39 protein-coding genes and 1 pseudogene are annotated in these 44,373 nt (G+C 59.2%); 25 read left to right on the top strand and 15 right to left on the bottom strand.

What is annotated here, in order from left to right; genetic code table 11:
* From EI969_RS03070 to EI969_RS03055, 4 genes are all read right to left on the bottom strand, one after another.
* A partial coding sequence (locus tag EI969_RS03070; protein WP_160385871.1) for an aldehyde dehydrogenase family protein occupies positions 1-590 on the bottom strand: 590 nt, incomplete at its 3' end.
* A gap of 92 nt (positions 591-682) precedes the next feature.
* Positions 683-1,510 (bottom strand): phosphonoacetaldehyde hydrolase, encoded by an 828-nt coding sequence (gene phnX, locus EI969_RS03065; RefSeq protein WP_160385870.1) that lies wholly within the window; start codon positions 1,508-1,510, stop codon positions 683-685.
* Positions 1,511-1,549: 39 nt separating this feature from the next.
* Positions 1,550-2,893, bottom strand: a complete 1,344-nt coding sequence (locus EI969_RS03060; protein ID WP_160385869.1) for an MFS transporter — start codon at positions 2,891-2,893, stop codon at positions 1,550-1,552.
* A gap of 277 nt (positions 2,894-3,170) precedes the next feature.
* Entirely contained in the window at positions 3,171-4,337 is a 1,167-nt protein-coding gene (locus EI969_RS03055) for a 2-aminoethylphosphonate--pyruvate transaminase (protein WP_160385868.1), read from the bottom strand.
* Positions 4,338-4,698: 361 nt separating this feature from the next.
* On the opposite strand from EI969_RS03055, the gene EI969_RS30210 reads away from it, so the two are divergent.
* The 5 genes from EI969_RS30210 to EI969_RS30205 all read left to right on the top strand — a co-directional run bounded on the left by EI969_RS30210 (position 4,699) and on the right by EI969_RS30205 (position 9,843).
* Positions 4,699-5,397 carry a hypothetical protein gene (locus EI969_RS30210; RefSeq protein WP_371925837.1) on the top strand — a complete coding sequence of 233 codons (699 nt, stop codon included), beginning with the start codon at positions 4,699-4,701 and terminating at the stop codon, positions 5,395-5,397.
* 131 nt (positions 5,398-5,528) lie between these two features.
* A complete protein-coding gene (locus EI969_RS03045; RefSeq protein WP_160385867.1) occupies positions 5,529-6,371 on the top strand; it encodes a DUF6502 family protein in 843 nt (280 codons plus the stop codon).
* The gene (locus tag EI969_RS03040; protein ID WP_160385866.1) at positions 6,368-8,032 is read left to right on the top strand and encodes a DUF5666 domain-containing protein; all 1,665 of its coding nucleotides are present in this window, start codon (positions 6,368-6,370) and stop codon (positions 8,030-8,032) included. Before EI969_RS03045 ends, EI969_RS03040 begins: the two co-directional genes overlap by 4 nt.
* Positions 8,033-8,134: 102 nt before the next feature.
* The gene (locus EI969_RS03035) at positions 8,135-8,884 is read left to right on the top strand and encodes a hypothetical protein (protein WP_160385865.1); all 750 of its coding nucleotides are present in this window, start codon (positions 8,135-8,137) and stop codon (positions 8,882-8,884) included.
* Between the two features lie 401 nt (positions 8,885-9,285).
* On the top strand, positions 9,286-9,843 hold the full coding sequence (locus tag EI969_RS30205) for a hypothetical protein (protein WP_178120530.1): 558 nt from the start codon (positions 9,286-9,288) through the stop codon (positions 9,841-9,843).
* Positions 9,844-10,259: 416 nt separating this feature from the next.
* Here EI969_RS30205 and EI969_RS03030 read toward each other — a convergent pair whose 3' ends face one another.
* On the bottom strand, positions 10,260-10,466 hold the full coding sequence (locus EI969_RS03030; RefSeq protein WP_160385864.1) for a co-regulatory protein PtrA N-terminal domain-containing protein: 207 nt from the start codon (positions 10,464-10,466) through the stop codon (positions 10,260-10,262).
* A 90-nt stretch (positions 10,467-10,556) separates the two neighbouring features.
* Positions 10,557-11,210 carry a hypothetical protein gene (locus tag EI969_RS03025; protein ID WP_160385863.1) on the bottom strand — a complete coding sequence of 218 codons (654 nt, stop codon included), beginning with the start codon at positions 11,208-11,210 and terminating at the stop codon, positions 10,557-10,559.
* A gap of 423 nt (positions 11,211-11,633) precedes the next feature.
* On the opposite strand from EI969_RS03025, the gene EI969_RS03020 reads away from it, so the two are divergent.
* Entirely contained in the window at positions 11,634-12,041 is a 408-nt protein-coding gene (locus EI969_RS03020) for a hypothetical protein (RefSeq protein WP_160385862.1), read from the top strand.
* A gap of 311 nt (positions 12,042-12,352) precedes the next feature.
* Here EI969_RS03020 and EI969_RS03015 read toward each other — a convergent pair whose 3' ends face one another.
* Positions 12,353-13,162: a DUF2092 domain-containing protein gene (locus EI969_RS03015; protein ID WP_160385861.1), complete on the bottom strand. Its 810-nt coding sequence runs from the start codon at positions 13,160-13,162 to the stop codon at positions 12,353-12,355.
* 468 nt (positions 13,163-13,630) lie between these two features.
* Here EI969_RS03015 and EI969_RS03010 point away from each other — a divergent pair, with 468 nt between their 5' ends.
* The 3 genes from EI969_RS03010 (at position 13,631) to EI969_RS03000 (ending at position 17,626) form a co-directional block, all read left to right on the top strand.
* Entirely contained in the window at positions 13,631-14,968 is a 1,338-nt protein-coding gene (locus tag EI969_RS03010; RefSeq protein ID WP_160385860.1) for an aromatic acid/H+ symport family MFS transporter, read from the top strand.
* Between the two features lie 25 nt (positions 14,969-14,993).
* On the top strand, positions 14,994-16,256 hold the full coding sequence (locus EI969_RS03005) for a gallate dioxygenase (RefSeq protein ID WP_160385859.1): 1,263 nt from the start codon (positions 14,994-14,996) through the stop codon (positions 16,254-16,256).
* 122 nt (positions 16,257-16,378) lie between these two features.
* Entirely contained in the window at positions 16,379-17,626 is a 1,248-nt protein-coding gene (locus tag EI969_RS03000) for an OprD family porin (protein ID WP_160385858.1), read from the top strand.
* 49 nt (positions 17,627-17,675) lie between these two features.
* On the opposite strand, the gene EI969_RS02995 is transcribed toward EI969_RS03000, so the two are convergent.
* Complete coding sequence (locus EI969_RS02995; protein WP_160385857.1) at positions 17,676-18,890, bottom strand: LysR family transcriptional regulator; 1,215 nt, start codon at positions 18,888-18,890, stop codon at positions 17,676-17,678.
* Between the two features lie 157 nt (positions 18,891-19,047).
* Here EI969_RS02995 and galB point away from each other — a divergent pair, with 157 nt between their 5' ends.
* The 3 genes from galB to EI969_RS02980 are packed head-to-tail and all read left to right on the top strand — an operon-like array spanning position 19,048 to position 21,586.
* Positions 19,048-19,782, top strand: coding sequence for a 4-oxalmesaconate hydratase (galB, locus tag EI969_RS02990; protein ID WP_160385856.1), 735 nt, complete (start codon positions 19,048-19,050; stop codon positions 19,780-19,782).
* Positions 19,779-20,495 carry a 4-carboxy-4-hydroxy-2-oxoadipate aldolase/oxaloacetate decarboxylase gene (locus EI969_RS02985; protein WP_160385855.1) on the top strand — a complete coding sequence of 239 codons (717 nt, stop codon included), beginning with the start codon at positions 19,779-19,781 and terminating at the stop codon, positions 20,493-20,495. The genes galB and EI969_RS02985 overlap by 4 nt, the downstream gene beginning before the upstream one ends.
* A gap of 2 nt (positions 20,496-20,497) precedes the next feature.
* The gene (locus tag EI969_RS02980) at positions 20,498-21,586 is read left to right on the top strand and encodes a 4-oxalomesaconate tautomerase (RefSeq protein WP_160385854.1); all 1,089 of its coding nucleotides are present in this window, start codon (positions 20,498-20,500) and stop codon (positions 21,584-21,586) included.
* A 154-nt stretch (positions 21,587-21,740) separates the two neighbouring features.
* Here the strand turns inward: EI969_RS02980 and EI969_RS02975 are convergent.
* The 3 genes and pseudogenes from EI969_RS02975 to EI969_RS02965 all read right to left on the bottom strand — a co-directional run.
* Positions 21,741-21,899, bottom strand: a pseudogene (locus EI969_RS02975) (LysR family transcriptional regulator); the annotation flags it as partial.
* 109 nt (positions 21,900-22,008) lie between these two features.
* Positions 22,009-24,885 carry a multicopper oxidase domain-containing protein gene (locus EI969_RS02970; RefSeq protein WP_160385853.1) on the bottom strand — a complete coding sequence of 959 codons (2,877 nt, stop codon included), beginning with the start codon at positions 24,883-24,885 and terminating at the stop codon, positions 22,009-22,011.
* Between the two features lie 435 nt (positions 24,886-25,320).
* Entirely contained in the window at positions 25,321-25,866 is a 546-nt protein-coding gene (locus EI969_RS02965; RefSeq protein WP_160385852.1) for a hypothetical protein, read from the bottom strand.
* 202 nt (positions 25,867-26,068) lie between these two features.
* Here EI969_RS02965 and EI969_RS02960 point away from each other — a divergent pair, with 202 nt between their 5' ends.
* Both EI969_RS02960 and EI969_RS02955 read left to right on the top strand, forming a co-directional pair.
* On the top strand, positions 26,069-27,499 hold the full coding sequence (locus tag EI969_RS02960) for an IS1182 family transposase (RefSeq protein ID WP_160385851.1): 1,431 nt from the start codon (positions 26,069-26,071) through the stop codon (positions 27,497-27,499).
* Between the two features lie 330 nt (positions 27,500-27,829).
* Positions 27,830-28,426, top strand: a complete 597-nt coding sequence (locus EI969_RS02955; protein WP_160385850.1) for a DJ-1/PfpI family protein — start codon at positions 27,830-27,832, stop codon at positions 28,424-28,426.
* 179 nt (positions 28,427-28,605) lie between these two features.
* On the opposite strand, the gene EI969_RS02950 is transcribed toward EI969_RS02955, so the two are convergent.
* On the bottom strand, positions 28,606-29,586 hold the full coding sequence (locus EI969_RS02950; protein ID WP_160385849.1) for a GlxA family transcriptional regulator: 981 nt from the start codon (positions 29,584-29,586) through the stop codon (positions 28,606-28,608).
* Positions 29,587-29,692: 106 nt separating this feature from the next.
* Between EI969_RS02950 and EI969_RS02945 the strand changes: the two genes are divergently transcribed.
* The gene (locus EI969_RS02945) at positions 29,693-30,487 is read left to right on the top strand and encodes an SDR family oxidoreductase (protein ID WP_160385848.1); all 795 of its coding nucleotides are present in this window, start codon (positions 29,693-29,695) and stop codon (positions 30,485-30,487) included.
* Positions 30,488-30,712: 225 nt separating this feature from the next.
* Here EI969_RS02945 and EI969_RS02940 read toward each other — a convergent pair whose 3' ends face one another.
* From EI969_RS02940 to EI969_RS02930, 3 genes are read right to left on the bottom strand one after another with little or no spacing between them, the layout of a single operon-like run.
* Positions 30,713-31,780, bottom strand: coding sequence for a maleylacetate reductase (locus EI969_RS02940; RefSeq protein ID WP_160385847.1), 1,068 nt, complete (start codon positions 31,778-31,780; stop codon positions 30,713-30,715).
* A 21-nt stretch (positions 31,781-31,801) separates the two neighbouring features.
* Positions 31,802-32,197 (bottom strand): nuclear transport factor 2 family protein, encoded by a 396-nt coding sequence (locus EI969_RS02935; RefSeq protein ID WP_160385846.1) that lies wholly within the window; start codon positions 32,195-32,197, stop codon positions 31,802-31,804.
* A gap of 19 nt (positions 32,198-32,216) precedes the next feature.
* The gene (locus tag EI969_RS02930; protein WP_160385845.1) at positions 32,217-33,050 is read right to left on the bottom strand and encodes a dioxygenase; all 834 of its coding nucleotides are present in this window, start codon (positions 33,048-33,050) and stop codon (positions 32,217-32,219) included.
* A gap of 171 nt (positions 33,051-33,221) precedes the next feature.
* On the opposite strand from EI969_RS02930, the gene EI969_RS02925 reads away from it, so the two are divergent.
* The 10 genes from EI969_RS02925 to EI969_RS02880 all read left to right on the top strand — a co-directional run bounded on the left by EI969_RS02925 (position 33,222) and on the right by EI969_RS02880 (position 44,130).
* The gene (locus EI969_RS02925) at positions 33,222-34,136 is read left to right on the top strand and encodes a LysR family transcriptional regulator (protein WP_160385844.1); all 915 of its coding nucleotides are present in this window, start codon (positions 33,222-33,224) and stop codon (positions 34,134-34,136) included.
* Between the two features lie 175 nt (positions 34,137-34,311).
* On the top strand, positions 34,312-35,742 hold the full coding sequence (locus EI969_RS02920) for a sugar porter family MFS transporter (protein WP_160385843.1): 1,431 nt from the start codon (positions 34,312-34,314) through the stop codon (positions 35,740-35,742).
* A gap of 79 nt (positions 35,743-35,821) precedes the next feature.
* A complete protein-coding gene (locus EI969_RS02915) occupies positions 35,822-36,718 on the top strand; it encodes an intradiol ring-cleavage dioxygenase (protein ID WP_160385842.1) in 897 nt (298 codons plus the stop codon).
* 55 nt (positions 36,719-36,773) lie between these two features.
* Positions 36,774-37,646 (top strand): sugar phosphate isomerase/epimerase, encoded by an 873-nt coding sequence (locus EI969_RS02910; RefSeq protein WP_160385841.1) that lies wholly within the window; start codon positions 36,774-36,776, stop codon positions 37,644-37,646.
* A 69-nt stretch (positions 37,647-37,715) separates the two neighbouring features.
* A complete protein-coding gene (gene iolG / locus EI969_RS02905; protein WP_160385840.1) occupies positions 37,716-38,711 on the top strand; it encodes an inositol 2-dehydrogenase in 996 nt (331 codons plus the stop codon).
* Positions 38,712-38,759: 48 nt separating this feature from the next.
* On the top strand, positions 38,760-39,851 hold the full coding sequence (locus EI969_RS02900; RefSeq protein ID WP_160385839.1) for a Gfo/Idh/MocA family protein: 1,092 nt from the start codon (positions 38,760-38,762) through the stop codon (positions 39,849-39,851).
* Positions 39,852-39,958: 107 nt separating this feature from the next.
* On the top strand, positions 39,959-41,029 hold the full coding sequence (gene chvE / locus EI969_RS02895) for a multiple monosaccharide ABC transporter substrate-binding protein (RefSeq protein ID WP_160385838.1): 1,071 nt from the start codon (positions 39,959-39,961) through the stop codon (positions 41,027-41,029).
* A 39-nt stretch (positions 41,030-41,068) separates the two neighbouring features.
* Positions 41,069-42,604 carry a multiple monosaccharide ABC transporter ATP-binding protein gene (mmsA, locus tag EI969_RS02890; protein ID WP_160385837.1) on the top strand — a complete coding sequence of 512 codons (1,536 nt, stop codon included), beginning with the start codon at positions 41,069-41,071 and terminating at the stop codon, positions 42,602-42,604.
* Complete coding sequence (gene mmsB, locus EI969_RS02885; protein ID WP_160385836.1) at positions 42,601-43,791, top strand: multiple monosaccharide ABC transporter permease; 1,191 nt, start codon at positions 42,601-42,603, stop codon at positions 43,789-43,791. Before mmsA ends, mmsB begins: the two co-directional genes overlap by 4 nt.
* Positions 43,792-43,827: 36 nt before the next feature.
* Positions 43,828-44,130, top strand: a complete 303-nt coding sequence (locus EI969_RS02880) for a Dabb family protein (protein WP_160385835.1) — start codon at positions 43,828-43,830, stop codon at positions 44,128-44,130.
* The last annotated feature ends 243 nt before the right edge of the window (positions 44,131-44,373 follow it).

Here is a 44,373-nt window from a genome sequence, read left to right as displayed (position 1 = left end):
ATGCCCAGCGGGGTCTGCTCGGCGGGTTTGAGCACCACGCAGTTGCCGGCGGCCAGGGCCGGGGCGAGTTTCCAGGCGGCCATCAGGATCGGGAAGTTCCACGGGATGATCTGCCCGACCACGCCCAATGGTTCATGGAAGTGATAGGCGGCGGTGTGTTCGTTGATTTCCGCTGAGCTGCCTTCCTGGGCGCGGATGCAACCGGCGTAGTAGCGGAAGTGGTCGGCCGCCAGCGGGATGTCGGCGTTGAGGGTCTCACGCACGGCCTTGCCGTTGTCCCAGGATTCGGTGACGGCCAGCAGTTCGAGGTTCTGTTCAATGCGGTCGGCAATTTTCAACAGTGCCAGGGCGCGGTCCTGCACCGAGGTCTTGCCCCAGGCATCAGCGGCTGCGTGGGCGGCGTCCAGCGCCTTGTCGATGTCTTCGGCGCTGGAGCGGGGGAATTCGGCAATCGGTTGGCCATTCACTGGCGAGGTCGTAGTGAAGTACTGACCATTGACCGGCGCAACGAACTCGCCGCCGATGTAGTTGCCATAACGGGACTTGAAGGAGACGACGGCACCGGGAGTGCCAGGATGGGCATAGATCATGATGAGGTTCTCTTGTTGTTATCGGTTGAACAGGCGCAGGCCGGTTTCGGTCGCTGGCCGCTTTTCCGGCGGCCAGCGATGGCTGAAAGCTGTCAGCAGCCCTGCGGCGTTTCCCCGCGTGCCAGACGGGCATTGATGTCGTCGATGACGGCCGGCAAATCGACGATGGTGTCGATCAGGTAATGCGGGCGCGAGTCCTTGAACATCTTGATGATGCGTGTGCGCTCTTCGGCCAGCTCCTCCAGGGACAAGTCCTTGAACTCCTCGTAGGTCAGGCCCAGTGCGTTGCCGGAGCAGGTCAGTGCGACCGTCCACATGCCCGCGCTGCGGCCTTCGAGGATGCCCGGCCAGGTGTCGTCGACCTTGACGCAAGCCGCGACGTCACTGATGCCCAGGGCAATCACGTTGGCCAGGGCTTGTGCAGGGTGCGGCCGGCCGTTGGGCACTTCGTCGGTGGCAACCACATGATCGGTGACGTAACCGTTCTTGCGCGCCAGCTCCACGACCTTCTCCATGACCACGGCCGGGTAACCCGAGCAGGAGCCGATTTTCAGGCCCTTGTCACGCACAGTCTCGATGGCCTCCAGCGCGCCGGGAATCAGCGCCGAGTGCAAGGCGATCTTCTCGATCTGCAGCGGCATGAAGCGCTCGTAGAGGGCGGTGACGTCATCGTCCGTCGGCAGGCGGCCAAAGGCTGTGTGATAGCGCTCGGCGATCTGCGGCTCGTTGCACAGCGTGCGGATGTGGTCCCACTTGCCCATGCCCATCGGTCCACGGGCTTCTTCCAGGGAGACCGCAACGCCGAACTCGGCAAAGGCTTCGACAAAAATCTGCGTCGGCGCGAAGGAGCCAAAGTCAACGACGGTGCCTGCCCAGTCCAGTACCACGGCTTGCAGTTGATCAGGTTGTTGGTAGTGCATGGTGATTGCTCCAGTGATGGGGAGATTGGACGTTCGGGTTCAGGAAGTGCTGCCGACGATGACCGGCTGAATCGCCAGCGAGTCGATAGACTTGGTTTCGAGTGTTTTCGGGCGGCTGTTCCAGAAGGGCACCAGCATCAGGCTGGCCAGGAGCGCAGCACCGGTGAAGACCAGGAACACGGTGATGGTGTCGAAGTAGCCGGGCAGCAAACCGCCGAGGATTGCGCCTATCGAGCCGCAGCCGTTGACGAAGCCCGCGGAGGAGGCCGCGCCGTCCTTGCTGCCGAAATCAATGGCAGCCGAGCCGCTGATCATCGAGTCCGGGCCGTAGAGGGTCATGCCCATCATGAACAGCAGGCCGACCACCAGGTAAAGGCTGCCGCTCTGCATGGCGGGAACGAACAGCCCGAGGGAAATGGTGAGGACAACCAGGCTCAGCACGCAGGCCGGGATACGACGCGCACCGAAGTACTTGTCCGATGCAAAACCGATGAGGATGGGACCTACCAGGCCTGCCAGTTCAAACGCCGTGGGGACGATGGCGGAGGCCACTTTGCCGATCTCGGGCATGCGCTCGTAGATGATCACCGGACCCCACAACAGAATTGCATAGCGCGCGGGCTTGAGCATGAAGTAGGCGAGACCGAGCACCAGCACGGTGCGGTTTTTCATCACGGTACGCAGACCGGCCCACAGGCTTTCACGCGGGACGACGACATTGCTGACAGGCTCGATTTCGATCTCGACGGGAGGCAGGCCGACGTCTTCCGGCCGGTTGCGTTGCAACCAGAAGAACAACAGCGCCACCACCAGCACGACCACCGCGCTGCTGATGAATGCCAGACGCCAGTCGTGGTATGCGCTGTAGGCCCACCAGCCGGCAAATGGGGTGGCGACCAGTCCGCCGAAGGCGTAGCAGGTACACCAGTAACCCATCACGCGGCCACGTTCGCCGGTACTGAAGAAGCTGCCCACGTTCTTGCACAGGCCCGACCAGCCGGTGGATTGCGCAAGACCCTGGACCAGCATGCAGGAGACGAATATCGGCAGCGTGGCATAGGTGCCCATGAGCAGCGCCGCCAGCGCCGAGATGACCAGGCCACTGAGCACCACGATCCTCGGTCCGAAGCGGTCGGCAAAATTGCCCCAGAGAAACTGGCCCACGGCGTAAGCGGTCAGGTAGAGCGCATCGAGGTTGGCCATCATGGCCTTTTCGAGCATGAAGTCCGGGTCCTCGCCAATACCCAGCTTGGCCACGGAAAACGCCTTGCGGGTGAAGTAGAACGCGGCATAGGCGAACCAGGTGATGAGGAATATCTGCAGGCGCCAACGCTGCAACGATTTCCACCCGGTCGCGAGAGGACTTGTGGTGTTCTTGTTCATGGAGTTCTGATCCCGTATGAGGTGCCAGACAGCGCAATTAATTGGTTTTTGTTTTTGTTTTTGGTGCAGAAGACCTGTCCACGCACACGCCATCGTCTGGATGGCCGTGTGGATGGCGTCAGGCTTCATGAATTAATGAATTGCTGTGATCGCTGACTCCTGCCCGGCACTGCCGAGCGATAAGTCACCGCATCCATTGTTTAAAAAAAGATCCCCGCCCAAAGGTGCTACCCATTGCACCTGTGCTCGAATCGGCCGGGACCTTTAAAGGGGTCGATCAGGCTGCCGGCTTTTGCATGTCGACGTTCATCGCCAGAAGGCTGTCGGCGATGGCGCGCAGCAATTGGTGGACGATGTGTTCGTCGATCTGGCCGATGCAGCCGATGCGGAAACTGTCGGCTACCGTCAATTTGCCCGGGTAGATGATGAACTGACGGGCTTTGAGCTCATCGTAAAAACGCTTGAACTCGAAATTCGGATGTTCCGGACTGAAGAACGTGGTGATGATCGGCGACAGCCAGCGATCTTCCAGCAGGGTCTTGAACCCCAGCCCGCGCATGCCTGAGACCAGGACATCGCGGTTGCGCGTGTAGCGTGCCAAGCGGCCGTGCACGCCGCCTTCCGCGCTGTGTTGCTCCAACGCCTTGTGAAACGCCACGACGCTATGGGTCGGTGGCGTGAAGCGCCATTGGCCGGTGCGCTCCATGTAGGTCCACTGCTCGTAGATATCGAGGCTCAGCGAATTGGCGCGACCTTTGGCGGCTTCTATTACAGAGCGGCGGATGATCACGAAGCCAAAGCCTGGAATGCCTTCGATGCATTTGTTCGCCGATGACACCACCACGTCAAAAGCGATGTCGTCGATGGTCAGCGGCACGGCGCCGAAAGAGCTCATGGCGTCAATGATCAAACTCTTGCCATGCGCCTTCACCACATCGGCGATTTCGCGCAATGGGTTGAGGATGCCGGAGCTGGTTTCGCAATGAACGAGAAAGACATTGGTGACGTCGGGGTTGGCCTTGAGCAAGGCGTCCACTTCTTCGGGCTGCGGGGGCAGGTAATCGCCCTTGTCGAGGGTGATGAAGTCACGACCCAGGTATTCCAGGGTCTTGGTGGCACGCTGGCCATAAGCGCCGTTCATCAGCACCAGGGCCTTGCCGTCCCTGGGGATGGCGGTGGCCAACGCAGCCTCCACCGAGTAACTGCCGCTGCCTTGCAATGGCACGCAGGCGAAGCTGTCATCCTCGACGCCGGCCATGCTCAGCAGATGCTGGCGAACTTCAGCGGTCACCTGATTGAAAGATACGTCCCATGAACCCCAATCGCGCAGCATCGCTTCCTTGGTAGCCTTGGACGTGGTCAGTGGGCCTGGTGTCAGCAGGTAGGGTTCACCCAGGGCTGGTGTTGCCAGGGCATGGGTGGTGGGAAATTCAGCTTTGGTCATGATCTTCTCCGGCGATGTTGTTTTTGTGGGGGAGTGATGCATGGCGCAATAAAATCACTTCAAGAAAAATAATTGAAATCGATTAATCACATGTCATAAATAAGGTGAGCTTATAGGTTGGTCGTCTATAGCTGCACTGACGGGGGACGCCCCTGCAGCCCTTCTGTTGGTGCCCGAGCCGATGGCGTGAGCACCGTCGGTCGTCTTTCTCCTGTGCAGGTTGACCTGACGCCAGAAAGGGCTAGCTTTCAACAGGTGGGAAAATTTCCCACGCAAAAGATTCAGGATAATCGTAAAGCTTGCTCCCATGCCGCCTTCGGATTGCAACGCGGATCGCGGTCAATCATCTGGAGAATGCACGATGAATACATACCTGCTGTTCAAGAAAGGTTTACTGGCGCTGGCAATCGGTGGCGTCCTCTCAGCTTCCGTCGTTTTGGTCCCGGATTCCATTTCCCATGACTCCAGTGCCTATGCCAAGGATGGTGGTGGTGGTGGTGGTGGTGGTGGTGGCGGCGGCAATGGAGGTGGCGGTAGCGGTGGTGGTAACGGCGGCGGCGGTGGTGGAAGCCACGGTGGCAACGGTGGCAACGGTGGTGGCGGCAATGGCGGCAACGGCGGTGGTGGCAACGGCGGTGGCGGTAGTGGAGGCCATGGCGGTAACAGCGGCGGCAATGGCGGCAATGGCAATGGCGGCAACAGTGGAAGCGGTGGCAGCGGTCACAGCGGTCACAGCGGCAGCGATCATGGAAGCGGGAATTCAGGCCATGCCGGTTCTGCCAGTTCGAACTCCGGTCGTAGCGGGACCCACGCAGAAGCGGGTGACGACCACGGTGTTCACGTCGGCGGCGAGCCGGGTGATGACCACGGTGTCCACGTCGGCGGTGAGCCAGGTGATGACCACGGCGTTCACGTCGGCGGCGAACCAGGTGACGACCACGGCGTTCACGTCGGCGGAGAACCGGGTGACGACCACGGCGTTCACGCTGGCGGCGAACCAGGTGACGACAATGGCGTCCATGCCGGCGGCGAACCCGGCGACGACAACAGCCGGACCTGAAGCGGCCTGATGCCTCATGCAAAACCGGGGAGGGGCCGGTTTTGCATGAGGCACACAAAAAATCACACCCGCATTCATGGGATTATTTCCCACATAGCTATACTGGGGTTATCTATCCGGGAATGCGCTGAATGCAATCGTCTACCTTGCCCACCTCGCTCCTCAAAGCCCTGCGCCATGTCATGCGGCCGCTGGTACGCCTGATGCTGCGCAAAGGCGTCACGTACCTGGTGTTCGCTGACCTGCTCAAGGAGGTTTTCGTCGATGTGGCGGACCGTGAGTTCCGGCTCGACGACAAGGCTCCGACCGACAGCCGCATCAGTCTGCTCACCGGTGTGCACCGCAAGGACGTACGGCGTTTGCGCAATACCAGCGACCCTGCTGCCTCCACGCTTCCGGAAAACATCACCTTCGGTGCGCAACTGGTCAACGCCTGGACCAGCGCCCCCTTCTGCAATGACGCCGGCCAGCCACTGCCGCTGCCTCGCCTGGCCAGTGTCGGCGGCGACCGATCCTTTGATGCCCTGGTGGCGAAGGTCAGCACGGATATCCGTGCGCGGGTGGTGCTGGACGAGTGGTTGCGCCTGGGCGTCGTGCGCCTTGACGAGCAAGAGCACGTGCACCTCGAGGCCCAGGCCTTCGTGCCGCAAAAGGGCTTCGATGAAAAAGCGGCTTACCTGGGGCATAACCTGCACGATCATGCCTGCGCAGCGGTACACAACCTGAGCAGCGAGGGGCCGGCCTTTTTTGAACGCAGCGTGCACTATGACGCCCTGGCCCCGAAGAGCGTCGAGGCGCTGCGCGAGGCCGTTGCCAGCGAGGGCATGCAGGCCCTGTTGAGCTTCAATCGACAGGCCTCCGAACTGGAATTTCACGACCTGCCCAGCCTCGAACCGCGCCAGCGCATCACGGTCGGCCTGTACTTCTACACTGAGGCTGCCGACCCCAACTCGCCCACGACCCCTGAGCCATGACCGTCAATTTGCGTCTGATTCAAGCAACGGCCCTCGTTCTGGGCCTCGGGTTTGCGATTGTGCTGCAAGCCGCTCCGGCCTGTGTCAGCCAGAATGACGCGGGCACCCTCGATGTGCCGGTCATCCAGGCTCCGGGTGGCACCGGCGGTACGGGCGCAGCGCCTGGCGGCATGGGCGGAACCGGCATCGGCAGCGACAACGACAACGGCGGCATGGGCGGTACCGGCGCGCCCGTGCAAAAACGTCCCGGCGGCATTGGCGGCACCGGTGCCGTTGCGGGCGGCGTGGGTGGCACGGGCATCAGCGACGATAACGGTGGCATCGGTGGCACCGGCATTGTCGGCACCATCACCGGGTTCGCCTCGATCTGCGTGAATGGCGTGGAAGTGCACTTCAACAAGAATGTTCCGATCAGCGAGAACGGCATTGCCGCCGCCAGCACCCGCCTGGCGGTAGGGCAGGTGGTTGCCGTGGAGGCGTTCAATTCCCGGCGCGGTCTGGAGGCCGGGCGCATTTCCATCCTGCATGTCTACGAAGGTCCTTTGACCTCCCTGCCTCGAGACTCCTTGCCCATGCGTGTCATGGGGCAACCGGTACGCCTGGCCAACGGTGCTCAAGTCGCCGCCGGCCTGCGTCCGGGTGATCCGGTACGGGTCAGCGGGCTGCGCGATGCCCGTGGTGAAGTGGTGGCCAGCCGCATCGACCGAGCGCCGGGCCTCAAGGAGGCCAGTGCCATCGGCCCGGTAGATCGCAGTGGTTATCTGCAGGGACTCAAACTGGCCAATCACCCGGGGGCGGCCCAGGAAATGCTGGTACGCGGCCATTGGTCGGGTCGCGAGCTGGACGTTTCCCAAAGCCGCCCCGACCCGAGCCTGCCTTTCATGGGTAGGGCGCACAATGCGGTGATCGAGGGCCTGGTACAGGGCCGGCACGACCGTCGCCTGGTGGTGGGGGGCTTTAATGTGACGATGGCGCGCGACACCGTGTTTGTCGGCATGCAGTCTTCGCAGCTGACGCTCGATCGCCGCGTGCGTATCAGTGGTGTGTTCACCGGCGCGCGGGACGTGCAGGCGACGCGCATCGAATTGCCCCGCGAGCGCTCCGATTCGCCGGCCGGCAACCGCCACGGGCCGTCCGGCAGCAGCGAGCAGAGCAGCGATGACTCAAGTGGATCGGGCAACTCGAGCAACTCGGGCGGCTCCGATAGCTCCGGCAATTCCGACAATTCCGACAATTCCGACAATTCCGACAATTCCGGCAGCTCTGGCAGTTCAGGGGATTCAGGTAATTCAGGCAGCGACAGGAGCGGCCGCTCAGGGAACGAGGGCAGCGTTGTCGACGACAGTCGCCACGGGGGCAATGACAGTCATGGCGGTGGCGACAAGATAGAACGCGTGGACGTGGACAAGTCCGGCAAGTCAGAGCGTGTCGAGAAGGTCGACCGATCCGGCAAAGTAGAGAAAGTGGAGAGGCTGGACAAGGTCGACAAAGTTGAAAAAGTCGAACGTCCGGAGAAAGTCGAGAAGGTTGAGCGACCAGAAAAAGTCGAGAAGGTAGAGAAAGTCGAAAAGGTGGAGAGGGTCGAGAAGGTAGAGAAGGTGGAGAAAGTCGAAAAGGTCGAGAAGATTGAAAAAGTCGATCACTCCGGCAAGTCGGGTTAGACAGTGCAGTCATGATGCACTTTCGTCATAAGTAACTAGGCTGGGTAAGTCACGCAACAAAGCATGCGAGTGAACTTCGAGGACGCAAGATACGAGGTGAACATGACCCCCAAGCGTTTCCTGCTCGCCGGTTTACTTGCCAGCCTGGCCTTGCCAGCGCTGGCCGATAGCTTCACGGCCTCGATCGGATCCGACTATTCGCGGGGTGACTATGGCACCGGCACGACGTCCGAAACCTGGTACGTACCGTTGGTGGGCAGATACGAAACCGGCCCCATGACCTACAAGCTCACTGTGCCCTGGCTGCGCATCACCAACCCTTCGGTCGGTCCTGACGGCGTGCCGTTGCCCGGCGGCTGCGGCAAAGTGGAAAGCGGTCTGGGCGACACCGTCGCCGGAGCCGACTATGCCGTGGTGGACGGCAACATTGGCGGACTGTTCGTGGACCTGATCGGCAAGGTCAAGTTGCCCACGGCCGACGAAGACAAGTGCCTGGGCACCGGCAAAACCGACTATTCGGCCCAGGTCGATGTCGCCAAAGTCTTCGGCCCTGTGACCGGGTTCGCCACCCTTGGCTGGAGAAAATTCGGTGACCCGTCGGGCACCGACTTCGACGATCCGATATTCGCCGGCCTGGGCTTCGCCATGCCCGTGTTCGCGCGCACCACGGCCGGCGTCTCCTACGACTGGCGACAGAAGGTCGTGTCCACGGGTGACCAGATCAAGGAGCTCACCCTGTTCCTCACGCACAAGCTCAATCAGCACTGGAAGTTCCAGTTGTATGCCGTCCAGGGGTTTTCCGAGGCCAGCCCGGATGCCGAGGCGGGCGTGCTGTTCAGCCACACATTCTGATACCTGCCTGTTTACCTGCCCTGATGGAGGTTCACCGCCTCGATCCGGCCATCGCCTGCGCGCGTCCTGATGTTCGGTCGTTGACACACGGGCTGACAGCACTAATCTAAAGGTGTGGGAATATTTCCCACGTTTGGATGCCGACTGGCGTTGAAGGATCTTTCGGAAACCGCAGTTGCTTGTTCTTGCTGCAAATTAATGGCCGTGCCGGTTGGCTGGCCGCCCCAATGGGCGGCCGGGAACTCACTGGACATTGCGTTCGATACGGACATGACTACGCAACTCCAAGCGGAGGTGCATCATGCTTCTCAAAAAATGTTGGTTGGCTCTGGCAATAGGCGCGGTGCTGTCGGCATCGACTGTGCTGGTGCCCGATTACGTCGGTAGTTTCTCCAGCGCGTATGCCAAAGATGGTGGCAGCGGTGGTGGGGGCGGTAATGGAGGCGGTGGCGGTCACGGTGGTGGCGGTGGCTCCGGAGGTGGCGGTCACGGTGGTGACGGCGGAGGCGGCCATGGTGGCAACGGCGCTGGTGGCGGTGGCGGTGGCGCCGGCGCCGGCGGTAGCAGTGGTGGCAGTGGTGGTCACGGAGGTGGCTCCGGCAATGGAGGCTCCGGAGGCAGTGGTCACGGTGGTAATGGCGGCGGCGGTAACGCCGGCAGTGGCCATGGCGGTGATGGTGCCTCAGGGCATGGCGGTCTGGGGCGCGGCGACGCTGACAATGGTGGTGTTGCCGGCAATGCAGGCCAGGGCAATGCACGTGGCAATAACAATGCGGACAACGATGCCGCAGACGCAGCCAGGGACGCCGCCAGAAATGATGCGAATGCAGCCAGGGACACTGCCAAGGCTGATGCAGATGCTGCCCGGGATGCGGCAAGAGCTGACGCAGATGCGGCCCGGGATGCAGCAAGAGCTGACGCAGATGCGGCCAGAGACGCTGCAAAAGCGGCTGGCGTAGCAGGTGCGGATGCAACCAGAGATGCTGCCCGGGCCGCTGCAGATGCCGCCAGGGACGCCGCCAAGGCAGATGCAGATGCGGCCAGAGACACAGCCAGGGCTGCTGCAGATGCAACCAGGGACGCCGCTAAGGCTGAGGCGAACGCGGCCAGAGAGGCGGCCAAGGCCGAGGCGAGGGCAGCCAGACAGGATGTGGCGGATGCCCCTGACGCGCCGGACGCCCCAGACGCCCCGGATGTAGACGTGCCTGAGGTACGGAACTAGGCCTGCACGCTACGCAACGGCAGGCATACCCGCAGATAACGTCCCGGCAGTTTGAAGGGCGTATAAAAAAGTCGCAAACCCTGCAGGGTTTGCGACTTCTTTTTGCCATCGTTTTACGCGGCCCGAAACACCGACCGGGCCGTGCTACACCGATTAGCCGTTGATGCGATTGCTCGCCTTGGCCTTGCTTTCAGCGACAGCGGCTTCAGCCTTCTGCTTCTGCGCAACCTGGAAGGCTTCCATCGAGACTTTGCGGTTCGACTCCATGCGATTGAACGTCTTGTCACCACCACCCGTGGCCATGGCCAGGGAAGAAGCGGTCAGGGCAGCGATTACGAAGAGAGCTTTAATGGATTTCATTTGATTATCCTCAAGTGAGAAAGTGAGATTCAGTAAAAAGTTAACAGCGAATTCTTTGGCTAAAGCCGGACCTGCGGATTCAACCTGGCGTTACCAGCCAGCCAGGGCAGCGTTTCTGTTGTCCCAGGTGCCTCGCTCCATACGGTCTTGAGCGTCTTTGTTTTTTGCCCAGGCAGTGAGCAGCACCATCATTGCAAAGCCCCCGACGATCAGAACCGGATAGGCTGCCAGCAACTCGACCAGCGAGTATTTCCAGGCCAATGGACGACCGACACCGAGCATGGCGGCATAGAACCACGACACACCGGAGAGCGCGCCGGAGAACAGTGCGAGCATGCGCAAGTTGAAGGAAAGTTTAAGTAACGAACCGGCTTTTTTCAGCGCCGGCAATACAGCGCTATGCAAGAGGTAACCGTTAAAGGTCAACAGCACAACGATGCCGATTTTGGCTTGCAACTTTGGGTTGAGGAAATATTCCATGCCCTTGCCGGCATAATCTATTCCGATAATAGCAATGCCGGTAATCCACAGAGCCACAAGCGCAAGCACTACGGTTTTTTGCAGGCTTTCCATGTGTGCGTCATCATGGTGACCCGACACATCCCCCTTGAGGAGTTGCTTGACCATGGCAACGTCACTGGTCAACACAAGCCCGATTGCAACGCAGCAGGCGATAAGATGGAAATATACAACACCCAGGCGAATATATTCCGCGGCAGGCGAAGACAGTATACTTAGTTCCATGGTTACCTCTTTGATCTAACAGTGGATCAACATGATTTCAGCACGGATTAGTTGGGTTTATTCCGATGCCGACTACGGTTGTGATCCAGCAATTTCTATTATTTAATCTTGCGGCTAATGCGCTGCGAAGAAAAAAGCGAGTTTCTCGAATGAACTTTCAATCATTCGACCAGTTCCATTTTCAGGTAACAAAAAACCTCATTCGCACTGGGCGTCTATATGAGGTTTTAACTTCCGCTTCTGGGGGTGAGGTGAGCATCGTTGCCCGTGCCACCTGTTGCGTATTCTGAACGAAAAAAACCATCTCCGTTCATTTTTTGATCAAATTTGCTGACCAGCGGCAGTGTCGTAGTTAGTTGCACATTGCTATCACTGGAGGGCGCAGCCGTTGCCCTAAAAGGCTTTCGGCGAGTCGGAAGGCTGATGAAAGCCGTGCAGATTTTTTCGCCTTTTTTTGCATATTCCAAGGTGAAAATCGGTGGTTATAAGCCAATTACCCCTAAAAAACGTCTCCAAAAATCCCGCGAAACCCGCAATACCTGTAGGAGCCGGCTTGCCGGCGATGGACTTCAATGCGCCGCGTTTATCCTGGTTACCCGCGTTATCGTTAACGACCATCGCTGGCAAGCCAGCTCCTACAAGGACCGCATCCTGGTCGAAAATCCCGCGAAACCCGCAATACCTGTAGGAGCCGGCTTGCCGGCGATGCACTTCAATGCACCGCGTTTATCCTGGTTACCAGCGTTATCGTTCACGACCATCGCTGGCAAGCCAGCTCCTACAAGGACCGCATCCTGGTCGAAAATTCCGGGCAACCCGCAATACCTGTAGGAGCCGGCTTGCTGGCGATGGGCTCGAGTGCGCCGCGCTTGTCCTGTTTACGCGCGTTATCGCTGACGACCATCGCTGCGATGCGGCGACCCGACAAGCCAGCTCCTACAAGGGACCCGGGGATCAATTGCGTCGTGCCGTGCGCCTTGCCACTCCCGCAACGCTCACGGGGGTGAGGGGACGCCCGACCACAGCCTCGGCTGGAGCAATAACACTGTGCACACCGGGGATCGACAAGGTCTCTCCCAACTCAAGCGCGCATATCAGGACCAATCCCCCCAGCAACAGGCCAGCCGACTTCATCAAGAGGTTCATTTGGTTTTTCCTCGCACAAAATTGCTCGGCAGGCCCTCGGCGTTGGGCAGGTCCTTGAGATCGATCTTTTTCGCATCCGTCGAATTGTTAAAAACAAAATCATCAGCTGCAACGGTATCGCCGCTTTTCCAGTCTCTCAGCTGGATGCTGTACTGCGGGCTCCCGGCAATCGTTTTGGACGTGATCGAATACCGACACGGATAAGGCCGATCGCCCTGGGCAATCCAGATCTGCCAATCAACCTCTTTCTTCCTGAAGGCCAGGTGATCGCATTCCACGCCACCGATAACGCCACTGCCCAGGTCCTTGATGTTGTTCACGCCGGCCATCAGTTGATCTTGAGGATTGGACATGAACAGGTCCGCGCCGGGCAGCGGCCTGTTGTATTTATCCCTCAACACATCGAGCAGGTGGTCAAGCGTGCCCGGGATCTCGACCTGCGAGTAAATGTTTTTACCTTTTCCCAACAAGGTCAGCGTCTTGCCATCAAACACCATCTCGATATCGGCAAACCCGCTGGAGCGCGTGTTGCGCAACTTGTCCGGTCGGTTGATAACGACCGTGCCGGATCCCGCCAATGTAAGTCGTTGCTGATCTTTGGTCACGACTTCGAGGATAGTGTCGTAGTTGAACGATATGCTTTTTTGCGCTGACATATAGTCGGACATGTTCTTGAGCTGGCTTTTCGCATAGGCCTCATCCGCCAGTGCGCCTGCCGACGCGCCAAAACCCATTACCAATACAAGTCCAGCTCCGGTGATTCGGGTTACAGGGGAGTGGATAAACTTTCGGGGAGTCTTTTCCATGGGGGTCACCGCTACTGTGTGCCGGACTGGCAACGCGGATCTATAAAGTTAGTCGTATCACCCATGGCGCGCCGTATATCCACAGACCGCTTATCCGATATCAAACTCAGTGCGTTGGTTATATTCCATTTGTGTATTCATGGCACATCCCCCGGCACCTGGCGCAGACAATGATCAGCCGCCCCCATCCATGGGCTTGCGGGTTATCCGTGACGTTTTGGGTCAGGCGGTAAAGCCGAACAGGCGCTTTGGCGTTTCCCACAGTATCTGTTGGCGGTCATTGGCATCGCAGCAACGCACTGCAAATCACCCGATAAGAAAAACAGATACCCGTTTAAGGATTTCCCAGAGGCGGTGCGGGCAACTGCGGCTTTAAAGTCACGTCCAGCGTTCGGCTGTCGGGCGGCCTCTGGGTTGCACCGATCTCCAGGCCGTTCGGTATCTCTACAACAATAAGAAGGTGAAAACATGAGTCACGAGACGGTCGATATCAAAGCGTGGATCGACAACCGACCGGTTGCCGGCTACCAGTGGCTCATCATGAGCCTGTGCTTCTTCATTGTTCTATTCGATGGGCTCGATGTGGCGGTCATGGGCTTTATCGCGCCTTCACTGATTCAGGAATGGGGGTTGTCCAAAGCGGCGTTTGGCCCCGTCATGAGTGCCGGGATGGTCGGGCTCGCCATTGGAGCCTTGACCGCCGGCCCTTACGCTGACCGCGTGGGACGCAAGAAAGTGCTGCTGTTGGCGGTGACGGGGTTCAGTGTCTTGAGCCTGGCGTGTGCGTTTGCGCGTAACCCCTATGAGCTGGCGGCCTTGCGCCTGTTGACCGGTGTGGCCCTGGGCGCCGCAATGCCCAACACCACCACGCTGCTTGCCGAATACCTGCCGGAGCGCAATCGCTCGCTGTTCATCACCATCATGTTTACCGGATTCAACATGGGATCGGGGCTGGGCGGCTTGTTGGCAGCCTGGTTGATTCCCCTGCACGGCTGGAAGTCGGTGTTGCTCGCCGGCGGCATTCTGCCGCTGGTGCTATTGCCGTTCCTCTGGTTGTTGCTGCCTGAGTCCGCACGTTTCCTGGCGGCGCGCAATGCGCCAGCCGCCCAGATCGCCAAGGTACTGAACAAGCTTGGCGGCAAATTCACGGCCACGACAAACTTCACCCTCGCCGAACCCCAGGCCCAGCACAAGGCGCCGGTGCGCATGCTGTTCACCGAACGTTATCGGACTGGCACCCTGGCGCTCTGGCTGACCTATTTCATGGGCCTGCTGGTGATCTACCTGACCATGGGCTGGATGCCGACCCTGTTGCGTGAAGGCGGTCTGTCCATCGAGCGCGCCGCCACCATCACCGGCCTGTTCCAGATCGGCGGTACGGTCGGGGCGATCGTGGTGGGCTGGGTCATGGACCGACGCAATCCGAACGGCGTGATCGCCACCTCCTATGCGCTGGGCGGGGTGTTTATCCTGCTGCTGGGGGCTTTCAGCCTGGAGTCGAGCCTGCTGGCGCTTGGCGTGGTCGCCGCCGGTTTCTGCATGAGCGGCGCGCAGACTGGCCTCAACGCGTTTGCCCCGGGTTATTACCCGACGGAATTCCGTGCAACGGGCGTGAGCTGGATGCTCGGCATCGGTCGTTTCGGCGGTATCTTTGGTTCTCTCATCGGTGGTGCGGTGCTCAGCCTCGGGTTGGGCCTGCCGTTTCTGTTCGCCCTGTTGAGCGTGCCGGCCTTCATCGCCGCACTGGCGATCCTGGCCAACGGTCATGCACGGCGCCGGGTCAACCGGGCCCTGCTGGCGCAATAATCTTTTTCGAACACAGGAACTCATCATGGCACGCATTATCGGTGGCCTCGCTGTCTCCCATACACCTACCATCGGCTTCGCCGTCGATCACGATAAGCAGAACGAGGCGGCGTGGGCGCCGATTTTCGAAGGCTTCGAACCGATCAAGGTGTGGTTGAAGGAGCAACAGCCGGATGTGCTGTTCTACATCTTCAACGACCATGTGACGTCGTTTTTCTTCGACCACTATGGCGCGTTCTCCCTGGGCGTCGATGAGCGTTACGAGGTCGCCGACGAGGGCGGCAATCCACGCTCGCTGCCTGCGGTGGGCGGGCATGCCGCGCTGTCGCGGCACATCGGGCAAAGCCTGATGGCCGATGAGTTCGACATGAGCTTCTTCCGCGACAAGCCGCTGGACCACGGTTTTTTCTCGCCGATGTCGGCGCTGTTGCCCTGTGATCCGGCGTGGCCGGTGCAAATCGTGCCGCTGCAGGTGGGGGTGTTGCAGTTCCCGATTCCCAGTGCGTTGCGCTGCTATAAGTTGGGCCAGGCCCTGCGTCGCGCGATTGAGAGCTATCCCGACGACTTGAAGGTGGCCATTGTCGCCACCGGCGGCGTGTCCCATCAGGTGCATGGCGAGCGCTGCGGTTTCAACAACCCGCAGTGGGACGAACAGTTCATCGATCTGCTGGTCAACGACCCGCTGCGCCTGACCGAACTGACCCACGCCGAATACGCCACCCTGGGCGGCATGGAAGGCTCGGAGGTGATCACCTGGCTGATCATGCGCGGCGCGTTGTCGGCCACGGTGAAAAATCTGCATCAGGACTATTACCTGCCGTCGATGACCGGTATCGCGACCCTGTTGCTGGAAAACCAGGATCGGGCGCTGCCTGCCGATGCCAACGCACGCCACTTGCAACATATGCAGCACCAGTTGGCCGGCATCGAAAAGCTCGAGGGCACCTATCCGTTCACCCTGGAACGCAGCGCCAAGGGCTATCGCTTGAACAAGTTCCTGCATCGCATGATCGAGCCGCAATGGCGCCAGCGTTTTCTCGAAACGCCGGAAGCGTTGTTCGATGAAGGTGGCCTGAGCGACGAGGAACGGGATCTGTTGCGCCGCCATGACTGGCGCGGGCTGATTCAGTACGGGGCGATCTTCTTTGTGCTGGAGAAGCTCGCGGCGGTACTCGGGATTCCCAACTTGCAGGTCTACGCTGCCATGCGCGGCCAGAGCCTGGAAGAGTTCATGAAAACCCGAAACCAGCAGGTGCTCTACTCGGTGGCGGGCAAAGGCCCGCGCTGATCATCAGCGGTTAATTCAGCGGCTCGTCCCGGGCCGCTATCCCTTTTTTGTTGATCTTGCTGTGCCCGGTGATTGCGGGCGCAGGGCATTTCCTTTACCCCAAAAACCGGAAAACAATAACAATGAAAACCGCCGTCAATCATCGAATCGTCTGTTCGCTGGCAGCCATCTGCGCACTACCGCTGCAAACATTCGCTGCGGGCTTCGTTGAAGATGCCAGCGCCACCCTGAACCTGCGCAACTTCTACATCAACCGCAACTTCACCAACCCGGCCTATCCGCAAAGCAAGGCCGAAGAGTGGACCCAGAACTTCATCCTCGACTTCCGCTCCGGCTTTACCCAGGGCCCGGTGGGTTTCGGGGTGGATGCGCTGGGGCTCTACTCGGTCAAGCTCGATGGCGGCAAGGGCACCGGTGGCACTCAGTTGTTGCCGATCCATGGCGACGGGCGTCCCGCCGATGATTTCGGTCGCCTGGCGGTGGCCGGGAAAATGAAAGTGAGCAAGACCGAACTGAAGGTCGGGGAGTGGATGCCGGTGCTGCCGATCCTGCGTTCCGACGACGGTCGCTCGTTGCCGCAAACCTTTCGTGGTGGTCAGGTCACTTCGCAGGAGGTCGACGGCCTGACCTTGTACGGCGGGCAGTTCCGGCAGAACAGTCCGCGCAACGATGCGAGCATGGAAGACATGTTCATGCAGGGCAAGACCGCGTTCACCTCCGATCGCTTCAACTTCGTCGGCGGCGAATACGGCTTCAACGAGAAGCGCACGATGATCGGGCTGTGGAACGCTGAACTCAAGGACATCTATCAGCAGCAATACCTGCAACTGGTCCACAGCCAGCCCCTGGGTGCCTGGACGCTGGGCGCTAACCTCGGCTACTTCTGGGGCCGCGAAGATGGCAGTGCCCGTGCCGGCGATCTGGACAACCGTACGGTCTCGGCGCTGCTGTCGGCCCGGTATGGCGGCAACACGTTCTACGTCGGCCTGCAAAAACTCACCGGTGACGATGCCTGGATGCGCGTCAACGGCACCAGCGGCGGCACCCTGGCCAATGACAGCTACAACAACAGCTACGACAACGCACGGGAGAAGTCCTGGCAACTGCGCCACGATTACAACTTCGTCGCCCTCGGTATTCCCGGCCTGACCCTGATGAACCGCTACATCAGCGGCGACAACGTGCACACCGGCGCGATCACCGATGGCAAGGAGTGGGGGCGCGAAAGTGAACTGGGCTACACGGTACAGACGGGGCCGCTGAAAAGCCTCAACGTCAAATGGCGCAATTCGAGCATTCGCAAGAGCTTCAGCAGCAATGAGTTCGATGAGAACCGGGTGATCGTCAGCTATCCGATCAGTCTGTTGTAAGTTTCACCACCGCCATCGCGAGCAGGCTCGCTCCTGCATTGGACCGTGGTCAACTGTGGGAGTGAGCCTGCTCGTGGATCACCCGGCGAATCATATCCATCAAGACCTGAGCCACCGAGGAGTGCAGGCAGCCGTTGCGATAAGTCAAACCGATAGCCCGGGTGGTCTGGTTCAATTCCAGGGGCAAAATGCACAGCTCGCCCGAGGCTATCTCCTGTTCCAGTTGATGGGCGGACACGGCGGCGAGCATGTCCGAACGCAACAACAGGCCGCGAATGATCGCCATATCGCCGCTTTCCACCACAGGCCGGGGGGGCGCAATGCCGAACCGGGTAAAACATTCATCGAGCATCTGCCGGGCCGGCGAGCCGGCGCGAGGCAGCACCCAGCGGGCGGCACCCAGTTCATCGTGCAGCACGTTTCTCGAATACAGCGGATGACCGCGCCGCGCCACCACCACCATGTCTTCCGTGAGCAGCGCTTCGCCGACCAGGTCACTGGCGTAGGCTTCCGGGCGCAAGGCCCCAAAGACGAAATCGACATCACCGGCACGCAGCTCTGTGGCCAGCAGATCAAACGGACTTTCGTTGGTGATCACTTGGATGCCCGGGTGTTCGGCCATCATGCGCACCATGGCTTCGGGCAATATCCGGGTGCGGCCCAAGGGCAGGGCGCCGACGTGCACCACACCTTGCAATGTGCCGCGCAGAGCGGTTATATCGGTCTCGATGTGGCGCAATTCGTTCAGCGCCCGACGGATCGCAAAGAGAATTTCGTGACTGGCACGGGTGGGTTGCAACCCGCGAGGCGTGCGCTCGAACAGCGGTTGGCGGCAACCACTTTCCATCACCTTGATGGTTGAACTGATGGCCGGCTGGCTCAGGCCGAGCAGGCTGGCTACGGTCTGCATGTGCCGGGTTTCGCAAAGTTTGACGAACACTTGCAGGCGCCGGGCCTGGAACAGGTACAGCGGCTCGACCGCGCGTTTATCCGCGCCATCGAGCAGTCGCGGCACACTGTCCAGCTCGGCCAGCACCCGACGTGCCCGCGGCAGCAAGCGCTCGCCGAAATCGGTCAGGCGCATGCCGTTGGCGTGGCGCTCGAACAGTGGCACGCCGAGTCGTGCCTCCAGCTCGGAGATCGACCGGGTCACCACCGACTGAGCGCGAAACAGCGCCACCGAGGCCCTGGAAACGCTCCCGTGATCGGCCACCCGGACGAAGGCGCGTATGTGCATCAGGCTGGGCAGTTCGGTGGATTCCATGGGGCACGGGCTCTGCAAAGGGGCATCTGCGCTGGACTATGCCGCCGCCCTGTGTGGATGGCAATAAAAAAAACGCATACCTCAAACACTTCAACGCATTACTCCTGGGGCGGGTCGCGGTGCGATGCTCGTTCGAAACGCAGGAGGAGAATCCGCAATGATCGAGTCACCGAAAAACGCGCTGGTCGTCAGCGCCCACTCTGCCGATTTCGTCTGGCGCGCGGGCGGTGCCATCGCGCTGCATGCGCAACAGGGTTATGCCGTGCATATCGTCTGCCTGTCCTTCGGTGAGCGCGGTGAGTCCGCCAAGCTGTGGCGCAAGGGCGAGATGAGCGAAGAGAAAGTCAAAAGCGCGCGGCGCGAAGAGGCCCAGGCCGCCGCCGATATCCTCGGTGCCAGCGTCGAGTTCTTCGACATCGGCGACTACCCGATGCGAGCCGACAAGGAAACGCTGTTTCGCCTGGCGGATGTGTTTCGTCGAGTCCAGCCCGAGTTCGTCCTCAGTCACTCGATCAAGGACCCTTACAACTACGATCACCCGCTGGCCATGAACCTGACGCAAGAGGCGCGCATCATCGCCCAGGCCGAAGGCTACAAGCCGGGCGAGAAAATTGTCGGTGCGCCGCCGGTCTACAGCTTCGAACCGCACCAGCCCGAGCAATGCGAATGGCGACCTGATGTGTTGCTGGACATCACCCCGGTCTGGGACAAGAAGTACGCCGCCATCCAGTGCATGGCCGGTCAGGAACACCTCTGGGAGTACTACACGCGCGTCGCCTTGCAGCGCGGTGTGCAGGCCAAGCGCAACGTAGGCATCACCTCCAGCCGTGACATCATTTATGGCGAGGGCTACCAGAGCATCTTCCCGCGTGTGACGGAGAACCTGGCATGAGCGAGCTGATCGGAAAGACCGGCATCGTCGTGCGCAACATCGCCAGGGCCGAGCAGGCGTTGGTCGATGAGCTGGGGCGCTTCGGTGTCGCGACCATCCACGAGTCGCAGGGGCGAAAAGGCCTGCTGACGTCTGCGATCACACCGATTCAAAGAGGGGTGGCCGTCAGCGGCTCGGTGGTCACGGTGCTGGTTGCACCGGGTGATAACTGGATGTTCCATGTGGCGGTGGAGCAGTGCCGCCCCGGCGATATCCTGGTGGTCGCCCCGAGCTCGCCGTGCAGCGACGGATACTTTGGCGACCTGCTTGCCACTTCGCTCAAGGCCCACGGCGTGCGTGCCCTGGTGATCGATGCCGGCGTGCGCGATACCCACACCCTGCGCGAGATGGGCTTTGCGGTCTGGTCCCGCGCCATCTGTGCCCAGGGCACGATCAAGGAAACCCTTGGCTCGGTCAACCTGCCGCTGGTGTGCGGCGGTCAATTGGTCAACCCGGGTGACGTGGTGGTAGCCGATGACGATGGCGTGGTCATCGTGCGTCGCGGCGAAGTGGCGCAGGTTGTCGAAGCCAGTCGCGCACGCGCCGATCTGGAAGAACAGAAAGCCTTGCGCCTGGCCAAGGGCGAATTGGGGCTGGACATCTACAACATGCGCCAACGCCTCGCGGAAAAGGGCCTGCGCTACGTCGACAGCCTCGATGAACTCGGAGACTGAGCATGGGCCAGACACGTATTCCTTGCCTCTTGATGCGCGGCGGGACCTCGAAAGGCGCGTACTTCCTGGCCCGCGACCTGCCTTCCGAGCAAGCGCTGCGCGACCGCGTATTGCTGGCGGTCATGGGCTCGCCGGATGCGCGGCAGATCGATGGCATCGGAGGCGGCGACTCGCTGACCAGCAAGGTGGCGATCATCAAGCCCTCCGCACGCGCCGATGCCGATGTCGATTACCTGTTCGCGCAAGTGTTGGTCGATGAGCCGCGAGTCGATTACGGACAGAACTGCGGCAACATCCTTGCCGGTGTCGGGCCATTCGCCATTGAGCGCGGCCTGGTCGCAGTGGCGGGTGAGGTCACCCCGGTACGCATCTTCATGGAAAACACCGGGCAGATCGCGATTGCTCAGGTACCGACACCGGATGGCGACGTCTGCTATGCGGGCGACGCACGGATAGACGGCGTGCCAGGGTACGCCGCGCCGTTGATCGTGGAGTTCGAGGATGTCGCCGGCTCCAGTTGCGGAGCATTGCTGCCCACCGGCAACGCGGTCGATGTGTTCGATGGCGTAGAGGTCACCTGCGTCGACAATGGCATGCCGGTCATCCTCATCCGTGCCGTGGACCTTGGGCTCAGTGGCTACGAGCAACCTGGGCAACTGGATGCCGACACCCGGTTGAAGGCCCGGCTTGAATCGATCCGTTTGCAGGCCGGTCCACGCATGAACCTGGGGGACGTGAGCCAGCGCAACGTGCCCAAGATGTGCCTGATCGCCCCCGCACAAGCAGGCGGGGCGCTCAGCACCCGCACCTTCATTCCGCACCGGTGCCATACCAGCATCGGCGTGTTCGGTGCGGTCAGTGTGGCGGTTGCCTGCCTGATCGAGGGCAGTGTGGCGGTGGGGGTGGCGAGTGTCGTTCAGGGTGACACCAAGCAGCTCTCGGTCGAACACCCCACCGGAGAGTTCACCGTGGAATTGCGTCTGGGCAATGATCGTTTGGTGAGTTGCGGTCTGATGAGAACGGCCCGATTGCTTCTGGATGGGGCTGTTTGTGTTCCGCGGATGCTATGGCCTGGCAATCAGGGCAGTTAAGCGTTGTGTTGAAGCGCATCGATTAGCGCTTTTGAGCGAGAACGCTTGGCGTCGGCAACTACGGTCAGATCTGACCCTAAGACATCCTGACGTATCAGACATAAAACTGTAGGTCACCTCACCGCAGCCGTAAGGTTTCAAACAGCGCGCGGTCTTATTTTTTTGCCGAGCGCGCATGGCGCCGAATCACTTGCAACAGGCATTCGGTGAAGCACACCGCCGGGTTGCTCAATGCGCCATTGCGGCGTGTGACGATGCTCAGTTGTCGGGGCTCGAACTGCTCGGTCAGCCCCAGGGAGACCACTCGCCCCAGTTGAAAGCGCTGCGACCGTCACGTACTGGCCGACTGGCGCCTGTTACGAGGATGCGCCATCGACCCAAAGCCGACCGTGGTGACAGGCGGCTTTGGGTTTTAAACGACGCTAGCCTTTGCCCCCGCTGACACCGCCGCTACCGCTACCACTACCACCTCCTTGGCCATTGTTGACCTTGACCTGCGGCCCGACGCCATCTCCCGTACGGAATGTCGGTAATGCAACCGAGTTCACGAATTTCACGCCGTCCCAGCTGGGCAATGGCGTGGGCATCAACTGGAACTGACCCGGGTGCTCGGAGTCCCAGCGCAGCAGCATCGACGTGTCTTCATGCTGGGTGTTGTGGCAGTGCTCCATGTAGGTGCCGGCAAACTCACGGATGCGTATGGCCATTTCGACATTGTCGAGGCTGTCAGGATCGGAACCTACACGGTAGACATCCTTGCGCGCGCCTTTTTCCCAGGCGGGTGGTGTTTTGCCACCTCGACTGAGAATGATCCCTTCCTCGAAATGCACATGCACCGGGTGAGTCCAGCCATTGCCGCCGTTCTGGATCTTCCAGATCTCCAGCGTGCCTTCACCCTTGAACCCTGCCGGTGTCGGGCCAGTGGCCAGTTGCGGCGCAGCGGAAATCCGACGCGGGTCCATGTTGAAGCCCGGGCCGCCATCGGTCTTGATCGTCCAGGGCGTCAGGTCCGTGCCATCGGAGCGACCAAAGATAAAGGTGCGGTGCCGCGCCTGGGCAAGCCGGGCGATATCGGCAGGGTCATCACGGTGCAAGGGCAGCGGGATCATGAACTTGCCCTCGGGCTTGCCAGGCTTGGCGGGCTCGAAGTCGGCCGGATTCATGCTGACGTCCTGGCCGGTGTAAGGCTTGACGATCAATTGCATGAACATACCCACGCCCGGGTCACCGTTGATCCACTGTGGCCCGTGGCTGGTTTGCCTGACGACGGGCAGGTACCTGCCGGAGAGTACATCGGCCAATGGAACGTCACGCTTTGGCAGCTTGCCGTTTTCATGCTCCGCGATATTGACGAAGAAAATCCTGTCGCCCGGCTTGATGCCGTTCTGTGCGAAGTCGACGACGATGTCATAGCGCTCGGCAACGCCCAGCATCGGCAGAATGGCATTGTTGTCCTGTTTGTCGCCGTCGCCATCGAGGTCCAGGCTGCCATCGAACGGCACAGCGTGCTCCATGATGTTGCCGTCGTTGGCGATCATGTGGAACGGTACCCGGTTGTATGAAACCCCGGAGTTGTTCGGGCCGGGGAACTCGCCACCATTGCCATTGACCTGGCGCACCAGCGCCAGCTTGAAGAAGCGAGAAACCGATCCGTCGAGAATCCGCAAACGGTAGCGGCGGGCACGTACCTCCAGGAAGGGCTTGTACTCCCAGTTGGTCAGTACCTGGTCACCGAGAAAACCGTCGGTGTTGAAGGGGTTGAACCACAACTGGCCGGCCTGGTCCCAGGCCTTGTCGGCGATCGTCAGGTTGATGTCGTAGTCACGGTTACCCCAACCGAGCCCCGAACCGCTGGGCAAGCGCAGGTTGACCCCGTCGTCGACCGACTCGTTGCCTCGGTCCACGGCGCTGTAGTAGTTCATCATCGTCGCGTTGCCCTTGTAGACATTCTGCGCGGTGAAATCGAGCATGTGGTCGTGGAACCAGTGGGTGCTCATGGTTTCGCGCCAGTCGCCACGGATCTTGATGGTGCCGTGGTCGCAGGTCTTGAAGCCGGGGCTGGCGTCGTTGACGAACAGTTTTTCACCGGGGTCGCAGGGGAACGCCGCGCGCGGGTCTTCAGCCTTGGTGTTGATGGTGTCGTACCCGGCCAACTGGATCGGCCAGCGATAGTCGTAGTACTGGCCCGGGAAGAAGAACGCGTTGGTAAAGCCGTCGCTCTCCGCGGGGGAGTGGCCGTTGTGTTCATGGGTGGTGAGGGTGTGCAGGCCAAAGCCCCGGTTCGCCGCCGGATCAATGGGCAAGGCATCGTAATGACGCATCAGCATCGCCTGGCCATAGCGCACCAGGAGCAGCTTGGGCGGAAAGGTGCCGTCGAACGTCCACAGCGCATTGTGGTCCTGGACAGGGAAGTTGGGGTGAAACTGCACCTGAATGCCCTTGGTGGTGCCCTCGTTGTCCGGGGTGCCGTCGGTGTTGTGATAGAGCCCGCCTGGCGCGAACTCCCCCACGGCGTAGTTGTGCCGTTGCATGCGATCACGCAAGCCGCTGTTGACGTGCGCGCCTGCTTGCACGGTCTTGAAGGCGTCGCGCGGGAGAAACTCATTGAAGCGCTGGTGCGACCAGCCTTTTCCCGGAGGCCGGCCTTCTGCGGGCGAATCGACTCGGCGATTGAGGAAGTCCTCGATCTGCGCCTTCCAGGGGTTGCGGTCCAGTACATTGGAGAACTCGGTCGGGAAGGGCGTCAATGCCGGCTGCCTGAGAAAGGCATCCAGCGCAGCCGGCGACGGGCCGCTACGCGCCACCGTCAATGGATCTTGTGCCGGTGCCGGGCCCACCGTCGGGACCGGAAACGGAACGGGTGATGGCGGGTCGGTCGGATCCAGTCTGTTCGAGCCGAACTCCTCGAAAAGTTCAAGCTTCTGTGTGAACGGTTGAGCCCCGAAAACCGGGCTGGCATTACCGTTGGTTGGGATGTTGAAGCCGGTTTGCAGATTGGGTGGCAGCACATTGTCGACCAAGGGGGTCTTGCGGTTACCGCCGACTCCATTGGGCAAGTCGAAAGCGCCGACATTTGCCGGAGGCTGCTTGAGCAAGTCCCTCGATGCGGCATTGGGGTCGGCGGGCGGATTACTGAACGCCGATGGGTCGGTAGGTGGCGGGGGATCGGTGTTGTCGAGAGGGACCGCCCGGGCCTGGGACAATCCCAGCCCCAACATGATCGCGGCAGCAGAGATACTCAACGCCAGCCTGGTTTTGAACAATGGACCAGAATTCAACCTTGCGGTATCCAGTTTCATCGCAAACACCTCTGACGGGTTCCTCGAAGCGCGTGGCGATGCATGGACAACGAGCCACTGCTTCTGGCCCGACTGGCGAAATGCTTGATTTCGAGCCGGGATGAGAGCGATGCAAGACTCCTACCAGAAGTGACAGGTGGTGACTGGTGGCTCAACGCCACAGTTTCGATGTCTACTGGTGTTTGGCGGGCGTATCAGAAACCGGGGTGAAAGCCCCGATGACGGGGGATATTCCCCAATACAGGGTGCGATTTGGATGGGTGCTTGGGCCAGGAGACGTGGCCGTTTTCTGAAGGTTTCGATTACCGCTTTTGGCCGTTTACTGCCAGTCGCGAAAGGCCGAAGTCGACCCATAGCTGACCTGTCAGCATTGGCTAAAAATGGATGACTGCTGCTTGTCGTTGCGGTGCAATCCTTTGAACGCAGTGGTTGCTTCTATTGGCTGATGATTGCTGCTGAGCCAAGTACTTGAAGTTGTGCGGATTCAGATGCGGTGGTGGTGATGGTAAACAACATTTTCCGTGTCGCGCTTGGAACTGACCATTCGTAGGAAAGGGTTTGAGTTTGTCCATTTGAGGGTGATTGCGTTTGCTCGTTTTTTACCAGCGTTGAGGTAAACGGAGGGGGCGGATTTGCGACCATTCCAGTGAACAGCTTGATAGCGGTCTCCGTACTTGCCCTGCGGACATGCAAGGCGCAAAAATTCTTGCCGCTAGGAAGCGCTAACACAAACGTTCCGAACTTGTCTGGAACAGACCAAGCGTCCCCAGGATCACCTGCCAGAAACAGCGCCGCCTTTTCGGGAGGAAGGCTAGGGATTGGCCTGAGCTTTTCTCGGAGTGCTTCCAGATTCGGAAGGTTCTTCATACAAAGCGATGCGTAAATTTTGGCGAACGAGTTGGCTTGGTCATCACCTTCGCTGGCAAGGCAAGCATTCGTACCTAGAGTGAACATGAGTAAAGTTGCGAAAATTCTGGACATGCGAACCCTCCCTGGAGATATCACGATCAAGCTAAGCAGGGTTTCAGAGAGTTGCCATCCAAATCATTTGCCTCCCTAAAAATGCAGAGACCAGAAAGGTTCGAGACTCAAATTATAGAGTCCGCTCCTGGCCCAGAGTGTGTAAAAACACCTTCGCGAACCCTTGCTATGATTTCTGAGGATTTCATCGCAGGGATCGCCCATGAAGCGCTTTATCCAAGGTGAACATCGAGGCCAAGGCACCTTACTTCCCGAGAGCCTCGACGACTACGTCAGCGATACCAATCCGGTGCGCGTAGTCGACGTTTTTGTCGACGAACTCAACCTGGTTTCCTTGGGTTTTGAGGGTGCTATTCCGGCTGACACAGGCCGTCCCGCTTACCACCCCGCGATCCTGTTGAAGATATACATCTACGGCTATCTCAACCGCATCCAGTCGAGCCGACGCCTGGAGCGAGAAGCTCAACGCAACGTCGAGCTAATGTGGTTGACCGGGCGTTTGATGCCGGATTTCAAGACCATCGCCAACTTCCGAAAAGACAACAGCAAGGCCATTCGAGGCGTCTGTCGCCAGTTCGTTGTGCTCTGTCAGCAGTTGGGACTGTTCGGAGAAAATCTGGTCGCCATCGATGGCAGTAAATTCAAAGCAGTCAACAACCGCGACCGCAATTTCACCAGCGCCAAACTGAAGCGGCGAATGGAAGAAATTGAATCGAACATCAACCGTTACCTGACAGCACTCGATGCTGCCGATCGGCAAGAGCCAACAGCCTCCGAGCCCAGCGCCGTGCGGCTGGAGGAGAAAATTGCCAAGCTGAAGACGCAAATGAAAGAGCTTAAAGCGATCGAAATCCAGCTCAACGAATCGCCGGATAAACAGGTCTCACTGACGGATCCAGACGCCCGCTCCATGATGACGCGCGGCACGGGAATTGTCGGCTACAACGTGCAAACAGCGGTCGACACCCAGAACCATTTGATCGTTGCTCATGAGGTCACCAACTTCGGTTCCGACCGAGATCAACTCAGCTCGATGGCGAAGCAGGCTCGCGATGCCATGGCGTCCGAAACGCTGGCGGTGGTAGCTGACCGAGGTTACTTCAAGAGTGAAGAAATCCTTGCCTGTCACGACGCGGACATCACTGCCTACGTGCCAAAGCCGATGACTTCAAGCGCCAAGGCGGATGGTCGATTCAACAAAGATGCGTTCGTTTATGACGCGACGAAAAACGAATACATCTGCCCGGCTGGAGAGGCGCTGCCTTGGCGCTTCTCCAGTATTGAGAAAGGCATGAATATGCACTGTTATTGGAGTTCGAAATGCCAGGGTTGCGCGCTGAAAACGCAGTGCACGCCGAGCAAAAATCGTCGAGTAAGGCGCTGGGAACATGAAGCGGTGCTGGAGGAAATGCAGCGTCGGTTGAACGATGCACCGGACATGATGCGAATCCGAAAAAGGACAGTTGAGCATCCCTTCGGGACGCTCAAACAATGGATGGGCTCAACGCATTTCCTGACGCGCAAACTGATTGGGGTAAGCGCTGAGATGAGTCTGAATGTACTCGCCTACAACATGAAGCGAGTTATGAGCATTATCGGTACAGCAAGCTTGCTGAAGGCGATGGCGGTGTAAAGTCTCGGTTTTCTCTGCCCCAGAAGGCGCTCAACCGCTACATAACCGCTTTGGAAGGTCAGTAATGCTTATCACGGAAAACGCTTGGGCAATCGCATCGCCCAGGAACGCCTGAATGACGCACTCGATATACGAAGGCGTTTTTACACACTCTGGGCCGAATGCTGCCTGCCGCGAAGGGCAACAACCAACTCATTGACGCTCAAGAGTCGCGCCGAATGGTAGCGAAGCCGCCATAATTAGCTGAAATGTATCCATTACAATTTTTTGAATGTATTGGTTGTTCGATCTTACGATTAGCCTCAAGACTTCTCTGGCGCGAGGCTCACCATGCACATTGCCATTCTTACCTTCGAAGGTTTCAACGAACTCGATTCGCTCATTTCCTTTGGCGTTCTCAACCGAGTTCAACAGCCTGGTTGGCGAGTATCTATCGCCAGCCCCACGGATAAGGTGCTGTCGATGAACGGCTTGAGGATTGAGGCGCAGGTATCAATAGAGGACGCCTGCGACGCAGATGCAGTGCTGGTGGGTAGTGGGCGATTAACGCGCGATGTCGTCGCAGACGATGCACTAATGTCTAGACTGAAACTCGATCCGGCTCGCCAACTTCTGGGCGCCCAATGCTCGGGCACACTCATACTTGCAAAGCTCGGTTTTCTGGACGATGTTCCGGCTTGCACGGATCTGATCACCAAGCCATGGGTTGAAGAGGCCGGTGTTGCGGTACTCAATCAGCCATTCGTAGCCAAGGGCAATGTCGCAACCGCTGGCGGTTGCCTGGCGTCGCAGTATCTGGCCGCCTGGTTCATTTCCCGTCTAGCGGGTGTAGAGGCTGCGCGCAGGGCGCTTCATTACATTGCCCCGGTGGGGGAGAAGGATTTGTATATAGAGCGTGCGATGACGAACATTTCTCGGTTTCTTTAAGCCGAGCTACTGCTGCTAATGCATGTGAGAAATTCAGTCTCGTCCAGTAATCAGGTCGTGTACTCAGACTCACCTTATAGACGACCGCTTACGAGATACTTAATTTATCTCCGGGTTTTCTGCATTCTGGGCAAACGCATGGGGGCACTGGCTTAATAAGCGGCCTCCGCGCTATCACCTTAACAATCAACCTTAATACTCCCAGTCCAATCAGCCACAACCCGGCGGGCGTCGCGGCGTACCGCCTGTGGAGGTACGCCGAAACCTCGGATGAAGGCTTCCCGCATGTGGCGGCGATCACGAAAGCCGGATTCGCTGGCGATGACATCAAGGGAGAATCGGCTCTGCTCAATCATCAAGCGGGCGGCCTCCAGGCGCAGTCCTTCGATGGCTTTGGCTGGGGGGTGTCCGGTTTCGGCAGTGAAAACACGGGTGAACTGGCGAGGGCTCAGGTGCGCCACGTCGGCCAGTTCCTCGACCCCGAGCGGTCGGTTCAGGTTCTGCCGTGCATAGTTCAAAGCGCTTTGGATGCGGTCGGACTTGGGCGCGAGGCCAAGCATTTCCGAATGCTGTGACTGGCCGCCGGATCGGTGCTGGTGCATCACCAGTTTGTGCGCAACCGAGCGGGCAATATCGGCCCCCAGATCCTTCTCCACAATTCCGACAGCAAGATCCAGTCCTGCCGTCATGCCCGCTGAAGTCCAGATGGGGCCGTCGATGATATAGATGCGGTCGACCTCGACGGTGATCTCGGGATGTAACTTCTGCAGGATCTGGGCGTAGGCCCAGTGGGTCGTGGCTCGCCGCCCGGCCAGCAAGCCCGCCTCAGCGAGGATGAAGCCTCCCGTACAGATGCCGACGGTGCGCCGCGCCTGGCTGCCGGCCTGACGTACGAAATCGAGCACAGTGGAGCTCGTATCAACTTTTAAAGGATCGTTGACCCCGACAACGATCCAGGTATCGGCCAGCCGTGGTGCCTGAAGCGGCCGCGTTTCCAAGGCAAGTCCCAGCGAAGAACGCACCATGCCGCCGTCCGGTGAGTAATTCTCGACGCTGTAAAAAGGCTCTTCAGCGACCTGATTGGCGAACTCGAAAACGGTTTGGGTCGCCAGGGAGAGCACCTGAAAGCCATCGGTGAGCAAATAGCCGATGCGATGCATGGTTTATTCTCGGTTGTCCTGAATCACTACCTTATACGTCATTTGAGATATCGCCAAGCCGCCGCATTCTGCTCTCCAGTTCTTCCCATAACACTGGAGATTCGAAATGACTCAACCCCGTCTCGGTACCGCCATGATCACAGGTGCTTCGTCCGGAATAGGTGCCATTTATGCTGAGCGCCTGGCCCGCCGTGGTCATGACCTGATTCTGGTCGCGAGAAATCGTGACCGCCTGACTGCCTTGGCAAAACGCCTGAGTGAAGAAACCGACCGCCACATTGAGATCGTGGTCGCCGACCTGTCTGACAGAGCCGACCTGGCACGGGTCGAAGAGCGGCTCAGGATAGACGCAAACATTTGCCTGCTCGTGAACAATGCCGGGGTTGGAGCAACGCAGCCCCTGCTGGAGTCGAACATCGACAAACTCGAAGAGTTGCTTACGCTCAACGTGAACGTGCTGACGCGATTGACTTATGCGGTCGTTCCAGGCTTCGTCGCCCGTGGTGGCGGCATGCTGATAAACATCGCCTCGATTGTTGCCATCGCCCCGGAAGTGCTGAACGGTGTTTACGGCGGCTCCAAGGCATTCGTCCTCGCGTTCAGCCAATCTTTGCGTCACGAACTGGCGGACAAAAATGTCAGAGTCCAGGTGGTACTGCCCGGCGCGACGGCCACGGAGTTCTGGAGCGTGGCCGGAACACCACTGGAGCACCTGCCGGAGAGCATTGTGATGAGAGCGGACAATATGGTGGACGCTGCACTGTCCGGGCTCGATCAAGGCGAGTTCGTCACCATCCCGGCACTGCCGGAGATAGCCGACTTGAATGCCTACGAGGCGGCACGTCAGAAGCTGATGCCCAATTTGTCGCTCAGTGCGCCAGCTGCGCGCTATCGCAACTGATGCTTGAGGCAGGTACTGAAGTAAAAGAGTGCGGGCTCGTTGGCGAGCCCGCACTCCTATGTAGATACATCGACCGACCGCTCCTGGCCGTTTTCTGCCGGTCGCGAAAGGCAGAAAACGACCCGCTGGTACCATTCATTCATCCCTGAGCCTGTCTCGTGCCATACGCAATATCTCTGCGTAGTTGAAAGTACTCGACCTGACTTTGTGTGTTATTTATTCGGTCTACTGTGGGCGAACGCCGTCGTAGGCGTCCTGAAGCAACTGGCGGATGGCCTGCGCTTCGATGGGTCTCGGATTCCAGTAAGGGTTGGACAGTGCGATGTCGGTGGCGCGATCCAGGTCCGCCTCGGTCAGGCCAAGATCCTTGAGCCGGGTTGGCGCACCCAGTGAACTGGAAAGATCGAACAATGCCGCGGCGGGGCTGCAATGGTCGACGCCCAGCGCTCGGTTGATCCGTGACAGTGCAGGCGCGGCGGGCAGATTGTAGGCGATGGCGTGGGGCAGCACGATGGTGTGGGTTTGCGCATGGGGCAGATTGAAGCTACCGCCCAAGGTGTGGCACAGCTTGTGATGCAGCGCCATACCCACATTGCCCAATACCGTACCGCATAGCCAGGCACCGTAGAGGCAATCGCCCCGCGCGTCGAGATCAGCCGGGTTTTGGCTGATTTTTTTCATGCCTTCGGCTAAAGCGCGAATCCCTTCTTCGGCCATCAACGACATCACCGGGTTGCCATCCTGGGCATACAGGCCTTCCGCCGCGTGGGCGATGGCGTTCATGCCGCTGGTGATGGACATCTCCAAGGGCAGGCTGACACTGAGTTCAGGATCATAAATGACGGTTTTTGGAAGTACGCGCGGGTCCTTGCCAGTGCGCTTGAGACCGTTTTCAGTCAGACCGTAAACCGGTGTCATTTCGGACCCGGCGTAAGTGGTCGGGATTGCCAGAATCGGCAGGCCCGAATCCATGGCAATAGCCTTGCCCAGGCCAGTGGTCGAGCCACCGCCGATGGCGATGGCGCAATCGGCACCCAGTTTGTTCGCCACTTCACGGGCTTGGCGGGCGGTTTCGATGGGCACATGCATGACGGCCTTGTCGAAAATATCGGCGGCGCGATTGCCCAGCAATTGCGCGATGTGCTCAGCCTGGGAGCGTTGTTCCGGGGTGCAGAGCACCAGTGCCCGTTTGGCGCCCAACCGATCGATTTCCGCTTCCAGTTGTTGCAGCGAGCCCTTGCCGAAAATGACGCGCGACGGCTGACCGTTATAGATGAAGGGTAGGGTGGACATGGGGCGATTCTCCGGGGGCGGTTAGAGCGCTGAAGGCTTTGCCATGGGCGTGGGTTGATAGGCAAACAATTGCCATTGCATGCCGGTCTTGAGCCAGACCGTCAGCGTGCGGTTGTGAATGGTTTTGTCGATGCCGTGGGACGTGATGTCGGCTGACATTTCACCAAAGGCGAGGGCGGCATTGCCTGACATACGAACTTCATCAAGCCTGTGATCGATACGGTGATAAACGTAGAGACCTTCACGGCATTTGTTCAGATAGCTGTCCAGTCTGTCCTTGACCCCATTGGAATGGACATAGGTCAACTCGGGATGCGACAGGCGTTCGAAGGTTTGCAAGTCACCTTGGCGCATGGACAGGTAACGTTCTTCTTCAAGTGCACTGATGACCGCGGTAATGGACGGTTCGTCTTGCATGATTTCCTCGCTGTGCGATTTAACGTTTGGTCAGGACAAAATCGAACGCGAGGGTCTGGAACGATTCGCGGCTCAAAGTGCCGTCGGGTGCCTGTCCGGGTTCGCGGGTAATCCACTCGGCAATCAGGGAGGAACGCACGCCGAATACCGCATCGGAATCCAGATACGGGTCGCCTTCGCGAAAAACCTGGGTAGTCAGGCGTTGATAGTCGGGCGCACTGATGGTGAATTGCAGGTGCGCGGGGCGCCATGCGTGGCGGTTGAGCAACGTGAGCATCTGGCCGACAGGACCGTCGTCGAGGATGGGCTGGCAGTCAGGCGCGACGGTCCAGAAATGGTACTCGCCGGCCTGATTGGCTTGAATCAGCGCCGGGTTGCAGTCATCGGCACCGCTGCCGCCGGCGGTACAGATCTGCAGGGTGGCACCTGGAATGACGTTGCCTTTGGCATCGTGAATCACGCCGCGGACATGACACTTGGGCCCGGCAAGGCCGGCGCTAATGTCAGCGCCCAAATCGAAGATCCTGGCGTTCTGCGCCTGCGACACATCAAAGGTTGTCGGCTCGGTGCACCCCTTGGGGCTCTTGTGGTTTTGTGCCAGCACCAATGTCGACAGCCCAAGGGTATGGGAAAGCAGCACGAATTCCTGCCGATCCGCTGAACTCAGCTGGCCCGCTTGGGCGAGAAAGTCCATGCCACGCTGCCACTCTTGTTCGGTCAGTTTGGTGTCGCGGGCAAACGCATGCAGGTGTTGCACGAGACTGGTCATGATTTCGCACAGCCGCGCATCCGTGGTGCCACTGTTACGCGCCAGAACGGCTTGAGTGATCGAGGCTTCGTCCAGATTACGCATCGTGACTCCGGGATTTTTTGGTTTTTTGTGCCCTGTCGGCCCGTCGCGGATACGCCGCCAACGGCTCTGTTCAGGCTATAGCGCTGCACGTTATAGTTCCGAGCAACGCAAAAAAAGACCGATAAAGAAAATCTTTATTTCATATATGAAAAAGTAAAAGCGGAGCACTCAATGGATCGGTTAACCGAACTGGAGCTTTTCGTCACGACGGCGGAAGTGGGTACCTTGAGCAAAGCGGCGGAACTGCTCGGCTTGTCGAACGCCGCTGCCAGTCGACACTTGGTTGCACTGGAGCAACGACTCAACGTCCGGTTGATCGATCGCAATACCCGCCGCCTGGCGCTGACCCATTCCGGTCATCAGTTCTATACCAGCTGCAAAAGCCTGCTCGGTGAGTTGAAGGAAGCCGAGGCTTCGCTGACCGAATCACTGGTACAGCCGGTCGGCACCTTGACGATCACCTCGTCCATTTCGTTTTGCATGCTGCATATCGCGCCGCTGATACCGGCGTTTCGCAAGAAATACCCGCACATCAACGTCAAGCTCCTGGGCGAGAATCGCTATTTCGACATCATCGACAGCGAAATAGACCTGGCGATCAGGACCAAGGAATACGAGCCTGACTCCAACATCACCATTCGCCGCCTGGCCGAAACGCGCAGGGTGCTGGCCGCTTCACCGGGTTACCTGCAGCGCATGGGCACGCCGAAAACCATCGAAGATCTGGCCAAACATGACGTACTGATCTACAGCCATGCCAACCAGCCCCGGGTCATGCGTTTCACCAAAGGCGACGAAGAGGTCGCGATCAAGGTCGACCCTATGCTGGAGACCAACGATGGGCAGATCGTCCGGGCAGCGGCCCTGGCCGGTGGCGGCATCCTGGTGCAGCCCAAGTACATCATCAACGCCGATCTGGTGGCGGGACGCCTGATCCCGGTTCTGGATGACTGGGACTTGCCGCGCCTGACGATCAATATGGCGTTCCAGAGCCGACGCTACATGCCCACCAAACTGCGTGTGTTCATCGATTTTCTGCTCGCGGATTTTGCCGAGCATGAATACGAGCGTTTCTGGACGCGTTGATACCGCGTCCCGCACCCATCCCCCCAGTCGCGCGTCCGCGCGACTTCGCTGCCGGAATTCGCAGTTTTCCACTTGGCGGAAAACACATTTGCCGTTAGGGCGTTTGTTTTCCGATTCAATGGCAGTAGTCTCAATTCCACTGAGAGCACACATAACTTCAAAAAAGGTTGACCTCATGTCTAACAGTCAAACTGTCGGTGCTTCGTCGAAGATTCTCTGGCGAATTGCAGCCATCACCACCATGGGGTCATTGGGATTCGGGTATGACACTGGCGTCATTTCCGGAGCGCTGCCCTTCATGTCACTGGATGCCAGTCAAGGCGGCCTCGGTCTGACCCCGGTCTCGGAAGGTCTGGTGGCATCCTCACTGATCTTTGGCGGCGCCGTCGGTGCGCTGTTCGCCGGGCAATTGTCCGACCGTTATGGTCGTCTCGGTGTGCTCAAGGCCTTGGCCCTGCTGTTTGCACTGGGCGCCCTGGGCACCGCGCTGGCGCCGGATATATGGTCCATGGTCGTTACGCGTTTCATTCTCGGCATCGCCGTTGGCGGTGCATCTTCCACCGTTCCCGTATTGATTGCAGAACTGGCGGCCCCTAAGCATCGCGGCCGGCTGGTGTGCCAAAGCGAACTGATGATTGTCTCAGGGCAATGCCTGGCTTATGTCGCCAGTGCCGGGTTGGCGCACCTGTTCGACAGCCCGACGATCTGGCGCTACATGCTGGCCATCGCCTTGATCCCGGCGGCGCTGCTCTATGTCGGCATGCATTTCGTCCCCACCTCGCCGCGCTGGCTGGTCAGCAAAGGCCGCGTTGCAGAAGCCAAGACGGTACTGGCCGGCATCCGTGATACGCAGCACGAAGCGGACCGCGAGCTGAAGGAGATCATCTCCCAATGCAAAGTCGAAGCGCGCCAGGCCAGCGTGCTCGCCACGCTCAACGAACCCTGGCTGCTCAAGCTGCTCGCCATTGGTATCGGTCTTGGCTTCGTCATCCAGTTCACCGGCGTCAATGCGTTCATGTACTACACGCCGATGATTCTCAAAGAGACCGGCATGGGCATCAACGCCGCCCTGATCGCGACCATCGGCAATGGTGTGGTCTCGGTGATCGCCACGTTGATTGGCATGTGGGTGATCAACCGCATGGGCCGCCGCTCAATGCTGTTGCTGGGGCTGACCGTGGTGGTGCTGGCGCAGATCTTCCTCGGTGTGGTGCTCAACTTCATGCCGCACTCGCTGATGCAAAGCTACCTGGCGTTGTCCGGCGTGCTGGTGTTCCTGTTCTTCATGCAGATGTGCATTGGCCCGGTTTACTGGCTGCTGATGTCGGAACTGTTCCCGACCCATGCACGCGGTTTGATGAATGGCATTTCGGTGAGCGTGTTCTGGATTTTCAACGCCATCGTTGCCTTCGTCTTCCCGGTGTTGCTGAGCGTGCTGGGCGGTATGACTTTCTTCCTGTTCGCCGTGGTGAACATCGGCTCGATCGTCTTCTGCACGTTGTGGTTACCGGAAACCAAGGGCCTGACCCTGGAAGAAATCGAGCAGCAAATGAAGCAACGTTTCAATGGCCGCAAATGGCGTGCTGTCGACGCTCAAGCTTATTGAGAACGACCAGCGTCTGCCGGCAGTCCAAATATCAAGAGCCTGCCGGCCTTCAAGAACAATGAAACAGGGATCAAAAGTCATGACTGCTCATCTGGATACCGACATCGCCATCGGCGGCCTTTTCGAAGAGGAACACTCCGCCGAGATCGTCAATGCCCGCAACTCGACCAACGCCAATCCGCGCCTGGTGGCGATCATGTCGGTACTGACCCGGCATCTGCATGCCGCGATCAAGGAAATCGAACCGACCCATGATGAGTGGTTCAAGGCTATAGAGTTCCTGACCCAGACCGGTCAGATGTGCACCGACTGGCGCCAGGAATACATTCTGCTGTCGGACGTGCTGGGCGCGACCATGCTGGTGGATGCGATCAACCACCGGCGGCCGAAGGGCGCCACGCCGAACACGATCCTTGGGCCTTTCTACGTAGCCGATGCACCGCGCTACGAGAACGGCGCGAACATCTGTCTGGACGGCAAGGGCGAGCCGACGCTGATCAGCGGCCGGGTGCTCGACATTGCGGGTAACCCGATTGCCGGCGCGACCCTGGACATCTGGCAAACCAACGACGACGGCTTCTACGACGTGCAGCAAAAAGGCGTACAGCCGGATTACAACCTGCGCGGTCTGTTCACCACCGATGCCGATGGCTACTACGCGTTCCGTACCGTCAAGCCGCGCCATTACCCGATTCCTGCCGATGGCCCCGTAGGCAAGTTGCTGGGTGATTTGGGCCGGCACCCCAACCGCGCCGCGCATTTGCATTTCATTGTGACCGCCGAAGGGTACGACCAGGTCATCACTCACATCTTCACCCCCGATTGCCCATACCTGCATGAGGACACGGTGTTCGGCGTGAAGAAAGAACTGATCGCCGAGTTCACCACCCAAACCGATCCGCAATTGGCGCTTCGTTATGACTTGCAGGTGCCGTTCCTGGCGGTGAATTGGGACTTTGTCCTGACCCAGGCCTGAATCATCAACATCTGTTAGCGACCGTCCTGAAACCACTCACTCATAAGTGATCGTCATGCCAAACAAAAATATTGAACTGCTTGCTGCCTACTGGACCCTCGCTGGCGACACCTATCCCGGAGCTCCCAGCGAGATCAGCCCATTTTCCCTGCAAGCGCGTGCGCAGGCAGCGTCGAAAGCCGGCTGGCGCGGCATGGGGCTGGTGCATGCCGACATCCTGCACAACGTTGAAAAGCTGGGTATTTCCACCGTACGCAATATCTTTCAGGACAACGGCATCAAGCACCTGGAAGTCGAGTTCCTGACCGACTGGCACCTGGATGGCGAACGCCGCGCGGCGTCGGACAAGGTCCGCGACGAACTGCTGGAAGTCGCTGGCGAGCTCGGCGCACGCAGCCTCAAGGTAGCGGCCGGTTTGTTCGAAGACGGGCTGCCCGACATCGCCCGCATGCGTGACACCTTCGCGCTGTTGTGCGATCGAGCTCAACCTTTCGGCACCAATGTGGTGATCGAATTCCTGCCGTTTTCCAGCGTGAATACCATCGATCTTGCCATCGCCGTGGCCGAAGGCGTGCGCCCCAACGGCGGTCTGCTGGTAGACACCTGGCACGTAGCGCGTGGCGGCATGAGCTTCGATGAAATCGCCAAAATTCCACTGGAGTTGATCAAGTCCATCGAACTCGATGACGCCAACCACGCGATCGTCGAAACCCTGTTCAACGACTCCACGCATTACCGCAAATGCTGCGGCGAGGGCCAGTTGGACGTGCCGGACTTCATCCAGCAAGTGGTCAATGTCGGCTACGACGGCCCCTGGGGTGTGGAACTGATCTCCGCTGAACTGCGCAAGCTGCCGCTGGATGTGGTGGCCAAGAGAACCTTTGAAACCACCATCGCGCAATTCGAAGGGATCAAATTCCCGAAGTGATGCGCCGGACTAACACGCAAGTTTTGCTCGTACATAACCACGAACAATAGAGTTTTCAGGAGAGAGACAATGGTAGGTATCGCAGTTCTCGGCGCCGGTCGCATCGGCAAGATTCACGCAGCCAACGTTGCGGCCAGCCCGTTCGCGAAACTGGTGGTGGTGGCTGACCCATTCGGCAGTGCTGCTGAGCAATTGGCCGGTGCACTCGGCGCTGACGCCATGACCGACTGCGAAGCAGCGATCGATCGCGACGACGTCCAGGCCATCGTCATCGGCACCCCGACCCACACTCATATCAGCCTGATGCTGCGTGCCGTGCGCCAGGGTAAGGCGGTGCTGTGCGAGAAGCCCATCGATCTGGACATGGCCAAGAGCTTAGCCGCGGTGGAAGAAGTGGAGCGCCTCAACGGTCGGGTGATGCTGGCGTTCAACCGCCGCTTCGAGACCACCTTCGCAGAAATGCGCGCGGCGATTGAAGCCGGTGATATCGGCGAAGTGCGTCAGGTGATCATCAGCAGCCGCGATCCTGGTCTAGCGCCGGAAGACTACATAGAACATTCGGGTGGCATCTTCCGCGATATGACCATCCACGACCTAGACATCGGCCGCTGGCTGCTCGGCGAGGAGCCGGTAGAACTGACTGCCATTGGCAGCCGTCTGATCGACCCGCAAATGATGGAAAAGTATGACGACTACGACACGGCGATGGTGCAGATGCAGACCGCATCCGGCAAACAGTGCCACATCAATAACTGCCGTCAGGCGGTCTACGGATACGACCAGCGCATTGAAGTGTTTGGCTCCAAAGGCATGCTGCAAATGGACAACCTGCGTCCGACCACCATCCGTCGCTGGAGCCAGGACGTTACCGACGCTCGCGAGCCGTTGCTGAACTTCTTCCTTGAGCGTTATCAGCAAGCCTACAAGGCCGAACTGGATGCCTACATCGATGCACTGGTCAAAGGTAGCCCAATGCCGACCACCGTACAGGACGGCCTCAAGGCCCTGAAGCTGGCCGATGCCGCCGTCGAATCAGTCAAAACCGGGCGCGCAGTCCGGCTCTGAGCTTGAACGGTCATTCGCCATTTCGGACAAGAACATCAGGAGAACAACATGTCCTACAAGCTTGAGAGTGGCGCCACCATCGGTGTGGCCTGTCTGGGGATCACTCACCCGCACACGTCGGGCCGCGTCAAAGCGTTCAAACGCATACCCGGCGCGCAGTTCCTCGGTGCCTTTGACGACAGCCCATTACTGGAACCGTTCTGCGATGCATTGGGTTTGCAGGCGCGCAGCAAGGAAGAAATCCTCGCCGACCCGAATGTACACGTCGTACTGGTACACCCTAAAAGCTACCTGATGGCCGACTGGGCCATCGAAGCCCTGGAAGCTGGCAAGGCGGTGCTTTGCGAAAAACCGGCGGGTCGCGGCACCATCGATACCACGCGTATCGTCGAAGCGGTTGAGCGCACCGGCGGGTTGTTCCAGGTGGGCTATTGCTGGCGCTACGCGCCGTCGGTGGAGAAGATGCAGCAAGTGCTGCAGAGCGGAGAAATCGGCAAGGTCCTGCAAGTGCGCGCCCATGCCGGTTGCTCCCACGATGAAGCCGACACCAACCACATGAAGCAACCGGGCGACCGCGGTGGCGCCTTCTACGTGATTGGCTGCCACACCATCGATCGTTTGCTGCTGCACTTTGGCATGCCCAAATCGGTCAACGCGCGGATCACCAAATTCGCCGGGCAGATGAGCGATTCGGCGCGCGAAGACGCGGTGGGCGCAGTGCTCAACTACGATGACAAGTTAATCACCATCGACTTCATGTCCTGGGACCCGATGCCCTGGACCGAAAGCTGGGACATTACCGCCTACGGTACCCATGGCGTCATGCATTCCACGCCGATGCCGGCGTCGTACAAGCTGTACCACGATGGCAAGAATGGCCATCAGCAAGGCTGGACGCACTGGAACGAAAACAGCTTCCCGGAGATCTGGGCCGTGCGCAAAACGGTTTATTCCCCGGAAATCGCCGAGATCGGCAACCCGGTGTATTTCGACCGCGAAGCTGCAGCCTTCGTCCAGTCGTTGCGTACCGGCAGTCCTTCGACTGTGCCGGCCACCCAGGCGCACAATATCAACGTGATTCTCGAAGCGCTGTTCGAGTCCGCTGAATTGAACGGCCAGGAAGTCATCCTGGCCAAGTAATCGGCTACACGCAGTCCCGTTAGCGAATACCCCGGCCGACTCTGTTTACAGGGTCGGAAGGGGGCCTGCATCCCGAGAAATGCCAACAACAAAAAGAAGAGGACACCATGCACACGATCATCAAGCTTGCCGGCGCATTACTGTTGGGACTGGCCGTCAGTGCCTGCGACAAGAGCGCCACCAGCACCAAAGGCACCATCGGCGTTGCCATGCCCTCGAAAACCGAGGCGCGCTGGGTTTCGGACGGCAGCAGCATCGTCGACTCTTTGAAAAAGCTCGGTTACGACACTGACCTGCAGTACGCCCAGTACGAAGCACCGACCCAGCTGTCGCAAATTGAAAACATGATGGTCAAGGGCATCAAGGGACTGATCGTCGCGCCGATCGACGGCACGACCATGGCTGATGTGCTCAAGCAGGCCAAGGAAAAAGGCATCAAGGTCATTTCCTATGACCGTTTGATCCGCAACACCAAGGACTTCGACTACTACGTCACCTTCGACAACTACCGCACCGGTGTGCTGCAAGGCCAGTCCATTGTAGACAAGTTGCAACTCGCGCAGGGCAAGGGGCCGTTCAACCTGGAAATCTTCGCCGGCTCCACCGACGACAACAACGCCCACGTGGTGTACGCGGGGGTGATGTCGCAGCTCAAGCCATACATCGACAGCGGCAAGTTGGTGATTCGCAGCGGCCAACAAGCGATGGAGAAGGTAGCGACCCCGAACTGGGATGGCGCCCAGGCACAGGCGCGCATGGATAACCTGCTAAGTGCCTTCTATGGAACCGCGCACCTGGACGCCGTGCTGGCGATGAACGACCAGATCGCAACCGGTGTGGTGTCTTCATTGCGCGGTGTGGGTTATGGCTCGGGCAAGGCGGCCATGCCGATTGTCACCGGACAGGATGCCGAGGTGGCCAGCATCAAGTCGATCATTCGCGGCGATCAGTCCTCGACCATCTTCAAGGACACCCGTGCACTGGCTGAAGCCGCTGCGCAGATGATGGACGCCACCTTGAGCGGCAAGACGGTGGTGGTCAATGACTCCACGTCTTACGACAACGGCGTGATGATCGTGCCGACCCAACTGCTTACGCCACAACTGGTCGACGGCAACAACTGGCAGAAAGTTCTGGTGGACGACACCAAGTTCTATACCTCGGAACAGTTGCGCTAAGGCGAACGGCGTACGGTGCGTGCGGGCAGGAGAGAGAACATGACAACAACAATTCTCGACATGCGTGATATCCAGAAGTGCTTCGGTCCGGTGAAGGCGCTCAGCCGGGTCAACCTCAAGGTCGGCGATGGCGAAATCCATGCGATCTGCGGTGAGAACGGTGCCGGCAAATCGACCCTGATGAAGATCCTCAGTGGGGTCTATCCTCATGGCAGCTTCACCGGCGACATTGTCTTCGACGGCAAGCCAAGAACCTTCCAGGGATTGCGTGACAGCGAGGCGCTGGGCATTTGCATCATTCACCAGGAGCTGGCTCTGGTGCCGATGCTCTCGATCACCGAGAACCTGTTTCTCGGCAACGAGATCGCTCGGCATGGCGTCATCGACTGGAACCAGGCGCACCGGCGGGCCCGTGATTTGCTCGCCCGTGTCGGCCTTGATGCAAGCCCCCAGACCTTGGTGGGTAAACTCGGCATCGGCCAGCAGCAGATGGTGGAAATCGCCAAGGCGCTGGCCAAGGACGTGCGCCTGCTGATTCTTGATGAGCCCACCGCCAGCCTCAACGAAAAAGACAGCGATACCTTGCTCAAGCTCATGCTCGAACTCAAGGGACGTGGCATTACCTCGATCATCATCTCGCACAAGCTCAACGAGATTGGCCGTGTGGCTGACGAGATCACGGTGATTCGCGACGGCAGCACTGTCGACGTGATCGACTGCCGCGCCGAACCGATCGACGAAGCTCGGGTTATCCGCTCCATGGTCGGTCGCGAGTTGTCGGATCGTTACCCGTCGCGTGTCAGCGAGATCGGCGAAACGTTGTTCGAGGTCGAAGGCTGGTCGGTGGGTGATCCCGAGCGTCCGGGCCGCGACCGCATACGCAATATCAATTTCCACGTGCGCCGTGGCGAAGTGGTGGGCATTGCCGGGCTGATGGGCTCTGGCCGTACTGAGTTCGCCATGAGTGTGTTTGGCCGCACCTACGGCACCAATATTCGCGGCAAGGCACGTCTCGAAGGAAGGGAAGTTGACCTTGGCACCGTGCGCAAGGCCATCGATCAAGGCCTGGCCTACGCCACGGAAGACCGCAAGGGCGCCGGCCTGGTGTTGGGGGAGAGCATCACTCGCAACACCAGCATGGCCAACCTGGCCGCAGTCTCAAAGCGCTGGGTGATGAACGAACTGGCCGAAACCAAAGTGGCCGTTGACTATCAGGCACGCCTGCGCATCCGAACCCCCAACGTATTGCAGTCGGTGGACAAGCTGTCCGGGGGCAATCAGCAGAAGGTGGTTTTGGGCAAGTGGCTGTTCTCCGATCCCAAGGTGTTGATCCTCGACGAGCCCACCCGTGGCATCGATGTGGGGGCCAAGTACGAGATTTATGGCGTGGTCAATCAGGTGGTCAGTGAAGGCAGGGGAGTCGTGATGATTTCTTCGGAAATGCCGGAGCTGCTCGGTACTTGTGACCGCATCTATGTGATGAACGAAGGGCGTTTTGTCGGCGAGTTTCCGATCGCCGAGGCATCGCAAGAAAAAATCATGCACGCAATCATGAAAAACGAGGTGATCCAGTGAACGAAGTCAGCGTACCTCTCGCATCCAAACCATCAGCGCTCACGTCATTCAAGCGCGGCGCGCGCGAATACGGTCTTCTGGCGTCGTTGATCGTCATCATGGTGTTCTTCCAGGTGGCCACCGGCGGGGCGCTGATGCAGCCGCTGAACCTGACCAACCTGTTGCTGCAAAACAGTTACATCGTGGTCATGGCGTTGGGCATGTTGATGGTGATTGTCTGCGGTCATATCGACTTGTCGGTGGGTTCCGTAGTCGGAGTGATCGGTGCGATTGCCGCCGTGCTTATGGTCCAGTACCGGATGGATTTCTTCACGGTCACCATCATTTGCCTCGCTACTGGCGCGCTGATCGGTGCCGCACAAGGCTACTGGGTAGCGGTCTGGGGCATGCCGTCATTCATCGTCACCCTGGCAGGCATGCTGATCTTTCGAGGCGCGACTATCGCCATCTCGCAAGGCCAGTCTATAGGTCCATTCCCACCGGCCTTCTCTGCGATCAGCTCGGGTTTTATTCCCGATATCTTTGCCAGTGAACACCTGCGCATTACTTCCTTGCTGGTGGGCATCGCCGTCGCAGCTGCGTTCTGGATCGTCGAATACCGTAGTCGCAGACGTACACTCAAGAGCGGTGGCAACGCCGCCCCCATGGCTTTGTTCGCACTGAAAAATGGCGTGATCACGGCGCTCATCGTGTACTTCTGCTACCTGCTCTCGACCTATCGCGGCATCCCCACTGTGCTGGTGATCATGAGCGTGTTGATCGGTGTGTACACCTTCATCATGAACCGCACTGTGATTGGCCGCTGGATCTACGCCGTGGGCGGCAATCTCAAGGCTGCGAAGCTGTCGGGGATCAACACGTCGCGTGTGACCTTCTTTGCTTTCGTCAACATGGGCGTACTCGCGGCGGTGGCCGGGCTGATTTTCGTGGCCCGACTCAACAGCGCTACACCACGTGGGGGCTCAGGCTTTGAGCTGGATGTCATCGCTGCGGTGTTCATCGGCGGCGCCTCGGCGTCTGGTGGGGTAGGCAAGGTTGTCGGCGTGGTGATCGGTGCCTTCATCATGGGTGTGCTGAACAACGGCATGTCGATCATGGGCATCGGCATCGACTATCAGCAGATGATCAAGGGCGCTGTGTTGCTGGCGGCGGTATTTGTGGATGTTTATCAGAAGAGCAAAGTTTGAAATGGCAGGCATGTCCGACAGAGTGGGGAGTCCGCGATGATCAAGCACATCGTGATGTGGAAACTGGAAGGGGAAACGCCTGAAGCGCACAGACAGGCCTGCCTGTTCCTGAAGGAGCGTTTCGAAGGACTCGCCGGGCTGATACCTGGGCTTCTGAAAATCGAGGTAGGCGTAGATTTCAGCCGTATAGACTATGCGTGCGATGTCGTGCTCTACAGTGAGTTCGAAACCCAGGAAGCCCTGGACGCCTACGCTTCCCACCCCGAACATTTGCGGGTGAAAGGGGAGTTGGGTAATTCACGCATTGCGCGGCATCAGGTCGATTATCGGTTGTCGTAAACATCTTAGGTCGCAATGAAGTTGTGGAAGGGGCGCCTCAAAGGTTGCTCCTTCCCGTCCGGTCGGTCTGTTACGACCAGTCGTGGCGCTCTGAAATTCGGTGAGCGTCCGCTTTTGACCCAGGCTGTGTGAAAACGTTTTAGAGCGAGTTTGACCGTCAGGATCGCAACGAAAAACGCGATCCTATGCAAATTTCAGAGCGGCTGGACAACCAAACGCTGGCAGATTTTACGTAGAAACGCG

Source organism: Pseudomonas sp. PB101, from assembly GCF_009764265.1.
Taxonomy (GTDB): Bacteria; Pseudomonadota; Gammaproteobacteria; order Pseudomonadales; family Pseudomonadaceae; genus Aquipseudomonas.
The sequence above is the reverse complement of the archived record's forward strand: the minus strand, read 5'-3'. Positions and strand labels throughout refer to the sequence as shown.

Coding starts and splice junctions, on each gene's coding strand:
- phnX (WP_160385870.1), bottom strand. CDS start 1,510: ATGCACTACCAACAACCTGATCAACTGCAAGCCGTGGTACTGGACTGG.
- EI969_RS03060 (WP_160385869.1), bottom strand. CDS start 2,893: ATGAACAAGAACACCACAAGTCCTCTCGCGACCGGGTGGAAATCGTTG.
- EI969_RS03055 (WP_160385868.1), bottom strand. CDS start 4,337: ATGACCAAAGCTGAATTTCCCACCACCCATGCCCTGGCAACACCAGCC.
- EI969_RS30210 (WP_371925837.1), top strand. CDS start 4,699: ATGAATACATACCTGCTGTTCAAGAAAGGTTTACTGGCGCTGGCAATC.
- EI969_RS03045 (WP_160385867.1), top strand. CDS start 5,529: ATGCAATCGTCTACCTTGCCCACCTCGCTCCTCAAAGCCCTGCGCCAT.
- EI969_RS03040 (WP_160385866.1), top strand. CDS start 6,368: ATGACCGTCAATTTGCGTCTGATTCAAGCAACGGCCCTCGTTCTGGGC.
- EI969_RS03035 (WP_160385865.1), top strand. CDS start 8,135: ATGACCCCCAAGCGTTTCCTGCTCGCCGGTTTACTTGCCAGCCTGGCC.
- EI969_RS30205 (WP_178120530.1), top strand. CDS start 9,286: ATGCCAAAGATGGTGGCAGCGGTGGTGGGGGCGGTAATGGAGGCGGTG.
- EI969_RS03030 (WP_160385864.1), bottom strand. CDS start 10,466: ATGAAATCCATTAAAGCTCTCTTCGTAATCGCTGCCCTGACCGCTTCT.
- EI969_RS03025 (WP_160385863.1), bottom strand. CDS start 11,210: ATGGAACTAAGTATACTGTCTTCGCCTGCCGCGGAATATATTCGCCTG.
- EI969_RS03020 (WP_160385862.1), top strand. CDS start 11,634: ATGAAAGCCGTGCAGATTTTTTCGCCTTTTTTTGCATATTCCAAGGTG.
- EI969_RS03015 (WP_160385861.1), bottom strand. CDS start 13,162: ATGGAAAAGACTCCCCGAAAGTTTATCCACTCCCCTGTAACCCGAATC.
- EI969_RS03010 (WP_160385860.1), top strand. CDS start 13,631: ATGAGTCACGAGACGGTCGATATCAAAGCGTGGATCGACAACCGACCG.
- EI969_RS03005 (WP_160385859.1), top strand. CDS start 14,994: ATGGCACGCATTATCGGTGGCCTCGCTGTCTCCCATACACCTACCATC.
- EI969_RS03000 (WP_160385858.1), top strand. CDS start 16,379: ATGAAAACCGCCGTCAATCATCGAATCGTCTGTTCGCTGGCAGCCATC.
- EI969_RS02995 (WP_160385857.1), bottom strand. CDS start 18,890: ATGGAATCCACCGAACTGCCCAGCCTGATGCACATACGCGCCTTCGTC.
- galB (WP_160385856.1), top strand. CDS start 19,048: ATGATCGAGTCACCGAAAAACGCGCTGGTCGTCAGCGCCCACTCTGCC.
- EI969_RS02985 (WP_160385855.1), top strand. CDS start 19,779: ATGAGCGAGCTGATCGGAAAGACCGGCATCGTCGTGCGCAACATCGCC.
- EI969_RS02980 (WP_160385854.1), top strand. CDS start 20,498: ATGGGCCAGACACGTATTCCTTGCCTCTTGATGCGCGGCGGGACCTCG.
- EI969_RS02970 (WP_160385853.1), bottom strand. CDS start 24,885: ATGAAACTGGATACCGCAAGGTTGAATTCTGGTCCATTGTTCAAAACC.
- EI969_RS02965 (WP_160385852.1), bottom strand. CDS start 25,866: ATGTCCAGAATTTTCGCAACTTTACTCATGTTCACTCTAGGTACGAAT.
- EI969_RS02960 (WP_160385851.1), top strand. CDS start 26,069: ATGAAGCGCTTTATCCAAGGTGAACATCGAGGCCAAGGCACCTTACTT.
- EI969_RS02955 (WP_160385850.1), top strand. CDS start 27,830: ATGCACATTGCCATTCTTACCTTCGAAGGTTTCAACGAACTCGATTCG.
- EI969_RS02950 (WP_160385849.1), bottom strand. CDS start 29,586: ATGCATCGCATCGGCTATTTGCTCACCGATGGCTTTCAGGTGCTCTCC.
- EI969_RS02945 (WP_160385848.1), top strand. CDS start 29,693: ATGACTCAACCCCGTCTCGGTACCGCCATGATCACAGGTGCTTCGTCC.
- EI969_RS02940 (WP_160385847.1), bottom strand. CDS start 31,780: ATGTCCACCCTACCCTTCATCTATAACGGTCAGCCGTCGCGCGTCATT.
- EI969_RS02935 (WP_160385846.1), bottom strand. CDS start 32,197: ATGCAAGACGAACCGTCCATTACCGCGGTCATCAGTGCACTTGAAGAA.
- EI969_RS02930 (WP_160385845.1), bottom strand. CDS start 33,050: ATGCGTAATCTGGACGAAGCCTCGATCACTCAAGCCGTTCTGGCGCGT.
- EI969_RS02925 (WP_160385844.1), top strand. CDS start 33,222: ATGGATCGGTTAACCGAACTGGAGCTTTTCGTCACGACGGCGGAAGTG.
- EI969_RS02920 (WP_160385843.1), top strand. CDS start 34,312: ATGTCTAACAGTCAAACTGTCGGTGCTTCGTCGAAGATTCTCTGGCGA.
- EI969_RS02915 (WP_160385842.1), top strand. CDS start 35,822: ATGACTGCTCATCTGGATACCGACATCGCCATCGGCGGCCTTTTCGAA.
- EI969_RS02910 (WP_160385841.1), top strand. CDS start 36,774: ATGCCAAACAAAAATATTGAACTGCTTGCTGCCTACTGGACCCTCGCT.
- iolG (WP_160385840.1), top strand. CDS start 37,716: ATGGTAGGTATCGCAGTTCTCGGCGCCGGTCGCATCGGCAAGATTCAC.
- EI969_RS02900 (WP_160385839.1), top strand. CDS start 38,760: ATGTCCTACAAGCTTGAGAGTGGCGCCACCATCGGTGTGGCCTGTCTG.
- chvE (WP_160385838.1), top strand. CDS start 39,959: ATGCACACGATCATCAAGCTTGCCGGCGCATTACTGTTGGGACTGGCC.
- mmsA (WP_160385837.1), top strand. CDS start 41,069: ATGACAACAACAATTCTCGACATGCGTGATATCCAGAAGTGCTTCGGT.
- EI969_RS02880 (WP_160385835.1), top strand. CDS start 43,828: ATGATCAAGCACATCGTGATGTGGAAACTGGAAGGGGAAACGCCTGAA.